The organism is Variovorax sp. SG517, assembly GCF_013376045.1.
GTDB lineage: Bacteria > Pseudomonadota > Gammaproteobacteria > Burkholderiales > Burkholderiaceae_C > Variovorax.
On record NZ_JABMJG010000005.1, the window covers coordinates 1 to 57671 of the forward strand.

Annotated in this window: 48 protein-coding genes and 1 pseudogene (1 of these 49 running past the window's edge); 36 read left to right on the forward strand and 13 right to left on the reverse strand. The window is 68.5% G+C overall.

Annotated elements, in window-relative coordinates; genetic code table 11:
• The 4 genes and pseudogenes from FHT32_RS34800 to FHT32_RS15990 form a co-directional block, all read right to left on the reverse strand.
• A pseudogene (locus tag FHT32_RS34800) lies at nt 1–200 on the reverse strand (hypothetical protein); the annotation flags it as partial.
• Nucleotides 201–229: 29 nt separating this feature from the next.
• Nucleotides 230–2101, reverse strand: coding sequence for a phosphoenolpyruvate carboxykinase (GTP) (locus tag FHT32_RS15980; protein WP_176665601.1), 1872 nt, complete (start codon nt 2099–2101; stop codon nt 230–232).
• Between the two features lie 153 nt (nt 2102–2254).
• Nucleotides 2255–2407 (reverse strand): hypothetical protein, encoded by a 153-nt coding sequence (locus FHT32_RS15985; RefSeq protein WP_176665602.1) that lies wholly within the window; start codon nt 2405–2407, stop codon nt 2255–2257.
• 119 nt (nt 2408–2526) lie between these two features.
• Nucleotides 2527–3726, reverse strand: coding sequence for a threonine ammonia-lyase (locus FHT32_RS15990; RefSeq protein WP_176665603.1), 1200 nt, complete (start codon nt 3724–3726; stop codon nt 2527–2529).
• A gap of 116 nt (nt 3727–3842) precedes the next feature.
• Between FHT32_RS15990 and FHT32_RS15995 the strand changes: the two genes are divergently transcribed.
• The 3 genes from FHT32_RS15995 (at nt 3843) to FHT32_RS16005 (ending at nt 9300) form a co-directional block, all read left to right on the forward strand.
• On the forward strand, nt 3843–6170 hold the full coding sequence (locus FHT32_RS15995; RefSeq protein WP_176665604.1) for an ATP-binding protein: 2328 nt from the start codon (nt 3843–3845) through the stop codon (nt 6168–6170).
• Nucleotides 6171–6262: 92 nt separating this feature from the next.
• A complete protein-coding gene (locus FHT32_RS16000; protein WP_176665605.1) occupies nt 6263–7885 on the forward strand; it encodes a S41 family peptidase in 1623 nt (540 codons plus the stop codon).
• A 212-nt stretch (nt 7886–8097) separates the two neighbouring features.
• The gene (locus tag FHT32_RS16005) at nt 8098–9300 is read left to right on the forward strand and encodes a nucleoside hydrolase (protein WP_176665606.1); all 1203 of its coding nucleotides are present in this window, start codon (nt 8098–8100) and stop codon (nt 9298–9300) included.
• A gap of 27 nt (nt 9301–9327) precedes the next feature.
• Here FHT32_RS16005 and recQ read toward each other — a convergent pair whose 3' ends face one another.
• The gene (gene recQ / locus FHT32_RS16010; protein ID WP_176665607.1) at nt 9328–11220 is read right to left on the reverse strand and encodes a DNA helicase RecQ; all 1893 of its coding nucleotides are present in this window, start codon (nt 11218–11220) and stop codon (nt 9328–9330) included.
• A gap of 315 nt (nt 11221–11535) precedes the next feature.
• On the opposite strand from recQ, the gene FHT32_RS16015 reads away from it, so the two are divergent.
• From FHT32_RS16015 to FHT32_RS16085, 15 genes are all read left to right on the forward strand, one after another.
• On the forward strand, nt 11536–12507 hold the full coding sequence (locus FHT32_RS16015) for an ABC transporter substrate-binding protein (RefSeq protein ID WP_176665608.1): 972 nt from the start codon (nt 11536–11538) through the stop codon (nt 12505–12507).
• Nucleotides 12488–13378, forward strand: coding sequence for an ABC transporter permease (locus FHT32_RS16020; protein WP_176665609.1), 891 nt, complete (start codon nt 12488–12490; stop codon nt 13376–13378). Before FHT32_RS16015 ends, FHT32_RS16020 begins: the two co-directional genes overlap by 20 nt.
• A complete protein-coding gene (locus tag FHT32_RS16025) occupies nt 13378–14163 on the forward strand; it encodes an ABC transporter ATP-binding protein (protein WP_176665610.1) in 786 nt (261 codons plus the stop codon). Before FHT32_RS16020 ends, FHT32_RS16025 begins: the two co-directional genes overlap by 1 nt.
• 11 nt (nt 14164–14174) lie before the next feature.
• The gene (gene hutC, locus FHT32_RS16030) at nt 14175–14912 is read left to right on the forward strand and encodes a histidine utilization repressor (RefSeq protein WP_176665611.1); all 738 of its coding nucleotides are present in this window, start codon (nt 14175–14177) and stop codon (nt 14910–14912) included.
• Nucleotides 14913–14971: 59 nt separating this feature from the next.
• A complete protein-coding gene (gene hutH, locus FHT32_RS16035) occupies nt 14972–16531 on the forward strand; it encodes a histidine ammonia-lyase (RefSeq protein WP_176665612.1) in 1560 nt (519 codons plus the stop codon).
• Nucleotides 16532–16558: 27 nt separating this feature from the next.
• Nucleotides 16559–18286, forward strand: coding sequence for a urocanate hydratase (hutU, locus tag FHT32_RS16040; RefSeq protein WP_176665613.1), 1728 nt, complete (start codon nt 16559–16561; stop codon nt 18284–18286).
• 164 nt (nt 18287–18450) lie between these two features.
• Nucleotides 18451–19182 (forward strand): IclR family transcriptional regulator, encoded by a 732-nt coding sequence (locus FHT32_RS16045; protein ID WP_176665614.1) that lies wholly within the window; start codon nt 18451–18453, stop codon nt 19180–19182.
• 75 nt (nt 19183–19257) lie between these two features.
• Nucleotides 19258–20010 carry a transporter substrate-binding domain-containing protein gene (locus tag FHT32_RS16050; RefSeq protein ID WP_176665615.1) on the forward strand — a complete coding sequence of 251 codons (753 nt, stop codon included), beginning with the start codon at nt 19258–19260 and terminating at the stop codon, nt 20008–20010.
• Nucleotides 20011–20017: 7 nt separating this feature from the next.
• A complete protein-coding gene (locus tag FHT32_RS16055) occupies nt 20018–20686 on the forward strand; it encodes an amino acid ABC transporter permease (protein WP_093307471.1) in 669 nt (222 codons plus the stop codon).
• Entirely contained in the window at nt 20683–21258 is a 576-nt protein-coding gene (locus FHT32_RS16060; RefSeq protein WP_176665616.1) for a HutD family protein, read from the forward strand. Before FHT32_RS16055 ends, FHT32_RS16060 begins: the two co-directional genes overlap by 4 nt.
• A gap of 27 nt (nt 21259–21285) precedes the next feature.
• On the forward strand, nt 21286–22512 hold the full coding sequence (gene hutI / locus FHT32_RS16065) for an imidazolonepropionase (protein ID WP_176665617.1): 1227 nt from the start codon (nt 21286–21288) through the stop codon (nt 22510–22512).
• Nucleotides 22509–23891, forward strand: a complete 1383-nt coding sequence (locus FHT32_RS16070) for a formimidoylglutamate deiminase (RefSeq protein ID WP_176665618.1) — start codon at nt 22509–22511, stop codon at nt 23889–23891. The genes hutI and FHT32_RS16070 overlap by 4 nt, the downstream gene beginning before the upstream one ends.
• Nucleotides 23892–23902: 11 nt before the next feature.
• Nucleotides 23903–24718 (forward strand): N-formylglutamate deformylase, encoded by an 816-nt coding sequence (gene hutG / locus FHT32_RS16075; RefSeq protein ID WP_176666072.1) that lies wholly within the window; start codon nt 23903–23905, stop codon nt 24716–24718.
• A 134-nt stretch (nt 24719–24852) separates the two neighbouring features.
• Entirely contained in the window at nt 24853–25905 is a 1053-nt protein-coding gene (locus tag FHT32_RS16080) for a homocysteine S-methyltransferase family protein (RefSeq protein ID WP_176665619.1), read from the forward strand.
• A 116-nt stretch (nt 25906–26021) separates the two neighbouring features.
• Entirely contained in the window at nt 26022–26756 is a 735-nt protein-coding gene (locus FHT32_RS16085) for an SH3 domain-containing protein (RefSeq protein WP_176665620.1), read from the forward strand.
• A gap of 18 nt (nt 26757–26774) precedes the next feature.
• Here FHT32_RS16085 and FHT32_RS16090 read toward each other — a convergent pair whose 3' ends face one another.
• From FHT32_RS16090 to FHT32_RS16100, 3 genes are all read right to left on the reverse strand, one after another.
• A complete protein-coding gene (locus FHT32_RS16090; RefSeq protein WP_176665621.1) occupies nt 26775–27824 on the reverse strand; it encodes an NADP-dependent oxidoreductase in 1050 nt (349 codons plus the stop codon).
• A gap of 91 nt (nt 27825–27915) precedes the next feature.
• Nucleotides 27916–28542 (reverse strand): TetR/AcrR family transcriptional regulator, encoded by a 627-nt coding sequence (locus FHT32_RS16095; protein ID WP_176665622.1) that lies wholly within the window; start codon nt 28540–28542, stop codon nt 27916–27918.
• Between the two features lie 33 nt (nt 28543–28575).
• Complete coding sequence (locus FHT32_RS16100) at nt 28576–29517, reverse strand: LysR family transcriptional regulator (RefSeq protein WP_176665623.1); 942 nt, start codon at nt 29515–29517, stop codon at nt 28576–28578.
• Between the two features lie 101 nt (nt 29518–29618).
• Between FHT32_RS16100 and FHT32_RS16105 the strand changes: the two genes are divergently transcribed.
• Nucleotides 29619–30059 carry a PACE efflux transporter gene (locus FHT32_RS16105; protein WP_176665624.1) on the forward strand — a complete coding sequence of 147 codons (441 nt, stop codon included), beginning with the start codon at nt 29619–29621 and terminating at the stop codon, nt 30057–30059.
• Between the two features lie 24 nt (nt 30060–30083).
• Here FHT32_RS16105 and FHT32_RS16110 read toward each other — a convergent pair whose 3' ends face one another.
• The gene (locus tag FHT32_RS16110) at nt 30084–31013 is read right to left on the reverse strand and encodes a lipase secretion chaperone (RefSeq protein ID WP_176665625.1); all 930 of its coding nucleotides are present in this window, start codon (nt 31011–31013) and stop codon (nt 30084–30086) included.
• A 7-nt stretch (nt 31014–31020) separates the two neighbouring features.
• Complete coding sequence (locus FHT32_RS16115) at nt 31021–31938, reverse strand: triacylglycerol lipase (RefSeq protein WP_176666073.1); 918 nt, start codon at nt 31936–31938, stop codon at nt 31021–31023.
• A gap of 283 nt (nt 31939–32221) precedes the next feature.
• On the opposite strand from FHT32_RS16115, the gene metH reads away from it, so the two are divergent.
• The 4 genes from metH to FHT32_RS16135 are packed head-to-tail and all read left to right on the forward strand — an operon-like array spanning nt 32222 to nt 38244.
• Nucleotides 32222–34960 carry a methionine synthase gene (metH, locus tag FHT32_RS16120; RefSeq protein WP_176665626.1) on the forward strand — a complete coding sequence of 913 codons (2739 nt, stop codon included), beginning with the start codon at nt 32222–32224 and terminating at the stop codon, nt 34958–34960.
• Nucleotides 34961–35012: 52 nt separating this feature from the next.
• Nucleotides 35013–36839 carry a glycosyltransferase family 39 protein gene (locus tag FHT32_RS16125; protein ID WP_176665627.1) on the forward strand — a complete coding sequence of 609 codons (1827 nt, stop codon included), beginning with the start codon at nt 35013–35015 and terminating at the stop codon, nt 36837–36839.
• Complete coding sequence (locus FHT32_RS16130; protein WP_176665628.1) at nt 36836–37846, forward strand: glycosyltransferase family 2 protein; 1011 nt, start codon at nt 36836–36838, stop codon at nt 37844–37846. The genes FHT32_RS16125 and FHT32_RS16130 overlap by 4 nt, the downstream gene beginning before the upstream one ends.
• Nucleotides 37843–38244 (forward strand): GtrA family protein, encoded by a 402-nt coding sequence (locus FHT32_RS16135; RefSeq protein WP_176665629.1) that lies wholly within the window; start codon nt 37843–37845, stop codon nt 38242–38244. The genes FHT32_RS16130 and FHT32_RS16135 overlap by 4 nt, the downstream gene beginning before the upstream one ends.
• 19 nt (nt 38245–38263) lie before the next feature.
• Here the strand turns inward: FHT32_RS16135 and FHT32_RS16140 are convergent, their stop codons facing one another.
• The 3 genes from FHT32_RS16140 to FHT32_RS16150 are packed head-to-tail and all read right to left on the reverse strand — an operon-like array spanning nt 38264 to nt 41002.
• Nucleotides 38264–39463, reverse strand: coding sequence for an amidohydrolase family protein (locus FHT32_RS16140; protein ID WP_176665630.1), 1200 nt, complete (start codon nt 39461–39463; stop codon nt 38264–38266).
• Nucleotides 39418–40197, reverse strand: a complete 780-nt coding sequence (locus FHT32_RS16145; protein WP_176665631.1) for a TetR family transcriptional regulator — start codon at nt 40195–40197, stop codon at nt 39418–39420. Before FHT32_RS16145 ends, FHT32_RS16140 begins: the two co-directional genes overlap by 46 nt.
• Before the next feature lie 31 nt (nt 40198–40228).
• Nucleotides 40229–41002: a ferredoxin--NADP reductase gene (locus FHT32_RS16150; protein WP_019658431.1), complete on the reverse strand. Its 774-nt coding sequence runs from the start codon at nt 41000–41002 to the stop codon at nt 40229–40231.
• Between the two features lie 323 nt (nt 41003–41325).
• Between FHT32_RS16150 and FHT32_RS16155 the strand changes: the two genes are divergently transcribed.
• The 13 genes from FHT32_RS16155 to FHT32_RS16215 all read left to right on the forward strand — a co-directional run.
• Nucleotides 41326–42939 carry a 6-hydroxynicotinate reductase gene (locus FHT32_RS16155; RefSeq protein WP_176665632.1) on the forward strand — a complete coding sequence of 538 codons (1614 nt, stop codon included), beginning with the start codon at nt 41326–41328 and terminating at the stop codon, nt 42937–42939.
• Between the two features lie 2 nt (nt 42940–42941).
• The gene (locus FHT32_RS16160; protein WP_176665633.1) at nt 42942–43859 is read left to right on the forward strand and encodes a UPF0280 family protein; all 918 of its coding nucleotides are present in this window, start codon (nt 42942–42944) and stop codon (nt 43857–43859) included.
• A gap of 21 nt (nt 43860–43880) precedes the next feature.
• Nucleotides 43881–44522, forward strand: a complete 642-nt coding sequence (locus FHT32_RS16165) for an amino acid synthesis family protein (RefSeq protein ID WP_176665634.1) — start codon at nt 43881–43883, stop codon at nt 44520–44522.
• A gap of 36 nt (nt 44523–44558) precedes the next feature.
• Complete coding sequence (locus FHT32_RS16170) at nt 44559–45143, forward strand: amino acid synthesis family protein (RefSeq protein WP_176665635.1); 585 nt, start codon at nt 44559–44561, stop codon at nt 45141–45143.
• Between the two features lie 70 nt (nt 45144–45213).
• Nucleotides 45214–46419, forward strand: a complete 1206-nt coding sequence (locus FHT32_RS16175) for an ABC transporter substrate-binding protein (RefSeq protein WP_176665636.1) — start codon at nt 45214–45216, stop codon at nt 46417–46419.
• A 222-nt stretch (nt 46420–46641) separates the two neighbouring features.
• Nucleotides 46642–48576 carry an ABC transporter permease gene (locus FHT32_RS16180; RefSeq protein WP_176665637.1) on the forward strand — a complete coding sequence of 645 codons (1935 nt, stop codon included), beginning with the start codon at nt 46642–46644 and terminating at the stop codon, nt 48574–48576.
• A complete protein-coding gene (locus tag FHT32_RS16185) occupies nt 48573–49379 on the forward strand; it encodes an ABC transporter ATP-binding protein (RefSeq protein WP_176665638.1) in 807 nt (268 codons plus the stop codon). The genes FHT32_RS16180 and FHT32_RS16185 overlap by 4 nt, the downstream gene beginning before the upstream one ends.
• On the forward strand, nt 49376–50110 hold the full coding sequence (locus tag FHT32_RS16190) for an ABC transporter ATP-binding protein (protein WP_176665639.1): 735 nt from the start codon (nt 49376–49378) through the stop codon (nt 50108–50110). Before FHT32_RS16185 ends, FHT32_RS16190 begins: the two co-directional genes overlap by 4 nt.
• A gap of 162 nt (nt 50111–50272) precedes the next feature.
• A complete protein-coding gene (pncA, locus tag FHT32_RS16195) occupies nt 50273–50998 on the forward strand; it encodes a bifunctional nicotinamidase/pyrazinamidase (protein WP_176665640.1) in 726 nt (241 codons plus the stop codon).
• Between the two features lie 48 nt (nt 50999–51046).
• A complete protein-coding gene (locus FHT32_RS16200) occupies nt 51047–52216 on the forward strand; it encodes an ABC transporter substrate-binding protein (RefSeq protein WP_256099019.1) in 1170 nt (389 codons plus the stop codon).
• Nucleotides 52194–52694, forward strand: a complete 501-nt coding sequence (locus FHT32_RS16205) for a (2Fe-2S)-binding protein (RefSeq protein ID WP_176665641.1) — start codon at nt 52194–52196, stop codon at nt 52692–52694. Before FHT32_RS16200 ends, FHT32_RS16205 begins: the two co-directional genes overlap by 23 nt.
• A 136-nt stretch (nt 52695–52830) precedes the next feature.
• Nucleotides 52831–56586, forward strand: a complete 3756-nt coding sequence (locus tag FHT32_RS16210) for a molybdopterin cofactor-binding domain-containing protein (protein WP_176665642.1) — start codon at nt 52831–52833, stop codon at nt 56584–56586.
• A 96-nt stretch (nt 56587–56682) separates the two neighbouring features.
• Nucleotides 56683–57671 carry the 5' portion of a fumarylacetoacetate hydrolase family protein gene (locus FHT32_RS16215; RefSeq protein WP_176665643.1) on the forward strand. The gene runs 193 nt beyond the window's last position, so only the first 989 of its 1182 coding nucleotides appear in the window; the start codon lies at nt 56683–56685; its stop codon lies off the right edge, out of view.

A 57671-nucleotide genomic window follows, 5' to 3' on the forward strand; every position in this document is an offset into this window, starting at 1 on the left:
TCCATCCTGGCTGCGCCTGCCGCTATCAATTCCCCCAAGATGTCTTCAGTCAGTCGGTCCAGTTCGACATCGCCGAAAAAACGCTTGCGAATCGCTGTCGGATAAGGCGTCGATTCCGAGATTGCGCCTGGGTCAGCCAACTCGATTAGCTGACCGACCACAAAATTCGCGACAACAAAAAAGCCCGATGGCATCGCCACCGGGCTTTTGCTTTCAGAGCCGCTTGTTATCAGGCCGCCAGACGCTGCTCGATCGCAGCCTTCGTCTCCGGCAGTTCCTTCGGCAGATGGTGCTCCAGCTGCTTGAACAATTCGGCATGCAGCTTCAGCTCAGCCTGCCAGGCCGCCTTGTCGATGCTGGTCACCGTGGCGAATTGCTCCGCACTGAAGTTCAAGCCAGTCCAGTTCAGGTCTTCGTAGCGCGGGCTGATGCCGGTGATGTGCTCCACGCCTTCGGTCTTGTTGCCCTCGACGCGATCGATCATCCACTTCAGCACGCGCATGTTCTCGCCATAGCCAGGCCAGACGAACTTGCCGTCGGCGCCCTTGCGGAACCAGTTCGTGGTGTAGATCTTCGGGAGCTTGGCGCCCGAGGCTTCGAGCTTCATGCCCAGGTCGAGCCAATGCTGGAAGTAGTCGCTCATGTTGTAGCCCATGAAGGGCAGCATCGCGAAGGGATCGCGGCGGACCACGCCTTGCTGGCCGGCCGCGGCTGCAGTCGTCTCGGAGCCCATCGTCGCCGCCATGTAGACGCCTTCGACCCAGTTGCGGGCTTCCGTCACCAGCGGCACGGTGTTCGAGCGGCGGCCGCCAAAGATGAAAGCGTCGATGGTCACGCCCTTCGGGTCGTCCCATGCTTCGTCGAGCGCGGGGTTGTTGGTCGCGGCGACCGTGAAGCGGGCGTTCGGATGGGCGGCCTTCGCGCCGGTTTCCTTGGCGATCTGCGGCGTCCAGTCCTTGCCTTGCCAGTCGATCAGGTGCGCCGGCAGCGCCTTGCCGGGTGCGTCCTGCTCCATGCCTTCCCACCAGACGTCTCCGTCGTCCGTCAGCGCGACGTTGGTGAAGATCACGCCCTGGTCCAGGCTGCGCATGCAGTTCGGGTTGGTCAGCATGTTGGTGCCCGGCGCGACGCCGAAATAGCCGGCCTCCGGGTTGATAGCACGCAGGGTGCCATCAGCCTGCGGCTTGATCCAGGCAATGTCGTCGCCGATGGTCGTGACCTTCCAGCCCTCGAAGCCTGCCGGCGGCACCAGCATCGAGAAGTTGGTCTTGCCGCAGGCGCTGGGGAAGGCCGCTGCTACGTGGTACTTCTTGCCCTCGGGATTCGTCACGCCCAGGATGAGCATGTGCTCGGCCAGCCAGCCCTCGTCGCGGCCCATGTTGGAGGCAATGCGCAGCGCGAAGCACTTCTTGCCCAGCAGCGCGTTGCCGCCGTAGCCGGAGCCATAGCTCCAGATCTCGCGCGTCTCGGGGTAGTGGACGATGTACTTGGTCTTGTTGCACGGCCAGGAGACGTCCTTCTGCCCGGGCTCGAGCGGCGCTCCAACGGTGTGCACGCAGGGCACGAAATCGCCATCGGCGCCCAGCACGTCGTAAACGGCCTTGCCCATGCGGGTCATGATGCGCATGTTGACCGCCACATAGGGCGAGTCGGAAAGCTCGATGCCGATGTGGGCGATCGGCGAACCCAGCGGGCCCATGCTGAAGGGCACGACGTACATCGTGCGGCCCTTCATGCAGCCGTCGAACAGCGGCTGCAGGGTCGCGCGCATCTCGGCGGGAGCCATCCAGTTGTTGGTGGGGCCAGCGTTTTCCTTCTGCTCGGAGCAGATGTAGGTGCGGTCTTCGACGCGCGCGACGTCGCTCGGATCGGACAGCGCGAGGAACGAATTGGGCCGCTTGGCGGGATCGAGCTTCCGGAAGGTGCCGGTGTCGACCAGTTGCTGGCACAGGCGGTCGTACTCTTCCTTGCTTCCGTCGCACCAGTGGATGGCTTCGGGTTTGCACAGCGCGGCCATGTCGGCCACCCAGGCAATCAGCTTTGCGTTCTTGACGTATGAGGGCGCCTGAATGGTGAGGCCCTTCATCGTGGGTGCGTTCATCGGAAAATCTCCTAAGTTGAAAAATCGTCTTTCCGAACGGGACGCCGCGCCAGCTCAGGCACGGAGGTCCGTTTGAGAAAACGTTTCGCTTCGGGAGATTGCGTCAATGCGGGCCGCACCGCCCGCAGACAAAGGCGCTAACGCCTGTCAGCTTCAGGCCATGTAGACGGCGATGGAAGCCAGCAGCAGCATCAGCACGCCACCGGCCAGGGGAAGCACCAGCGGCATCAGGTGAACGACCGACTCTACGGCATCGTGTTCGACGGCCGCGCCTTGGCTCGGCTCGACGGGAGTGGGATTGGACATCGGGAAATTCCTCGAATACGCAATTGACAAACTGATGGCATTTTACCGGCGGGGCGCCCGGAGCCGGTCTAGGGGGTTGCGAGCCCCCGAATGGGGCATTCCAGGGTTGATCTTGCAGCTCAATGCTGCTCTTCCGCCTCGAAGCCGGCGTCCTTCAGCGCAGCCAGCACGCCAGCCAGGTGGGCCCGCCCGCGAGTCTGCAGCACGAGTTCGACGTCCACGTTCTGCGCGGCCAGCATCGTGAAGGCGCGTTGGTGATGAACCTCGTCGACGTTAGCGCCCGCTTCGGCCACGGTGGCTGTGATCCGGGCGAGTGAGCCGGGAACGTCGCGCGCGCTGACCCGCACCCGGGCCAGCCGTCCGGCCCTGACCATCCCGCGTTCGATGATGGCCGCGAGCAGCAGCGGATCGATATTGCCCCCGGACAGAACCAGCCCCACGCGCTTGCCCCTGAAGCGCTCCGGATGCCGGATCAGCGCCGCCAGGCCCGCAGCGCCAGCGCCTTCGACCAGCGTTTTCTCGATCTCGAGCAGCATCAGCACGCCTTGCTCGATGTCGCCTTCGTCCACCAGCAGCAGGTCGTCGACCTTGCTCGCGATGATCTGCTGCGTCAGCACGCCAGGAGTGCCCACCGCGATGCCCTCGGCGATGGTGCTGTTGCCCTGCGCGTGGTGCGTGCCCTTCACGGCATTGACCATCGCCGGAAAGCGCGTCGTCTGCACGCCCACGATCTCGATGCCAGGCTTGCGCTCTCGCGCGGCCACCGCCATGCCGGCGATCAGCCCGCCGCCGCCCACCGACACCACCAGCGCGTCGAGATCGGGCACGGCGTCCAGCATCTCCAGCGCCACGGTGCCCTGGCCCGCGATGATCGCCTCGTCGTCGTAAGGGTGCACGAAGGTCAGTCCCTCGCGCTGCGCGAGCTCGAAGGCATGGGTACGAGCGGCTTCCAGCGTGTCGCCGTGCAGCACCACCTCGGCGCCGAAGCCTCGCGTGCGTTCGATCTTCACGCCGGGCGTGAAGCGCGGCATCACGATCAGCGCCCGCAATCCGAGCCGCTGCGCGTGATAGGCCACACCCTGCGCATGGTTGCCGGCAGACATGGCGATCACTCCGCGTGTACCGTTCTCGGAAAGATCCACCAGCTTGTTGCACGCCCCCCGCTCCTTGAACGAGGATGTGAACTGCAGGTTCTCGAATTTCAGGAACACCTGCGCGCCGACGATTTCCGAAAGGGTGCGTGATTCCACGCACGGCGTGTTGAGCACCTGCCCCTGGAGGCGCGCCGCGGCGCGTTCGATTTCCTGGATTCCGACCATGCCGCGCATTGTGGCTGGAATCGCACCCATCAGGGTTTTTCCCCTTTCACGGTCTTCCCGAAGCCAAAAGTCTGCGTTATGGTCTCTCCGAAATTGTCCTCGTTGGAGGTTGCCTGATGGCCAAGCGTGCGGGTGTCGATGTCGTGGCTGCTGCGGTTCGCGGGCAGGCATTGCCGTCGCCCGGGCTCAAGGAAGCACCGGTGCTCGAGCTCATGTGCTCGCACTTCGTGCTGACCCTGGCCGCCAAGCAAGGGCCGCGCTTCAACGTGCGGCGTGACATCAACGGCCTGCTCTCGCTCACGGGGCGGCACCTGGTATGGCCCGCCGCGGTGCTGCAGCGGCTGCGCGAATTCCTGGGGCGGCGTTGCGCGGGCAACGAAGCCTGGAAGGGCGTCGAAGACTTCGACGGCCGCACGCTGCTGGAGCGCCACGGCGTGTGGCGCGGTCCCTACGAGGAAGGCACGCTCTTCTTCTATCTCGACGAATACGCGAAGGACCAGCCCAAGGATTTGCTCTCGGTGCTGGCCGTCACGCGCGACTGGCTCACGCATGCGCTGCGAAAGCAGTCGACGCTGGTCGAGAAGAACATCGATGCCCTCGCGGGCCTGCTGCAGCTCAACAAGGCCGAGCGCGCGCTGCTGCTGTACGGCACGCTCGCGCGCTACCAGCGCGACTTGCGCTCGCTGCTGGTCGAGTTCAAGGTCAACAACGCGCCCGAGGCCTATGCCGCCATCGCCGACATCGCCGGCGTGAACGCGAGCGACGTGGGCGAGGCGCTGCGCGCCGGCTCGCGGCTCGAGCGCATCGGGCTCGTCGAGAACCTCATCTCGGAGCACAACATCACCGACCTCGCCGACCTGATGAAGGTCAGCGAGAAGCTGCCGCCGGTGCTCATGCGCGAGTACCGCGACCACAACGAGCTGATGGCCGTGTTCACGCGCCCCTCGGCCAAGAGCGCGCTCACGCCGCACGACTTCTCCTTCGTGCAGGAAGACGCGCAGATGCTCGTCAGGCTGCTGCGCGCGGCGGTCGCGCGCAAGGAGCCGGGCGTCAACGTGCTGCTCTACGGCCCGCCCGGCACGGGCAAGACCGAACTCGCCAAGGTGGTCGCGCAGGCCGCCGGGCTCGAGCTCTTCGAGGTCGAGTACGCCGACCGCGACGGCAATTCGCTCAGCGGCCGCGACCGCTACCGTTCGCTGCAGATCGCGCAGGTGTTCCTCAAGGGCAGCGCGCAGGCCGCGCTGCTGTTCGACGAGGTCGAGGACGTGTTCCCGCCCATCAGCACCGAGGCCGCGCAGTTCATGGCGCGCGCCGAGCAGATTCCGGCGCCCACCAGCGGCAGCGTCAGCGGCAAGGCCTGGGTCAACCAGATCCTCGAGGCCAACCCCGTGCCCACGCTGTGGGTCACCAACCGCATCGAGCAGATCGACCCGGCATTCCGGCGCCGCTTCGCCTATCACCTCGAACTCAAGTCGCCGCCGCCGGGCGCGCGCGAGCAGCTCGTGAAGAAGACGCTCGAAGGCGTGGTCGTGTCCGAGGCCTTCACCGCCAAGCTGGCCGGACGCAAGGGCCTCACGCCCGCGCAGATCCGCACGGCGGTGCGCTTCGCCGGGCTGGCCCGCACCGAGGACGATGCCTCGATGGAAGCGCTCATCGAGCGCCAGCTGCGCAACGCCGACCTGGCCCTCGGCACCGCCGACGCCGCGCGCGGCGAGCGCCGCAGCGTCACCACCTACGACCTCGACATGCTCAACGTCGAGACCCGCTTCGAGATCCCGCGCATCGTCGAGGCGCTGAAGGCGCGCGGCCACGGCACGCTGTGCTTCTACGGCGCACCCGGCACCGGCAAGACGGCGCTGGCCGAGCACATCGCCAAGGCCGTGGGCCGCCCGCTGATCGTGAAGCAGGCCAGCGACCTCATGAGCAAGTACGTCGGCGAGACCGAGCAGAACATGGCCGCCATGTTTCGCGAGGCAGAGGCAGAAAAGGCCGTGCTGCTGCTCGACGAGGCCGACAGCTTCCTGCAGGACCGCCGCGGCGCGCAGCGCACCTACGAGGTCACCGAGGTCAACGAGATGCTGCAGGGCATGGAGCGCTTCAACGGCGTCTTCGTCTGCACCACCAACCTGCTCGACCGGCTCGACCAGGCGGCGCTGCGGCGCTTCACCTTCAAGATCAAGTTCATGCCGCTGACCGCCGCGCAGCGCGAGCGCATGTTCATCACCGAGGCGCTCGCGGGCGACGCCGAGCTCATGACAAATGCCATGCGCTCGCGGCTCGCTCAGCTGGCACAGCTGTGCCCAGGGGATTTCGCCGCGGTGAAACGACAGACCGATATCCTCGCGGCGGAGTTCTCCGCGAGCGAGTTCCTGGACCAGCTCGAGGCCGAGCACCGCATCAAGCCCGAAGTGCGCGAGTCGCGCGGCATGGGCTTCGTGCAGTAGCGCCGGCATCGGCGGCAAGCCGAAGGCGCGGGCGGCCGTCGCCGCGCAGAACGAAAACATCCGCCCGCCATCGCGGGCAAGAGGAGGAGCGCATGGTGGGATCTCGCAAGGTCGACGACGCGCGGCAGCTGCCGCTTCCAGGTGCATGGGCTGCCGCCGGCGCGGCGCTCGCTGCCGCTTTCCTCCTGGCGGGCTGCGGGGGCGGTGGAGGAGGGGGCGGCGGCGGTGGCCTGCCGATCGGCCTGATCCCCGGCACCACGACGCCACCGGCAACAACCCCCCCGAGCAGCGGCGACGGCATCGTCGCCTCGGCCACTGTCGCGGGCCTGTGCGCATCGCCGCGCAGCGGCATCAATCCGGACACCAATGCGGCCTACCCCGACCGCGGCGGCACGCTCGACAACGAGAAGAGCTGGGTGCGCGGCTGGATCGACGAAACCTACCTCTGGTACGGCGAAGTGCCCACCACCCTCAAGGCCGCCGACTACGCCACGCCCGTCACCTGGTTCAACGTGCTCAAGACGACGGCCACCACGCCCTCGGGCCGCGCCAAGGACCGCTTCCACTTCACCTACGACACCGAGGCCTACCGGCAACTCACGCAGGGCGGCGTCTCCGCCGGCTACGGCATGGAGACGGCCGCGATACGCAGCTCGCCCCCGCGCGACATCCGCATCGCCTTCGTCGAGCCGAATTCGCCGGCCAACACTGCGGGACTGCTGCGCGGCGCGAAGATCCTCACGATCGACGGCATCAACGTTGTCAGCAGCACCGGCACCGCCAACGTCAACGCGATCAACGGGGCGCTGTCGCCCAAGGCCGTCGGCGAATCGCACACCTTCACCTTCGAGGTGAACGGGGTGGCGCAATCGCCCGTGCAGCTGACGGCCGCGAAGATCACCAGCACGCCGGTGCAGAACGTGCAGGTCATCGACACCGGCAGCGGCCGCGTGGGCTACCTGCTGTTCAACGACCACATCACCACGTCGGAGACGCAGCTCATCAACGCCGTCAACAGCTTCAAGCAGGGCGCCGGCATCCAGGACCTGGTGCTCGACATGCGCTACAACGGCGGCGGGCAACTGCTCATTGCGAGCCGGCTGGCCTACATGATCGCCTCGCCGTCCGTGACCGCGGGCAAGACCTTCGAGCAGCTGGTCTTCAACGACAAGAACCCGTTCCGGCTCTCCGTCGCGCAGACCCTGACGCCCTTCGTGAGCACCAGCCGCAGCGGGCAGCCGCTGCCCACGCTGGGCCTGTCGCGCGTGACCGTGCTCACCGGCCCCGACACCTGCTCGGCGAGCGAGTCGGTCGTCAACAGCCTGCGCGGCGTGGGTGTCACCGTCAACCTGGTCGGCGGCACCACCTGCGGCAAGCCCTACGGCTTCTATCCGCAGGACAACTGCGGCACCACCTACTTCGCGATCCAGTTCAAGGGCGTGAACCAGAAGGGCGAAGGCGACTACGGCGACGGCATGGCGCCGAATGCCGGCTGCGTCGTGGCCGACGACTTCAGCCACCAGCTCGGCGACAAGGCCGAGGCGCGGCTCGCTGCCGCGCTCGCGCTGCGCAGCTCGGGCTCCTGCTCCGTCTCCGCCAAGACGACCGTCCAGGGCCTGGAGAAGGCGGCCGAGCCTGAAGCGGAGCAGCCCTACCTGCCGGGCCGATCGCCGCTGCGCGAGAACCGGCTGGTCGGCCTGCCCGATCCGGCCTGAGCCGCCGCGAGCTGCCTGAGCGGCTCTGAAAGCCCTCCCGGGCTCACCTTCGGGCTCGCGGAAAACCCCTAGCGCTGGTGCTTGCCACCCCTGTCGCTAGCGCCGTAGAGTGGGTGAAACGTTTGCGCAAAGCTTTGCGCAAACGTTTGTATCTCGGAGCGGCACGGCTTGCCCGGCCTGAGAACCAACTTCCTAGTACCTGGAGAGCAAAGATGCGCAAATGGATCGGGGCGATGTTCATCGCCGTCATCACGGTATTGGCGGGCTGCGGCGGTGGTGGCAATGGAGGCGGCGGGATCGGCCTCGGCCCGGGTTGGGGCGGCGGTGGTGGCGGCGGATCGGGCGGCGGCACCGGCCCGCAGAAGATCATCATCGACAGCGACTACAACACCATGAGCGACGACGGCCAGCTCGGCGTGATGGCCGCGCAGCTGCAGGCCGAGGGCAAGGTGCGGGTGATGGGCATCAGCGTGGTCTCGGGCAACCAGTGGCTGAAGCAGGGCGTGGCCGATGCGCTGATGTCGGTGGAGCGCCTGGGCGTGGGCGACCGCATCGGCATCTACTCGGGCGCGAACTACGCGCTGAACCACACTTACGCCGACGTCCAGGCCGAGATGGCCGCCGGTGCTGGCGGCGACGGCTACCTCGGCGCCTGGGGCGGCCCCGAGCCCAAGACCGACGCCGACCTCAAGCCCTCGCCCGACGGCTTCGCGAAACACACCGTGGTGCAGCGCAAGACGGCGGTCGATTTCATCGTCGACACCGTGAAGGCCAACCCCGGCGAGATCACCATCCTGGCCATCGGCCCGCTCACCAACATCGCGCTCGCGGTGAAGCAGAACCCCGAGATCGTGCCGCTCATCAAGAAGATCATCTACATGGGCGGCGCCATCGACGTGCCCGGCAACACCACCAAGGCCGCCGAGTTCAACTGGTGGTTCGACCCCGACGCGGCGCAGTTCGTGGTGCGGCTGCCGATCCCGCAGGTGGTGGTGCCGCTGGACGTGACCGACACCGTGTTCCTCACCAAGCCCATCTACGACCGCATCGCGCACCCGGCCAAGCCCACGGCCGTGACCGACGTGTTCCAGAAGCTCAACGGCTACGGCTTCGACGGCAAGAACGGCTTCGAGACCAACCCCAACTACACGCAGAACATCTGGGACACGCTCACGCTGGCCTACCTGATCGATCCCAGCTACGCCACGCAGACGGTGGAGCGCTACGTCGACGTGATCGCCAAGCCGGGCGCCGCCGACAACGGCCGCTCGATCGGCTATTCGTCGCAGCCCGCCGGGTCGACGCTGCAGAAGATGACGGTGGTGAAGAAGTTCGACAACGCGCGCTTCTTCGAGCTCTACGTCGACCTGCTGACGCGGCCGGTGCCGGTCGTGCTGCCCTTGACGGCGAACTGAGCGTCGACGGGTGGCGGCCGCGCGGCCTCAGAACGCTTCGCAGACGCGCAATACCTCGCTGCCGTAGGCCTCGAGCTTCTTGGTGCCGATGCCGCTGATGCCCTGCAGGTCTTCCAGCGTCGCGGGCGCGCGCTCGGCAATGGCGGCCAGCGTGGCGTCGTGGAAGATCACGTAGGCCGGCAGGTTGTGTTCCTTCGCGACCTCGGCGCGCCAGGCCTTGAGCGCGTCGAAACGCTTGCGGCCCGCCTCGTCGAGCTTGGCGGCGGCCGGCGGCGGGGCGCCCTTGGCGGCTTTCTCGCGCCGGGGCTTGCGCTCGGCGGGCGACGACACCGATTCGCGCAGTGTCACCGGCGTCTCGCCCCTGAGCACCGCGCGCGAGCCCTCGGTGAGCTTCAGCGTGTTGAAGGCTTCCGCGTCCACCGCCAGCGCGCCGGTGGCGATCAGCTGGCGCAGCACGCCGCGCAGCGCCACCTCGCTGAACTCCGCGCCGATGCCGAAGGTGCTGATGCGCTCATGCCCGAACTGCTTGACCTTCTCGGTGCTCTTGCCGCGCAGGATGTCCATGATGTGCCCGGCGCCGAAGCTGATGCCGCTCAACTGCTGCACGCGGTAGATGGTGCTCAGCAGCTTGCGCGCGGCATCGGTGCCGTCCCACACCTGCGGCGGGTTCAGGCAGTTGTCGCAGTTGCCGCAGGGCGTGCTCTTCTCGCCGAAGTAGCCCAGCAGGCGCACGCGCCGGCAGTCGCTCGCCTCGGCCAGCGAGAGCAGGGCGTCGAGCTTGCCGCGCATCACCTGCTTGAACTCCTCGCCGGCGGGGCTCTCGTCGATCATGCGGCGCTGGTTGACCACGTCCTGCAGGCCGTAGGCCATCCAGGCGTCGGCGGGGCCGCCGTCGCGGCCGGCGCGGCCGGTTTCCTGGTAGTAGCCCTCGATGTTCTTCGGCATGTCGAGGTGGCCGACGAAGCGCACGTCGGGCTTGTCGATGCCCATGCCGAAGGCGATGGTCGCGACCATCACGATGCCTTCCTCGCGCAGGAAGCGGTCCTGGTGCTGCTGGCGCACCGCGGCGTCCAGGCCCGCGTGGTAGGGCAGGGCGTTGATGCCCGCGTCGCGCAGCGCCACCGCCACGTCTTCCACCCGCTTGCGCGACTGGCAATAGACCACGCCCGCGTCGCCCTCGTGCTCTCGCTCGATGAAGCGCAGCAGCTGCGTGGTGGCATCCTTCTTCTCGACGATGGTGTAGCGGATGTTCGGCCGGTCGAAGCTGGAGACGAACTGGCGCGCGTCCTCCAGCTGCAGCCGCTCGACGATGTCGGCGCGCGTGAGCGCGTCTGCCGTGGCCGTGAGCGCGATGCGCGGCACGCCCGCGTAGCGCTCGTGCAGCACGGTGAGCGCGCGGTACTCGGGGCGGAAGTCGTGGCCCCACTGGCTCACGCAATGCGCCTCGTCGATGGCGAATAGCGAGAGTTTGCCGCGCTCCTTCAGCGAATCGAGCTGCGACAGGAAACGCGGCGTGTTCACGCGCTCGGGCGCCGCGTACAGCAGCGTGATCTCGCCGCGCAGCATGCGGCGCTCGACGTCCTGCGTCTCCTCCCAGTCGAGCGTGGAGTTGAGGAAGGCCGCGCTCACGCCGGCCTCGTGCAGCGCACCCACCTGGTCGTGCATCAGCGCGATCAGCGGCGACACCACGATCGCCACGCCCTTGCCCGCGCGCTGCCGGGCGATCGCCGGGATCTGGTAGCACAGCGACTTGCCGCCGCCCGTGGGCATCAGCACCAGCGCATCGCCGCCGGCCACCACGTGGTCGACGATGTCCTGCTGGGCCCCCCGGAACTGCGCGTAGCCGAAGACCTCGTGGAGGATGTCGGAAGGAGCGCTGCTGCCGGAGAGGTCGATGGGTTGGGGGGCGAGGGAGGACACGGGCAGCGGGCGGGGGGAAGTCGGAAAGACGGAGGAGAAGGGAGGAGGAGGGAGGAAGAGAGCGGCCGTCGATTGTCCCCCAGCGCTGCAGATATGACTGTGGCACGAGCTTTGCAATGGTTGCCGCCGTCCTGTGTCCTTTCCTGTCTAGACAGCAAATGGGTGCATTTTCGAAGGAAGTGCACCAAAAATGACCTTTCGGGTTATCCTGTATATACAAGTTGGGGCGCCTGGCAACAATGCGAGGCGTGCGTGACCCGGCCTTCGGGCGCCGCCGCCGAGCCTTTCCCCAAAGAACAGACCCCAGGAGTACCCATGGTCAAGACGGTAGTTGTGAAGTTCGCCTCGCTGGTTGCAGCGGGCGCATGTGCGGCGGGCATGGCCGGAACGGCCGCCGCCCAGGATCTGACGAAGATCTCGCTCGGCATGTCCGGCTGGACCGGCTTCGCGCCACTCTCGCTGGCGGACAAGGCCGGCATCTTCAAGAAGAACGGCCTGGACGTCGAACTCAAGATGATCCCGCAGAAGGACCGCCACCTCGCGCTGGCCTCCGGCGCCATCCAGTGCGCGGCCACCACCGTCGAGACGCACGTGGCCTGGAACGCCAACGGCGTGCCGATCGTGCAGATCTTCCAGATGGACAAGTCCTACGGCGCCGACGGCCTCGCGGTGCGCGGCGACGTCAGCAAGTTCTCCGACCTCAAGGGCAAGACCATCGGCGTCGACGCGCCCGGCACCGCGCCCTACTTCGGCCTGGCCTGGATGCTCAGCAAGAACGGCATGACGCTGAAGGACGTGAAGACCACCACGCTGTCGCCGCAGGCCTCGGCCCAGGCCTTCGTGGCCGGCCAGAACGACGCCGCCATGACCTACGAGCCGTACCTCTCGACGGTGCGCGCCAACCCCGCCGCCGGCAAGATCCTGGCCACCACGCTCGACTACCCGATGGTGATGGACACCGTCGGCTGCGCGCCCACCTGGCTCAAGGCCAACGCCAAGGCCGCCGCCGCGCTCACCAAGTCGTACTTCGACGCGCTCGACATGATCAAGGCCGAGCCCGAGAAGTCCAACGAGCTCATGGGCTCGGCCGTGAAGCAGAGCGGCGAGCAGTTCGCCAAGTCGTCGGCCTTCCTGCGCTGGCAGGACAAGGCGGCCAACCAGAAGTTCTTTGCGGGCGAACTCACCAGCTTCATGAAGGAGGCCACGCCCATCCTTCTGGAAGCCGGCGTGATCCGCAAGGCGCCCGAGGACTTCTCGGCCACCTTCGATGCAAGCTTCGTCAAGTAAGACCATGTCGCAGATGCCTTCCGCAGCAGCAGCGGTCGCGGCGCCTGCGCCGCAGCAGGCCGCCGCCAGGGCCGCGGCGCCGGCCCGCCGCCGCGCGCTCGCGCCGCTCGAACCCATCGGCACGCGCGCCCGCGTGCTGCTGGGGCTCGCTTTCTTCGTCGTCTTCGTGCTCGTGTGGGCCATCGCCACGCTCGGCGGCTTCGTGCCGCCGACCTTCCTCGCGAGCCCGCCGACCATGGTCAAGGAAGGCTGGCTGCTCTTCACCGAGTACGGCTTCATCGGCGACATCGGCATGACCGTGTGGCGCGTGTTCGGCGGCTTCCTGCTGGCGGCCGTGTTCGCGGTGCCGCTGGGCATCGCCATGGGCACCTGGAAGGCCGTGGAAGCCTTCTTCGAGCCCTTCGTCTCGTTCTGCCGCTACCTGCCGGCCTCGGCCTTCATCCCGCTGCTCATCCTGTGGGCGGGCCTGGGCGAAATGCAGAAGCTGCTGGTGATCTTCATCGGCTCCTTCTTCCAGATCGTGCTGATGGTGGCCGTCACCGTGGGCGGCGCGCGGCGCGACCTCGTGGAGGCCGCCTACACGCTGGGCGCCAACAGCCGCGGCATCGTGGCGCGCGTGCTCATCCCGGGCGCGGCGCCGGGCATCGCCGAGACGCTGCGCCTCGTGCTCGGCTGGGCATGGACCTACGTGATCGTGGCGGAGCTCATCGGCTCATCCTCGGGCATCGGCCACATGATCACCGACAGCCAGGCGCTGCTGAACACCGGCCAGATCATCTTCGGGATCATCGTGATCGGCGTCATCGGCCTTTTGTCCGACTTCGCCTTCAAGGCAATCAACCGCCGTCTCTTCGCGTGGGCAGCACTGTGATGTCGCAGAACCAACTTTCCATCCAGGGCGTCTCGCGCGTCTTCACCGGCACCAAGGGCCAGCGCACGCAGGCGCTGCAGCCGATCGACTTCGAGGTGAAGGAGAACGACTTCGTCACCATCCTCGGCCCCTCCGGCTGCGGCAAGTCGACGCTGCTGCGCATCGTGGCGGGGCTCGACTTCCCGACCACCGGCCAGGTGCTGCTCGATGGCCAGCGCATCGAAGGCCCGGGCGCCGACCGTGGCGTGGTGTTCCAGAGCTACACGCTCTTTCCGTGGCTCACGGTGGCGCAGAACATCCGCTTCGGCCTGCGCGAGCGCGGCATGAGCGAGGCCGACCAGAAGGAGCGCAGCGAGTTCTTCATCGCCAAGGTCGGCCTGCGCGGCTTCGAGAACCACTTCCCGAAGCAGCTCTCCGGCGGCATGCAGCAGCGCACCGCCATCGCGCGCGCGCTGGCCAACGACCCCAAGATGCTGCTGCTCGACGAGCCCTTCGGCGCGCTCGACAACCAGACCCGCGTGCTCATGCAGGAGCTGCTGCTGGGCATCTGGGAGTCGGCGCAGAAGACGGTGCTGTTCGTCACGCACGACATCGACGAGGCCATCTTCATGGCCAACCGCGTGGCGGTGTTCAGCGCGCGGCCAGGGCGCATCAAGACCGAGATCGCGGTCGACTTCCCGCATCCGCGCAGCTACACCATCAAGACCTCGCCGGAGTTCATGGAGATCAAGGCGCGCCTGACCGAAGAGATCCGCGCCGAATCGATGGCCGCGGCGGAGCATTGACTGAAAGCCAGATGAAACGCGACCTGCCGACCCTCGCGCTCTACGCGCAAGTCATGGATCACATCTCCCGCAAGATCCAGGACGGGACGTGGCCGCCCGGCCACCGCCTGCCGTCGGAGCACGAACTGGTCGCGCAGTTCGGCATGGCGCGCATGACGGTGAACCGCGCGCTGCGCGAGCTGGTGGAGCAGGGCCGCATCGTGCGCGTGGCGGGCGTCGGCAGCTTCGTGGCGGAGAACAAGCCGCAGTCCACGCTGCTGCAGATCGCCAACATCGCCAGCGAGATCCGCCAGCGCGGGCACGACTACCGCTGCGAGATGATCGCGGTCGAGCGCCTCGCCGCCTCGACCGACGTGGCCGCATGGCTCGACAAGCGCGCCGGCGACTCGGTGTTCCACAGCGTGTGCCTGCACCTGGAGAACGGCACGCCGGTGCAGCTGGAGGAGCGCTTCGTCAATCCGCAGGTGGTGCCCGACTACCTCGAGCAGGACTTCACCGCGATGCCGCCCAGCGAGTACCTGGTGCGCAACGTGCCCTTCGACCAGATCGAGCACGTGGTCGACGCCGTGCTGCCCAACGCCGAGCAGGCCGAGCGCCTCGCGATGACGCCCACCGACCCGTGCCTGCTGCTCACGCGCCGCACCTGGTCGCGCAACGTTCCCGTGACGTGGGTGCGCTGCCTGCACCCCGGTTCGCGCTACAGCCTGGGAAGCCGCTTCAAAGCCGACGGCAACCCCAGCTTCGGTTGATTTTTTCGTCCTCAGAGACCTCAGCTTTCACTCGCAACTACTTGTATAGACAGGTTCACATGACAAGCAAACACACCGCCCATCCAGATGCCAACTTGATCCTCACGCCCGGCAAGGTCGATCTCGCCACGCTGCGTCGCATCCAGGCCGGCGGCGTGCAGCTTTCGCTCGACGCGTCCGTGCGCGAAGGCATGCAGCGCGCCGAGGCCGCCGTGCGCCACATCGTCGAGAACGACCAGGTCGTCTACGGCATCAACACCGGCTTCGGCAAGCTCGCGAGCACACGCATCGGCAACGACCACCTGGCCGAGCTGCAGCGCAACCTGGTGCTCTCGCACAGCGTGGGCACCGGCGAGCCGCTGGCCGCGCCTGTCGTGCGCATGATCCTCGCGACCAAGGCGGTGAGCCTGGCGCGCGGCCATTCGGGCGTGCGTCCGGCCCTGGCCGATGCGCTGCTGGCGTTGTTCAACGCGGGCGTGATGCCGCGCATTCCGGCCAAGGGCTCGGTCGGCGCCTCGGGTGACCTCGCGCCGCTCGCGCATCTGGCCTGCGTGCTGATCGGCGAAGGCGAGGCGACGCTGCCCGACGGCCGCGTGGTGAGCGGCGCCGAGGCGATGAAGCACATCGGCCTCGAACCCTTCGTGCTCGGCCCCAAGGAAGGCCTCGCGCTGCTCAACGGCACGCAGGTGTCGACCGCGCTCGCGCTGGCGGGTCTCTTCGGTGCGGAAGACGTGTTCGCCTCGGCGCTGATGTCGGGCGCGCTGTCGCTCGAAGCCATCCAGGGCTCCATCAAGCCCTTCGACGCGCGCATCCACGCCGCGCGCGGCCAGCCGGGCCAGATCGCGGTGGCGGGCGCGGTGCGCACGCTGCTCGAAGGCAGCGAGATCGTTCCCTCGCACGCCGACTGCGGCCGCGTGCAGGACCCGTATTCCGTGCGCTGCATCCCGCAGGTGATGGGCGCCTGCCTCGACAACCTCGCGCACGCCGCGCGCGTGCTGGTGATCGAGGCCAATGCCGCATCGGACAACCCGCTGGTCTTCACCGACACGGGCGAGGTCATCTCGGGCGGCAACTTCCACGCCGAGCCCGTCGCCTTCGCGGCCGACATCGTGGCGCTGGCCGTGAGCGAAGTGGGTGCGATCTCCGAGCGCCGCCTCGCGTTGCTGCTCGACAGCGGCCTCTCGGGCCTGCCGCCCTTCCTCGTGCGCGACGGCGGCCTCAACTCGGGCTTCATGATCGCGCAGGTCACGGCCGCGGCGCTCGCCTCGGAGAACAAGTCGCTCGCGCACCCCGCCAGCGTCGACAGCCTGCCCACCTCCGCGAACCAGGAAGACCACGTGTCGATGGCCACCTTCGCGGGCCGGCGCCTGGCCGACATGGTCAACAACACGGCCGTGGTCGTCGGCATCGAAGCGATGGCCGCCGCGCAGGGCATCGAGCTCAAGCGCAAGCTCAAGAGCTCGCCGCTGGTCGAAGCCGAATTCGCCGCCATCCGCCAGAAGGTCGCCTTCCTGGAGACCGACCGCTACCTCGCCCCCGACATTGAAGCCATGCGCCAGTGGGCGCTGAAGGCCGAGCTGCCGGCCGCGCTGCTCGACATCCTGCCCAGCCACTCGTAAAACACACCCCGATTAGGAGAACCCGCCATGAACGCTCCCGACAAATTTGCCCTGAACAACCCCGCCGCCACCGACCCGCGCCACGACCCCACGCGCGTGATCCGCGCCCCGCGCGGCAGCGAGCTCAACTGCAAGAGCTGGCTCACCGAGGCTCCCTTCCGCATGCTGCAGAACAACCTCGACGCCGAGGTGGCCGAGCGCCCGCAGGACCTGGTGGTGTACGGCGGCATCGGCCGCGCCGCGCGCGACTGGGCCTGCTTCGACCAGATCCTCGCCTCGCTGAAGGAACTGAACGACGACGAGACGCTGCTCATCCAGTCGGGCAAGCCCGTGGGCGTTTTCAAGACGCACGAGAACGCGCCGCGCGTGCTGCTGGCCAATTCGAACCTCGTGCCGAAGTGGGCCAACTGGGAGCACTTCAACGAGCTCGACCGCAAGGGCCTCTTCATGTACGGCCAGATGACCGCCGGCAGCTGGATCTACATCGGCAGCCAGGGCATCGTGCAGGGCACCTTCGAGACCTTCGTGGAGGCCGGCCGCCAGCACTACAACAACAGCCTCGCGGGCAAGTGGATCCTCACGGCCGGCCTGGGCGGCATGGGCGGCGCGCAGCCGCTGGCCGCCACGCTGGCGGGCGCGGTGTCGCTGAACATCGAGTGCCAGCAGTCGAGCATCGACTTCCGCCTGCGCACCCGCTACGTCGACAAGCAGGCACGCGACATCGACCATGCCTTCGAGCTCATCAAGCAGCACTGCGACGCGAAGGAAGCCGTGTCGATCGCGCTGCTGGGCAACGCGGCCGAGATCCTTCCTGAACTCGTGAAGCGCGCCAAGGCCGGTGGCCTGAAGCCCGACCTCGTGACCGACCAGACCTCCGCGCACGACCTGATCAACGGCTACCTGCCCGCCGGCTGGAGCGTGCCCCAATGGCAGGCCGCCATGAAGGACGCCTCGCAGCATGATGCGCTCAAGAAGGCAGCAGCCAAGTCTTGCGCCGTGCACGTGCAGGCCATGCTCGACTTCCAGGCCATGGGCATTCCCACGGTCGACTACGGCAACAACATCCGCCAGGTGGCCTTCGACGAGGGCGTGAAGAACGCCTTCGACTTCCCCGGCTTCGTGCCGGCCTACATCCGCCCGCTCTTCTGCGAGGGCAAGGGCCCGTTCCGCTGGGTGGCGCTCTCGGGCGACCCGGAGGACATCTACAAGACCGACGCCAAGATCAAGGAGCTGTTCCCCGAGAACAAGCACACGCATCGCTGGCTCGACATGGCGCGCGAGCGCATCGCCTTCCAGGGCCTGCCGGCGCGCATCTGCTGGCTGGGCCTGGGGGAGCGCCACATCGCGGGCCTGGCCTTCAACGAGATGGTGAAGAACGGCGAGCTGAAGGCGCCGATCGTCATCGGCCGCGACCACCTGGACACCGGCTCGGTGGCCAGCCCCAACCGCGAGACCGAAGCGATGAAGGACGGCACCGATGCGGTGAGCGACTGGCCGCTGCTCAACGCGCTGCTCAATACGGCAGGCGGCGCCACCTGGGTCAGCCTGCACCACGGCGGCGGCGTGGGCATGGGCTACTCGCAGCACTCGGGCGTGGTGATCGTTTGCGACGGCACCGACGCGGCGGCAAAGCGCATCGAGCGCGTGCTCTTCAATGACCCGGCCACCGGCGTGATGCGCCATGCCGATGCGGGCTACGACATCGCCGTGGCCACCGCGAAGAAGCAGGGCCTGAAGCTGCCGATGGTGAAGTGAGAAGTGAGGAAGTGACGACGGGTGGCGCCACGAAAAACGGCGCAGCCTTAAGCCGAAGGTAGAAAGAAAAAGCAGGCCCATTCCCACTCGCTGGGAATACGGGCTTGGAAGTGGGAACGGCGGGCAAGATACTGCACGCCGGTTCCATCCATCCGACCGATCGCATGACGACCCCGACCGACGCCCCCGCCAACGACCGCGCGCTCTTCGTGCTGTCGGTGCTGGCGCAGAGCAAGGCGGCGATGACGGCGGCCGAGCTGGTGCGGGCCACCGGCCTGTCGCAGAGCACGCTGTACCGGCAGATCGCCACGCTGCGCCGCTGGGGCTTCGTGATGGAGTCCGACGGCCGCTACTCGCCGGGCCCAGTCAGCGTGCAACTGGCCACCGGCTTCGACGGCAACTCCGACCTCGTGATGGCGGCGCGCGCCGACATGCGCCTGCTGGCGCAGCAAAGCCACGAGAGCGTGGCGCTGGTCACGGCGGTGAACGAGCGCGTCGTGTGCCTGGAGATGATCGACAGCGAACAGTCGCTGCGCTGCTCCTTCGACCGCGGCCGCAGCGTGCCCGCGCGCGACGGCGCCAGCGCCAAGTGCCTGCTGGCCCACATGCCGCTCGACCAGCGCGACGCCCTGCTCGACGGCCTCGGCGAGAGCCCCGAACGCCGCGCCGAGCGCGCGGCCGAACTCGACGCCATCCGCGAGGCCGGCCATGCCGTGACCCACGGCGAGGTCGACGCCGGCGTGTGGGGCGCGAGCGCGCCGGTGCTCTCTTCGGGCCGGCGCCTGCGCGGCGCGATCACGCTGATGGCGCCGCTCACGCGCGTCGAGGGCATGGAAGCTGCATTGCTGCACATGACCGTCGTCACGGCGGCGCGCATCTCGCGGGCGCTGCAGTAGCGGCGCCGCTCGTTTTCTTTCTCCTTCCTCTTCCTTCCTTCTTTCCTCCTCCTCCTCACCACGAAAGCTCCTGCCATGAACACCCGCCGCTCCATCGTCGCCGCCACTCTTTCCGGCCTTGCCATCCTCGGTTTCGCGGGCGCCGCGCACGCGCAGGGCGAGCCGCTGCGCGTGGCCACCGACGCGACCTTCCCGCCGATGGAGTTCGTGGAGAACGGCAAGCGCACCGGCTTCGACGTGGAGCTGGTCGAGGCCATCGGCAAGACGCTGGGCCGCAAGATCGAGTGGATCGACATCGACTTCAAGGGCCTGGTGCCGGGCCTGATCTCGAAGCGCTTCGACATGGCCGTCTCGGGCATCTACATCACCGACGAGCGCAAGAAGGTGGTCGACTTCACCGTGCCCTACTACGCAGGCGGCCTCGTCGTGATGGTGAAGGACGGCAACACCGCGATCAAGACGCCGGCCGACATCAACGGCAAGAAGGTCAGCGTGCAGGTGGGCACCAAGTCGGTGAGCTACACGAAGGAGAAATTCCCGCAGGTTCAGCTGATGGAAGTCGAGAAGAACCAGGAGATGTTCAACCTCGTCGACATCGGCCGCGCCGACGCCGCCGTGACCGGCAAACCCGCCGCCTACCAGTACGTGCGCACGCGCGGCGGCCTGAAGGTGCTGCCCGAGCAGATCACCACCGAGGAATACGGCATGGCCATCCGCAAGGACACGCCAGAGCTGACCAAGGCGGTGAACGGCGCCATCGAGAAGCTCAAGGCAGACGGCACCTACGACCAGATCGTCAAGAAGTGGTTCAGCACGGCTGCCAAGTAAGCCCGCCATGGATCTCGATTTCTCGCCCGTCTGGGAAGGCTGGCCCGACCTGCTGCGCGGTGCGCTCGTCACGGTGGAGATCACCGCCTGCGCGCTCGCGCTGGGCTGCGTGCTGGGCCTCTTGGTCGGCATTGGCCGGCTGAACCCGAAGCGGCGCTGGCTCTACGGCGCATGCACGGCCTACGTGGCGGCCATCCGCGGCACGCCGCTGCTGGTGCAGCTGTTCATTCTGTTCTTCGGCCTGCCGCACTTCGGCATCCTGCTGCCGGCCTTCGTGTGCGGCGTGCTGGGGCTCGGCGTGTACTCGGGCGCCTACGTGTCGGAGATCGTGCGCGGCGCGATCCAGTCGATCGACAAGGGCCAGACCATGGCGGCGCAGTCGCTGGGCATGACGCCCGGCCTCGCGATGCGCCACATCGTGCTGCCGCAGGCGGTGGTGCGCATGATCCCGCCGCTGGGCAACGAGTTCATCGCGCTGATCAAGAACTCGGCGCTGGTGTCGCTGCTGACCATCCACGACGTGATGCACGAGGGGCAGAAGATCATCAGCGTGTCGTACCGCTCGCTGGAGGTGTATCTGGCCATCGCGGTCGTGTACTTCGTGCTCACCGGCACGATGACGCTGGTGCTGCGGCACTTCGAGCAGCGACTGCGCCAGGGCGGGATGGTGCGATGAGCGGCGTGCTTCGTCGTTTCTCGCGCGCCTCGCTGCCCGCCACGCCATGGAAAAACGGCGGCGGCACCACGCAGGAGATCGCCAGCTGGCCCCAGGGCACGGGGCTCGACAGCTTCGGCTGGCGTGTGAGCATCGCCACCATCGCGGCGGCGGGGCCGTTCTCGGTGTTCGCGGGCGTGGACCGCAGCATCACGCTGCTCGAAGGCGACGGCGTGCGGCTCTTCACGCATGACGGGCGCATCGAGCATCGGCTCGACGTTGCGCTGCAGCCCTTCGCCTTCAGCGGCGACGAGCCGATCGACTGCACACTGCTCGGCGGCGCCTCGAACGACTTCAACGTGATGACGCGACGTGGCCAATGGCGCGCCGACGTGCGTGTGCTCGACCGTGCCGCGGCCCTCGCGCCCGCGCCGCACGGCGTGCTGCTCGCGCTTCGCGGCGCATGGCGCCTCGACGACGAAGTCTTCGGCGAAGGCGAGGGCCTGCAGTGGACCGACGGGGCACGGGCCTGGCATGCACTGCCCGAGGGCCCCGAGGCACGGCTGCTCGCGGTGCGCATCCTGCCGGCCTGAGCTGCCAACGCAACAACAGGAACGACGATGAAACCCGTCAACGAATTCCCCTCGGCCGACGGCCTCTGGACCGGCATCCGCCTTGCCGCCGACGCGAACGTCGAAGGCGCCATCGTGGTGGAGCAGGGCGCGATCCGCTGGGTCGGCGCCCGAAGCGCGCTGCCTGCCGAGTTCGCCAAGCTGAAGCCGCACGACGGCGGCGGCGCACTCGTCACGCCGGGGCTGGTCGACTGCCACACGCACCTGGTCTACGGCGGCCAGCGCGCCAACGAATTCGCGATGCGCCTGGCCGGCGCCACGTACGAGGAAGTGGCGAAGGCCGGGGGCGGCATCGTCTCGTCGGTGCGCGCCACGCGCGAGGCCGACGAAGACACGCTCTTCGCGCAGTCGGCGCCGCGGCTCGAACAGCTGCTGGCCGACGGCGTGTGCGCCATCGAGATCAAGTCGGGCTACGGCCTCTCGCTGGAGCACGAGCGCAAGCAGCTGCGCGTGGCGCGGCGCCTGGGCGAGGCCTATGGCGTGACGGTGCGCACCACCTTCCTCGGCGCGCATGCGCTGCCCCCCGAGTACGCGGGTCGCAGCGGCGACTACATCGACCTCGTCTGCAACCAGATGCTGCCCGCGCTCGCGGCCGAAGGGTTGGTCGACGCGGTGGACGTGTTCTGCGAACGCATCGCCTTCTCGCTTGCCGAGACCGAGCAGGTCTTCAAGGCCGCGAAGGCGCTGGGCCTGCCGGTGAAGCTGCATGCGGAGCAGCTCTCGGACATGGGCGGCGCCGCGCTGGCCGCGCGCTACGGCGCGCTGTCGTGCGACCACATCGAGCACCTGTCGGCCGAGGGCATCGAGGCGATGCGCCAGTCCGGCACCGTGGCCGTGCTGCTGCCGGGCGCCTACTACACGCTGCGCGACACGCACCTGCCGCCCATCGACGCATTGCGCGCCGCGGGCGTGCCGATGGCGGTGTCCACCGACCACAACCCCGGCACCTCGCCCGCGCTGAGCCTGCTGCTGATGGTGAACATGGCCTGCACGCTGTTCCGCCTCACCGTGCCCGAGGCGCTCGACGGCGTCACCGTGCACGCCGCGCGCGCGCTGGGCCTGCAGGACACGCACGGCGCCATCACGCCCGGCATGCCCGCCAACTTCGTGCTGTGGAACGTGCGCGAGGCGGCCGAGCTCGCCTACTGGTTCGGACAGCAGCCAGTACGTGCAGTCGTGCGCCAGGGGCGCATCGCCATCGGAGCCAAGGAATGACGCAAAAATTATTCGCAGCCGACGCGCTGCTGCCCGAAGGCTGGGCCCGCAACGTCCTGCTGGCGTGGGACGACGCGGGCCGGCTCACGCAGGTGCAGGCCGGCGCGCAACGGCCCACGGACACGCAGGCTGCCAGCGGCCCCGTGATCCCGGGCATGCCCAACCTGCATTCGCACGCCTTCCAGCGCGCCTTCGCGGGCCTCACCGAGCACCGCGCCGAGCAGCACGACAGCTTCTGGAGCTGGCGCACGCTGATGTACCGCTTTGCCGCGCGCCTGGGCCCGCAGCACATGGAAGCCATCGCGACCTGGCTCTATGCCGAGATGCTCGAAGCCGGCTACACCGGCGTGTGCGAGTTCCAGTACGTGCACCACGACCTGGACGGCCGCCCCTACGCCGACGACGCCACGCTGAGCCTCGCGCTGCTGCGCGCGGCGAAGAAGGTGGGCATCGGCTTCACGCTGCTGCCGGTGCTCTACCAGACCGGCGGCTTCGGCGAACAGCCGCCCACCGAAGGGCAGCGCCGCTTCGTGCGCTCCACCGAATCGATGCTGCGCCTGCTCGAAGCGCTCAAGCCGCAGTGCGACGCGCAGGGCGCGCGCCTGGGCCTTGCGCCGCATTCGCTGCGCGCCGTGCCGCCCGAGGGCCTGCGCGATGCCGTCGCGGGGCTCGAAGCTATCGACCGCACCGCGCCCATCCACATCCACATCGCCGAGCAGACCAAGGAGGTGGACGACTGCGTGGCCTGGAGCGGCCTGCGCCCCGTCGAGTGGCTGCTCGACCACGCCCCGGTCGACGAGCGCTGGTGCCTCGTGCACGCCACGCACATGAACGACGCCGAATACGAATACGCGGCCCGCAGCGGCGCGGTGGCGGGCCTGTGCCCGACCACCGAGGCGAACCTGGGCGACGGCATCTTCGACTTCGCCAAGTGGCGCAGCCACGGCGGCGCCTGGGGCGTGGGCTCCGACAGCCACGCCAGCGTGAATGCGGCCGAGGAGCTGCTGATGCTCGAATACAGCCAGCGCCTTGCGAAGCGCCAGCGCAACGTCGGCGCCAGCGCGGCGCAGCCGCACGTCGCGACCGCGCTCACGCTGGAGGCGGTGCAGGGCGGGGCGAGGGCCTCTGGCCGCGCCACGGGCGGGCTTGCGGCAGGGCAGCAGGCCGATTTCGCGGTGCTCGACGCCTCGCACATCGCGCTGCAGGGCCTGAGCGCGCCCGATATGCTTTCCGCCCACGTCTTCGCGAGCCATCGCACCTCGGCCGTCGAGGGCGTCTGGGTCGCGGGCCGGCCGCGCGTCTCGGCCGGGCGCCACGTGCTGCACGATGAAGCCGCCGCCGCCTTCGTGGCCGCGCGCACCCAACTACTCCAGGATTGATCGACCCCACCATGGCCTTCACCACCGCCGAACCGCCTTTCCGCTTCCGCCAGGGCACCCGCCCGCTGCTGATCTCGATGCCGCACGTCGGCACGCACGTGCCGCCCGCGCTGGCCGCGCGCCTGACCGACGAGGCGCGCCAGGTGCCCGACACCGACTGGCACCTCGAGCGGCTCTACGACTTCGCCGACGAACTGGGCGCCTCTGTGCTGGTGGCGACGCACTCGCGCTACGTGATCGACCTGAACCGTCCGCCGGACGGCGCGAGCCTCTACCCCGGCCAGAGCGTGACGGGCCTGTGCCCGGTCGACACCTTCGACGACACGCCGCTGTATGCCGACCCCGCCGACGTGCCGGGCGACGCGGAAGTCGCCGAACGCCGCGACGCCATCTGGCAGCCCTACCACGCCAAGCTGGCCGAGGAGCTCGCCCGCATCCGCGCGCAGCACGGCGTGGCCGCGCTGTGGGACGCGCACTCGATCCGCTCGGTGCTGCCGCGCTTCTTCGACGGCAAGCTGCCCGACCTGAACCTTGGCACTGGCAAGGGCATCAGCTGCGACCCGGCGCTGGCGCAGACGCTGCTGGGCATCGCCGAGAGCGCCACCGGCTACACCGGCGTGCTCAACGGCCGCTTCACCGGCGGCTACATCACGCGCAACTACGGCAACCCCGCGCAGAACGTGCACGCGGTGCAGCTGGAGATGACGCAGTCGAGCTACATGCAGGAGAAGCTGCCCTTCGACTACCTGCCCGAGGTGGCGGCGGGCGTGCAGCCGCACGTGCGGCGGATGATCGAGGCGGTGCTGGCCTTCGTCGAAGGCCGTTGACGTCAACGGCCTTGGGTGTTCAGGTGGAACGCCGTCGAACCGGCTTTGCCGGGCGACTGGCGTTGCCCCCGGTAGGGGGGAGGAGAAGCGACACGAAGTGCGCGTAGCCTGGGGGCGAGCGAGAATAGGAGGTTATGAAGCCCCTTGTCTATACCCGCGGCCAGGCCCTGCCCGGCATCCTCGCCAAGCGCATCGCCATCCTCGACGGCGCCATGGGCACGATGATCCAGCGCTTCAAGCTGACGGAAGAGCAGTACCGCGGCGAGCGCTTCAAGGACTTCGAGCGAGACATCAAGGGCAACAACGAGTTGCTGTCGCTCACGCGGCCCGACGTGATCCGCGACATCCACGAGGGCTACCTCGCGGCGGGCGCCGACCTCATCGAGACCAACACCTTCGGCGCGACCACCATCGCGCAGGAGGACTACAAGATGGCGCATCTGGCGCGCGAGATGAACCTTGAATCGGCCAAGCTCGCGCGCGCGGCCTGCGACAAGTTCAGCACGCCCGACAAGCCGCGCTTCGTGGCCGGCGCCCTCGGCCCGACGCCCAAGACGGCGAGCATCAGCCCCGACGTGAACGACCCGGGCGCGCGCAACGTCAACTTCGAGGAGTTGCGTGCGGCCTACTACGAGCAGACCGAGGCGCTGGTCGAGGGCGGCGCCGACGTGATCCTGGTCGAGACCATCTTCGACACGCTCAACGCCAAGGCCGCGCTGTTTGCGGTCGACGAGTATTTCCATAACAGCGGGCAGCGCCTGCCGCTCATCATCAGCGGCACGGTGACCGATGCCTCGGGCCGCATCCTCAGCGGCCAGACCGTCACCGCTTTCTGGCACAGCGTGCGCCACGCGCAGCCGCTGGCCATCGGCTTGAACTGCGCGCTGGGCGCGGCGCTGATGCGCCCCTACATCCAGGAACTGGCGCGCGTGGCCGGCGACACCTTCATCAGCTGCTACCCGAACGCAGGCCTGCCCAACCCGATGAGCGACACCGGCTTCGACGAGACGCCCGAGGTCACCTCGCGCCTGCTGCACGAGTTCGCCTCCGAGGGGCTCGTGAACATCGTGGGCGGCTGCTGCGGCACCACGCCGGACCACATCGCGGCGATCGGCAAGGCGGTCGAGCCGATGGCCGGACGGGTGCTGGGCAGCAACGCGGCTGGCTTCTACAAGGAAGCGGCATAGCTAGCTCTCCCCCAAGGCTGCGCGCACTTGCGGCCCGGCGAAGCCGGTTCCGCAGTGTTTCTGGAATCAGGTCTGCGCTGATTGACGGGCTGGGAGCCCCGGCCTAGGCTGGGGCGATGAACTCACTCGCACAACGCTGGGCTGCCGCAGGCGCGCTGGCCCTGGCGCTTCCGCTCGCGGCGCAGGCGCAGCAGGCTTTCACGCGCGGCGGGGTCAACCTGCGCGCGGGGCCCTCGGGCGACTATCCGCTGGTGGCGCGGCTCGGGCCGGGCCAGCCGCTGGAGGTGGTCGGCTGCACCAGCGGCTACGGCTGGTGCGACGTGGTGCTGCCCGACGGCGGGCGCGGTTGGGTCTGGGCGCGCAGCCTCGACTACGCCTACCAGGAACAGCGCGTGCCGCTGGTGACGTACGGCGCGCTGATCGGCGTGCCGATCATCGGCTTCGCGATCGGCAGCTACTGGGCCGACTACTACCGCGACCGGCCCTGGTACGGCGACCGGCGCTGGTGGGGCAGCCGGCCGCCTCCGCCGCCCGTGGCGGGCTGGCGTCCGCCGCCGCCGGTGCGCCCGGGCTGGCAGCCGCATCCGTGGCAGCCGGGGCCCGGTTTCCGTCCACCCGCTCCGGGCTTCCGCCCGCCGCCCGGCCCCGGGGTTCGGCCGCCGCATCCGCCCGGCGTTCGCCCGCCGATCGATCCGGGCGTCAGGCCGCCACGTCCGCAGCCGGGGTTCCGCCCGGGGCCGCCGCCGGGCATGCCGCATCCGCACCCGGGCGGCGGAGGGCATCGCGGGGGCGGCCATGGCGGCCATGGAGAAGGTCGCGGAGGCGGCCACGGAGGCGGGCACCGGCACTGACGGCCCAGCCCGTCCGTCTCAATCTCCGGCGACGCGCACCACGCGCTTGCCGACGTTGCGGCCCTGCAGCAGGCCGATGAATGCGGCCGGCGCGTTCTCCAGGCCGTTAATGCGGTCCTCGCGCAGCGTGATCCTGCCGGCCCCCACCCATTCGTCCATCTCGCGCCGGAACGCATCGAAGCGCTCGCCGTAGTGGTCGAGGATGACGAAGCCCTGCATGCGGATGCGCTTCTGCAGCAGCGCCGCAGTCAACAGCGGCAGCCGGTTGGGGCCCGGGGGCAGCGCCTCGCTGTTGTAGTCGGCGATGTGCCCGCACACCGGCACGCGCGCGCCGATGTTGAGCAGCGGCAGCACCGCGTCGAACACCGCGCCGCCGACGTTCTCGAAGTAGACGTCGATGCCCTCGGGGCAGGCGGCCGCGAGGCGCGCTGCGAATTCCGGATCGTGGCGGTCGATGCAGGCGTCGAAGCCCAGCACCTCGACCGCGTGGCGGCACTTGTCCGCACCGCCCGCGATGCCGACCACGCGCGCGCCCTTCAACCTGGCGATCTGCCCGACCACCGAGCCCACCGCGCCGGTCGCGGCGGCCACCACCACCGTCTCGCCGGGCTTGGGCTGGCCAATGTCGAGCAGGCCGACGTGGGCGGTAAAGGCCGGCATGCCGAGCCCGCCCAGCGCCAGCGAGGGCTGGGCCATGTCGCCCAGCGGCATCAGGTCCTGGCCGTCGGACAGCGCGTAGTCCTGCCAGCCGGCGTTGCCGAGCACGAGGTCGCCGGGGCGGAACTGCGGATTCCGGGACTCGACGACGCGGTTGACCGTGCCGCCCGGCATCGGCTCGCCCACTTGCACCGAGGCGGGCGCATAGAGCGGCGGCACCTCGTCCATCAGCTGCCGCATGTACGGATCGAGCGACAGATGCAGCGTGCGCAGCAGCACCTGGCCCTCGCCGGGCGCGGGAACAGCGGTTTTCTCCAGCCGGAAGTTCTCCGGCGTCGGAAGGCCGCGCGGCCGGGCGGCGAGGACGATGCGGCGGTTGATGGTGTCGACGGCGTTGCTCTTCTGGGACATGGGGCGTGGCTCCTTGGTTAATAGACCAGTCGTCTAGTGGGTGGGCGAAAAAAAAGCGGGAGCGCGCTTGCCTCCCGCCGGGTGATTTCCTTCAGTGGTCCGACGACAGGCCCAGCTGCTGCCGGGTGTCGCGCATCGCTGCGTCCAGCGACGAGCGGTCGCGCGTGATCTTGGCCAGCAGGCTGGCGCCGAGCCAGCGCTGGTAGAGCGCGACGGCGACGCCCTGGGCGTCCTGCCCCTGCTGCATCGCCTTGATCGAGCCGTCGGCCTGGCCGGCCTCGATGCAGCCGGCGAGCCGGTCGGTGATGCCGCGGGTGCCGCGCGCCAGCGCCGCGCGCATGCTCTCGGACAGGTCGCAGACCTCGGCGCCGAGCTTGACGACGAGGCAGCGGCTCTGCGCCTCCTCGCCGGTCTGGGAGTCGAGCCAGTCGTCGAAGTAGGCGATCAGGCGCTGGGCGGCGGTGCCGGAACCCTCGGTCAGCAGGGCGTCGGTGCGCCCGAGGTACTCGCCGAAGTAGGCCTCCAGCACCGCCTCGCCGAACACTTCCTTGGAGCCGAAGTAGTGATAGAACGAGCCCTTCGGCACCTTCGCCGCGGCCAGCACCTCGGCCAGCCCGACGCCGGTGAAGCCCTTTCGCAGCAGCAGCGGATGGGCCACGTCGAGGATGTGCTGGCGGACGTCGGTGATGGGAGTGGTGGGAGCTGCGACGGCGTTCATGGGCCGCACTCTAGCGTCTATTAGACCAGTCGTCTAGTTCGCCGAGCCGGTGGTATCGCCGCTGACTTTAGGGCTGCATTCGCCCGCCGCGGCCCGTCCCTTGGCGATCAGATTCACGAAATGCTGGGCTCCCAGGCCGAGTGGGCGCTCACGTGACCACACCACGTCCACCCACAGGTCGAGCCCGTTGCTGAGGTTCTCGAAGGGAATCTCGACCAGCGCGCCCGCCGCCACGTGCGGCCGCGCGAAGTTGCGCGGCAGCCAGCCCCAGCCCAGTCCGGCGGTGATCAGGCTCAGCGCGGCCAGCGCGTTGTCGGAGCGCCAGACGTGGCGCGCGAAGACGAATCGCGGGTCGCTGGTGGCGAGGTCGCGCCCGGCCACGACGATCTGGCGGGTGTTGGTCAGGTGGTCCTCGCGCAGCCGGCCGCCGTTGGCCGCGAGCACCGGGTGGTCGGGCGCCATCACCGCCACCATGAGTTCGCTGCCGACTTCCTGGAAGCCTTCGCGCCCGTCGAGGCTGGGGCGCTCGAACACCAGCGCCAGCTGTGCGCGCCCGCTGTGCAGCAGCGCCAGCGCATCGGCCTGCGGCGCGGCAAGCACCTCGACCTGCAGCAGCGGATGCTCCCGCGCCAGTTCCGACAGCGGACCGGTCCAGGGCGCGGCCAGCAGCTCGGGCGCGATGGCCAGGGTGAGCCGGTCTTCCAGCCCCTGGGTGAGCGCGAGCGCCTGCACCTGCAGCTGCCTGAGCTGCGCCGCCAGCAGCCGCGCCTGCGGTTCCAGCGAGCGCGCGGCGGCCGTGGGCTGGGGCTCGCGGCCGCTGCGGTCGAACAGCTGCAGGTCGAGCTCGGCCTCCAGGTTGGCGATGGCCATGCTGACCGCCGACGGCACTCGGCGCAGCGCCCGCGCGGCGGCCGAGAAGGAGCCGTGGTCGATCACGGCCAGGAAGACTTCGACGTTGTCGCTGGAAAAAGCCATGGCGCCCGATCTATCAGTCAAACTGAAACAAGTTAACTTTTTATATCAGCAGATCACAAATAAAGTCCAGTCATCGCCTCAACGAACACAGAGAGAAAGCCATGCAAGGGATCCAGCGTCGCATCGTCTACATCAGCCTTTATGAAGGCATCGCCATCGTGGCCGCCAGCGCCGGGCTGGCCCTGATGACGGACGCCGGGCTGGGCCATTCGGGCGTCCTGGCGGTGGCCGCCTCGGTCATCGCGGTGATCTGGAACCTGGTCTTCAACTCGCTCTTCGAGCGCTGGGAGTCGCGCCAGGCCGTGCGCGGACGCAGCCTGCGCCGCCGCATCGCGCACGCCATCGGCTTCGAGGGCGGCCTGATCGCCTTCCTGGTGCCGATGTTCGCCTGGGGCCTGGGCGTGTCGCTCTGGCAGGCGCTGGTGATGGACCTGGGGCTGGTGGTGTTCTTCCTGGTCTACACCTTCGTCTTCAACTGGGCCTTCGACCGCGTGTTCGGCCTGCCGGCTTCGGCCGCGGCGAAGGTGCCGGTGGCGGCCTGACCGCCCACAGGCCAAGGGCAGGGATCAAGGCGGCGCGGCCGCCTTTTTCTTTGCGTCGGCCGCCCGCATCTCCAGCGCGGCCTGCAGGCGCAGCGCCTCCTGCGGCGTGAAGAGCTCGGCCTGCAGCTGCACCCGCGTGGCCTCGTCGGCGGCGGCGTAGCGCGAGAGGCGGCCCTGCCAGTCCTGCTCCTGCTGGTCGAGCGCGGCGAGCCGCTGCGCCGCCTCGTAGCCGTATTGTTTCGAGCGCTCCTCGAAGCGCTCCTGCGGGCTGGCGCCGCGTGCTTCCAGCGCGGCGGTCTGCTCGCCCACAGCCAGCTGCGCGACGGAGGCCGTGCGGTCGGCGCGCTGCTCGGGCGTGAGCCAGGTTTCCTCGGTCTTCGCCAGCGCCTGGCGTTTCTGCTCAGGCGTGAGGTTCGCGTTGCGCTCGATCTCCAGCTTCTCGACGCTGAAGCGGTCGAATTTCTCCTCGGCGCCGAACAGGCCCTCGACCTCCTCGGGCGCGAAGTAGCGCGAGCGGATGCCGGCGCGCGCATCGAGGATCCGGCGCAGCCCGGCCGGGTCGCCGATGCTGGCCGCCGGCAGCGCCTCGAGCGCGGTGCGGTAGTCGATGTAGCGCTCCAGCAGGCCCAGCGCGCGCACCCGCCATTCGGGCGGCAGGTACTTGTTGATCTTCGCGCGCATCTCGGCCATCAGGCCTTCCTTGTCGCGGGCCTGGCTGCCGTCGAGCATCTGCTCGAAGGTGCGCAGCAGGGCGGGCGTCAGCAGCGGATCGGGGGCGTGCGGGCCTGCGCCCGACGCGGATCTGGAGACAGCGGGCAGGTCTGAAGAGGTGGCCGGCGGGGCCGCGGATGCGACCCCGGGAGCCGGTGCTTCCTCGCCCCCGGCCAGCCACCACGCCGCGCCCGCAGCCAGCACCACCGCCGCCGCGAGCGGCCACAGGAGCTTGCGGGGCATCGTCTCCTCAGAGGCCGAGCTGCTTCAGCTTCGCCGCCTGGTTCACGTACAGCGTCACCGGGCTCACCGAGAACAGGTCGCGCAGCCCGAGCATCTGGTTGACCTCGTCCAGGTGGTTCTGCCTGTAGCTGCCGAGGTAGGTGCCCAGGTGCGAGCTGCAGGCCGAGGCGAGGCCGTCGTTGGGCTCGCCGTGCACCACGCTCAGCAGCGACAGCGGGTAGTCGGAGGCGTCGAACACGTTGGTCAGCGGCTGGGTGCCCGACCAGGAGAAGTAGCGCACGCCGTTGACCAGCTCGGCCCCGTTGCCGCAGGCGGTGGTGGGCACGCCGTCGGGGAACTTGGCGTTGAACTTCGCCGAGCCGGCGGTGTTGAGTGAGTTCAGCGCGCCAAGGCCGCTCTGCGGCGTGTTGTTGCCCGAAAGAATGCCGATGAGGCTGGAGAAGGCATTCACCGCGCTCGCCACCACCGCGCGGCTCAGGCTGCCTTCGGGCAGCGTGTTGCCCAGCAGGTCGGCCACCTTGCTGCCCTTGTGCGGGCTGCCCACGGTGGTGACGGATGCCACCAGCTGCGGCGCCACGCCCGAGACGTAGCGCGCCGTGGGGCCGCCGTGCGAATGGCCGATCAGGTTGACCTTGCTCGCGCCGGTCAGCGCCAGCACGTCCTTGACCTGCTTGAGCAGCTGCTCGCCGCGCACCTCGCTGCTGTTGGTGGCCGCCACCTCGGCGACGAAGACCTTCGCGCCCTGCGCGCGCAGCTCCCCCGGAATGCCGTACCAGTAGTCGATGCCGGCGATGGTGTCGAAGCCCAGCATGCCGTGCACCAGCACGATCGGATAGGCCGTCTGCGCACCGGTGCCGGCCGCCTGCGCCGTCTGCGCCAGGGGCGCGAGCGCGAGCATGCCGCCCACCAGCAGCGCGCCGGCCATCCGCCGGGCCGCGCCGTCCTTCCTGCCTGCCGTCCTCGTGCTCGCAGCCGCAATCCTCTTCGCCAGTCGAATCATCGGAACTCCCTTGTGGGTTGATCGGTTGGGGGGCACGCAAAAACGAACGAGCGTGCACTTTTCATTCTGCGAAACCGACCGGGCCGGATCGATCCGGACTTTCCCTTTCATGATTCGGACTTACTCCTGCAGCCCCTGCGGCGCATGCGAGGGCGATAGACTCCCCCAACCCGCGCACGAATAACCGCTTTTGCCTCCGAGTCCAACCATGTCTTCCCCAATGCCGCCTCCCATGAAGCTCTCAGGCCTGGAGCCGGTCTCCATCGGCGAAGGCACGCTGTTCGTCAACATCGGCGAGCGCACCAACGTCACGGGCTCCAAGGCCTTCGCGCGCATGATCCTCAACGGCCAGTTCGAAGAAGCGCTGGCCGTGGCGCGCCAGCAGGTCGAGAACGGCGCGCAGGTGATCGACGTGAACATGGACGAGGCCATGCTCGACAGCAAGGCCGCGATGGTGCGCTTCCTCAACCTCATCGCCAGCGAGCCCGACATCGCGCGCGTGCCGGTAATGGTCGACAGCTCGAAGTGGGAGGTCATCGAGGCGGGCCTGCGCTGCATCCAGGGCAAGGGCATCGTCAACTCCATCTCCATGAAGGAGGGCGTCGACAAGTTCAAGCACGAGGCCATGCTGGTGAAGCGCTACGGCGCCGCCGCCGTGGTGATGGCCTTCGACGAGAAGGGACAGGCCGACACCTACGCGCGCAAGATCGAGATCTGCGAGCGCGCCTACCGCATCCTGGTGGACGAGGTGGGCTTCCCGCCCGAGGACATCATCTTCGACCCGAACATCTTCGCCATTGCCACCGGCATCGAGGAGCACGACAACTACGCGGTCGACTTCATCGAGGCCGTGCGCTGGATCAAGCAGAACCTGCCGGGCGCGAAGGTGTCGGGTGGTGTGAGCAACGTGAGCTTCAGCTTCCGCGGCAACGACCCGGTGCGCGAAGCCATCCACACCGTGTTCCTGTACCACGCGATCAAGGCGGGCATGGACATGGGCATCGTCAACGCCGGCATGGTGGGCGTGTACGACGACCTCGAGCCCGAGCTGCGCGAGCGCGTGGAAGACGTGGTGCTCAACCGCCGGCCCGATGCCGGCGAGCGCCTGGTCGAAGTGGCCGAGACCGCCAGGAGCGGCGCCAAGGACGACAGTAAGAAGCTCGAATGGCGCGGCACGCCGGAGAACCCGGTGCCGGTCAACCAGCGCCTGTCGCACGCCATGGTGCACGGCATCACCGACTTCATCGTGGAAGACACGGAGGAGGCCTACCGCGCCATCCTCGCCACCGGCGGCCGGCCGCTGCACGTGATCGAAGGCCCCCTGATGGACGGCATGAACATCGTGGGCGACCTGTTCGGCCAGGGCAAGATGTTCCTGCCGCAGGTGGTGAAGTCGGCTCGCGTGATGAAGTCGGCCGTAGCCCACCTCATTCCCTACATCGAGGAAGAAAAGCGCCAGGACGAGGCCGCGGGGCGCGACGTGCGCACCAAGGGCAAGATCATCATCGCCACCGTGAAGGGCGACGTGCACGACATCGGCAAGAACATCGTCACCGTCGTGCTCCAGTGCAACAACTTCGAGGTGGTGAACATGGGCGTGATGGTCCCGTGCCACGAGATCCTTGCCAAGGCCAAGGTCGAGGGCGCGGACATCGTGGGCCTGTCGGGCCTCATCACGCCGAGCCTCGAAGAGATGCAGTACGTGGCAGGCGAGATGCAGAAGGACGACCACTTCCGCATCCGCAAGATTCCGCTGCTGATCGGCGGCGCCACCACCAGCCGCGTGCACACGGCCGTCAAGATTGCGCCGCACTACGAGGGCCCGGTGGTCTACGTGCCCGACGCCTCGCGCAGCGTGAGCGTGGCGCAGAGCCTGCTGAGCGACCAGGCCTCCGCGTACATCGACGAGATCAACGCCGACTACGTGAAGGTGCGCGAGCAGCACGCCAACAAGAAGCAGGTGCCGCTGTGGCCGCTGGCCAAGGCGCGCGCCAACAAGACGCCCGTCGACTTCGCGAACTACCTGCCGCCGGTGCCTAAGTTCATCGGCCGGCGCGTGTTCAGGAACTTCGACCTGACCGAGCTCGCGAAGTACATCGACTGGGGCCCGTTCTTCCAGACCTGGGACCTCGCGGGCCCGTTCCCGGCGATCCTGAAGGACGAGATCGTCGGCACCGAGGCCGTGCGCGTGTATGCCGACGGCCAGCGCATGCTCAAGCGCCTCATCGAAGGCCGCTGGCTCAGCGCGAGCGGCGTGGTGGGCTTCTGGCCCGCCAACACGGTGAACGACGACGACATCGAGCTCTACACCGACGAGTCGCGCAGCGAGGTGGCGCTCACCTGGTACGGCATGCGCCAGCAGACCGAGAAGCACGAGATCGACGGCGTCATGCGCCCGAGCCGCTGCCTGGCCGACTTCGTCGCGCCCAAGGAGAGTGGCGTGAAGGACTACGTCGGCATGTTCGCCGTCACCGCCGGCCTGGGCGTGGAGAAGAAGGAGAAGTACTTCGTCGACGACCTCGACGACTACTCCGCCATCATGCTCAAGGCCCTGGCCGACCGGCTGGCGGAGGCCTTCGCCGAGGCGCTGCACCATCGCGTGCGCACCGACCTGTGGGGCTACGCGAACGACGAGAGCCTGAGCAACGAGGACATGATCGCGGAGAAGTACCGCGGCATCCGCCCCGCGCCCGGCTACCCGGCCTGCCCCGACCACAGCGTGAAGAAGCCCATGTTCGACCTTCTGAACTGCGCGGACATTGGCATGAGCCTGACGGAAAGCCTCGCTATGATGCCCGCCGCCAGCGTGAGCGGGTTCTACCTGAGCCACCCCGATTCGACGTACTTCAACGTCGGCAAGATCGGACACGACCAGTTGCAGGACCAGGCCGCGCGGCGCAAGGAAAGCGAAGCCGAGCTCGAACGCCTGCTCGCGCCCAATCTTTGAACCTGCCGGCCGGTGCGGCCGCCCGGCGCGGGGAGTTGTTATTCAGAAGCTGATGTTTGCAGCCGCGCAGTACGCGGCACTGGCGGTCTTCGTGATGGGCTGCTGGGGCTATGGACGCGCACTGCTGGGCCGCCTGGCGCCGCCCCCGCGCCGCGACGCGGGGCTCGAGGCCGCCATGGCCGTGGCGCTGGGCGTGGGCCTGTTCATCTGCGCGTTCCAGGCGCTGGCCATCTTCGGAGCCTTCAAGGCGGGTGCGACCGCGGTCCTCGTCGCGGTGGGCGTGCTGGCCGCGGCGGTGCAGCTTCCGGGCTGGCTGCGCGAGCGGCGCGCGCTGCTCGCCAACGTGCAGGCCTTGCCCTGGAGCTACCCGGAACGTGTCGCGGCGATCGCGCTGGCCCTGGTCGCGCTGCCGGCGCTCGTGGCGCCGCTCGCCCCGCCCATCGCCTTCGACGAGCTGATGTACCACCTGCCCTATGCGCGGCAGGTCGCCGAGCAGGGCTCGCTGGGCATCCACGACTGGCTGCGCTACCCCTGGTTCCCGTACAACTACAACCTGCTGTACGCCGGTGCGCTGCAACTGGGCGACGACGTGCTGCCGCACTTCCTCAACGGGCTGGCCGGCGCGCTGTCGGTGGTCATGATCTACCGTCTTGGCATGCTGCACGCCAACCGGCTCACCGCCTGCATCGGCGCGGCCATCTGGCTGGGGCTCGGCGACTATTCCAACGCACTCATCGACATGGGCGTGGCGCTCTTCGTGCTGTCGGCCTGCGTGGCGCTTTGGTGGTGGCGCGAGTCCGAGATCGGCAAGCCGGTGCACGGCGGCATCCGCTGGCTCGGCGTCGCGGCCTTCTGCCTGGGCGTGGCCGCGGGCTCGAAGTACCAGGCGCTGGTCTTCCTGCCGCTGGTGGCGCCCTTCGTCTTCCGTCACGAGCGCAGCCTCAAGGCCTGGGCGCTGGTGTTCGCCTGCTTCCTGATTCCCTGCGTGTACTGGTACGCGCGCAACGCCATCATGACGGGCGACCCGTTCAACCCCATCGGCGCGCGCGTGTTCGGCTTCACCGAATGGACGCCGGCCGACTACGTGCAGCAGGTGGCCGACGTGCGCGTGCATGCCGAGCTGCCCAATGCGCTGCTCTGGTCGGTGTTCTTCGCGCCGTTCAGCGTGCTGTGGAAGCGATCCGCGGCGGTGCGCGCGGCCGGCTGGTTCTGCCTGTACTCGGTGGTGGTCTGGGTCGTGACCTCGCGCTATCCGCGCTACCTGACGGCATCTTTCCCGCTGCTGGCGGCCATCGCGGCCATCGGCTGGCAGGTGGTGTTCGGATGGGCGATGTCGGGCGTGAGGCGGCTTTTCGGTTCGAAGGCGCAAGAGCCGCAGAAGCCGCCGCAGCCGCAGGATGCCGGTGCCGCCGTGGCGCGTTCCGGCGCCCGCGTGGGCGACTGGGTGCTCGTGCTGCTGCTGGCCGCGATGGCCGCCGTCTCCGTGCGGCAGACCGCGGTCAAGGTCTCGATGGTCGCGGTCACACCCGAAGCCCGCGAGGCCGTGCTGCGCAAGCATGTGCCGGGCTATGCCGTCATGGACTACCTGCGCCGCACCGCCAAGGGCCGCGTCTACCAGATCGCGCTGAACGAGGCGATCTACTACGGCCCCAATCCCATCTGGGGCGACACCCTCGGGCCCTGGCGCTACACCGACTTCGGGCGCCTGTCGGGCGGCGACCTCGCGCGCAAGCTCTCGGGCCTGGGCTTCGTGGCGATCGTCCTCCCCGACTCCGTGGTGCCGGTGTTCACCGCGCGCATCGATTTCGACAAGTACTTCGCAGTGGAATACGAGAAGGACGGCAGCCGCGTCTACCGTATCCTTCCCGCCGCACCATGACCGACGACGCCAACCTCCCCACCAGCAGCCGGAGCCGCGCCGGCGGCGGCCTGCGCATCGCCGTGGTCATCCCCTGCTACAACGAGGCGCTCGCCATCGCGCAGGTGGTGCACGGTTTTCGCGCCGCGCTGCCCGGGGCCGAGATCCACGTCTTCGACAACAACTCCAGCGACGACACCGCCGCCGTGGCGCGTGCGGCCGGCGCCACGGTCACGCACGTTGCCCTGCGCGGCAAGGGCAACGTGGTGCGGCGCATGTTCGCCGACGTCGATGCCGACGTGTACGTGATGACCGACGGCGATGCCACCTACGACGCCGGCGCCGCGCCGCGCCTCATCGACCGCCTGGTGAGCGACAACCTCGACATGGTCGTCGGCAGCCGCGCGGACGACGGCCAGGACGTGCACACCTACCGCGCCGGCCACCGGTTCGGCAACCGTATGCTCACGGGCGCGGTGGCGCAGCTCTTCGGCGGCGGGCTCACCGACATGCTCTCGGGCTACCGCGTGTTCTCGCGGCGCTATGCCAAGTCGTTCCCGGCGCTGTCGCGGGGCTTCGAGACCGAGACCGAGCTCACCGTGCACGCGCTCGAGCTGCGCATGCCCTATGCGGAGGAAGCCACGGCCTACAGCACGCGCCCCGAGGGCTCGGTGAGCAAGCTCTCGACCTACCGCGACGGCTGGCGCATCCTCAAGACCATCTGCAAGCTGTTCGTGAGCGAGCGGCCGCTGCAGTTCTTCTCGATCATCGGCGGGCTGCTGGCGCTGATGTCGATCGTGCTGGTCGTGCCGGTCGTCATGACCTACGTGCACACCGGCCTGGTGCCCCGGCTCCCTACGGCGGTGCTGGCCACCGGCGCGATGCTGGCGGCCATGCTGTCCTTCGTGTGCGGTGTCGTCATGCAGGCCATCACCCTGGGTCGGCGCGAGGCCAAGCGGCTGAGCTACCTTGCCATACCGAGCGTGCGCGAGCACGTGTCGCGCGCCCTCGGCGGCGGGCGGGAATGAAAATCGGCCGCGAGTTCCTGGCGTTCGCCGCCGTTGGCGTGATCGGGCTCGTGGTCGACGTGGTGGTGCTGTACCTCCTGGCGCCGCTGCTGGGCTGGTATGCCGCGCGCGTGGTGTCGTTCCTCGCCGCGGCGACCACCACCTGGGCCTTCAATCGCCGCTACACCTTCGCGGCGAGCGCGGCCGCCAGCCGTTCGATCTGGCGCGAGTACCTCGGCTACCTGACGACCATGGCGGCCGGCGCGGTGCTCAACTACGGCGCCTACGTACTCACGCTGCACTGGGTGGAAGGCCGCTGGGCCGCGGCGCTCGGCGTGGCACTGGGCAGCCTTGCCGGCATGAGCGCCAACTTCCTGTCGGCGCGCTATCTCGTCTTCCGCTCGCACCGCAACGGCTGAGGCCGGCGGCGCGGTGCGCTCAGTGCGCGCCCGAGACGACCACCGGAATCTCGGTGGCCGGCGGCGTGTTGCGGCTGCGGCCGCAGCGCACGATGCCGTCGATCATCACCATGCCCACGCCCGGGATGTCGCCGAGCTGCACGCTCTCGAGCAGGCCCGGCGCCGGCGAATGCTGCGCGCGGTCCATGAAGACGAAGTCGGCGGCACGGCCCGTTTCGATGAGGCCGCAGTTGAGCTTGCGGATCTTCGCGGTGTTGCCGGTCGCGAAGCAGAACACCAGCTCGGCCGGGATGTTCGCAATGGACGACAGCATCGCCACCATGCGCAGGATGCCCAGCGGCTGCACGCCCGAGCCCGCCGGGCCGTCGGTGCCGAGGATCACGCGGTGCGGGCACTTGAGTTCCAGCGCGGCCTTCGCCGCCGCGATGGCTACCTTCTCGTTGCCGTTGTGCACGATCTCGATGGCGCGCGAGCTCTTCTCGCACAGCTCGCACACATGCGCCTCGGGCAGCGAGGTGTGGCCGCCGTTGATGTGGCCGATGACGTCGGCGTCGGCCTCGAGCACCACGTCCTTGTCGATCAGGCCCGAGCCCGGAATCGACGGGCCGCCGGTGTGGATCGTGCTCTGGATGCCGTACTTGCGCGCCCAGGCCACCATCTCCTTGGCCTCGTAGCCGGCCTTGACCGAGCCCAGGCCCACTTCGCCGAGCAGGCCCACGCCGGCCTCGGCGAGTTCCTTGAAGTCGCTCTCGACCATGCCCTTCTCGATGACGGGCGCGCCCGCCAGAACCTTCACGCCGCCGGGACGGAAGTTGTCGAAGGCGCGCTGCGCGGTGATGGCCAGCGCCTTCAGGCCAACGATGTCCTTCGGTCGGCCGGGCAGGTGCACCTCGCCGGCGGAAATCATCGTCGTCACGCCGCCGTGCATGGTGGAGTCGATCCAGCCGAGCTGGCCCTGGCGCGGCGTCCAGTCGCCGAACACCGGGTGCACGTGGCTGTCGATCAGGCCGGGCGCGACGCAGGTCTTCTTCGCGTCGATGACGGTGGCGGCGCCTTCGAAGTCGCAGTCCTTTTCCTTGCCGACCGCCACGATCAGGCCGTCGTTCACGACGATGGTGTCGGCGTCGAGGATGGGCTTGTCGATGTCGCCCGAGAGCAGCAGCCCGATGTTCTTTATGACGACCTTGCCCGACTTGCCGCCGGCTGCGATTTCTGCCATTTCGATGTGTCCTCGTGGGATGGGGTGGAGTTGTTCTCTTCGTCCTGCGGCTCGTCGGCGTCGGCGCGCACGGTGCGCAGCAGCGTCTCGATCACGAAGTCTTCCCAGTGCGCGATCGCCTCGGGCGACTCCAGCGGCTCCCCGAGGAAGGCGGTGAGCGTGTGCCGGTTGGAGGTGTAGAAGTAGCCCGTGGACGCGATCAGCAGGTAGATGTCGCGCGCCACCAGGTCCTTGCGGAACAAGCCCTTCGAGGCGCCGCTCGCCAGGATCTCCGCGATGATCGCCACCGCGCGCGACGAATATTCGCGGGCGCGCAGCGACTTCGAAATGTGCCGGCCCTTGTGCAGGTTCTCGGTGTTCAGCAGCGTGACGAACTCGGGGTTCTTGCGGTAGTAGCCCAGCACGAAGCGGATGACTTCGGTGAGCGCGTCCACCGGCCGCGAGGTGTCGAGCGCGATGGCGGCCTCGGCGTCGTCCATGCGCTGGTAGATGCCTTCGAGCACTGCAATGAAGAGGCCTTCCTTGCTGCCGAAGTAGTAGTAGATCATCCGGTCGTACGACTTCGCGGCCTTGGAGATCTTCTCCACGCTGCCGCCGTCGTAGCCGTACTTGGCGAAGACCTTGGTCGCGGCCTTCAGGATGCTGTCGCGCGTGGCCTGGGCAGCCGCTTCGCGCACGCCCGTGCGGCGCTGCGGCTTGGGCTTGTGTGAGGCGGAGCGGCTGTTGTCGGCCATCTATCTGTCTGTGCGCGCGATGCCGTGCTTCTTACTTCTCTGCGAAGGCGCGCTCGACGACGTAGTCGCCGGGCGTCGAGGTGTTGCCTTCCTTGAAGCCGCGCTTTTCCAGGATGTGCTTCAGGTCCACCAGCAGGCCGGGGCTGCCGCACAGCATGACGCGGTCTTCCTCGACGTTCAGCGGCGGCAGGCCCAGGTCGTCGGTGAGCTTGTTGCTCTCGATCAGGTCGGTGATGCGGCCCTGGTTGCGGAACTCCTCGCGCGTGACCGTGGGGTAGTACAGCAGCTGCTTCTCGATCATCTCGCCCAGGAACTCGTGCTTGGGCAGGTGGTCGGTCACGAGGTCGTGGTAGGCCAGCTCGTCGACCTGGCGCACGCCGTGCACCAGGATGACCTGCTCGAACTTCTCGTAGGTGTCCGGGTCGCGGATGATGCTCATGAACGGTGCGAGGCCGGTGCCGGTGCCGAACAGGTACAGGCGCTTGGCCGGCAGCGTGTAGTCGATCAGCAGCGTGCCCGTGGGCTTGCGGCCTACGATGATGGTGTCGCCCACCTGGATGTGCTGCAGCCTCGAGGTCAGCGGGCCGTCTTCCACCTTGATGCTCAGGAACTCGAGATGCTCCTCGTAGTTCGGGCTCACGATGCTGTAGGCGCGCAGCAGGGGCTTGTTGTTGACCTTCAGGCCGATCATCGTGAAATGACCGTTCGAGAAGCGCAGGGCCGGGTCGCGCGTGGTGGTGAAGGTGAACAGGCGATCGGTCCAGTGGTGGACGCTCAGGACGCGTTCTTCGCTGAATGCACTCATACGGAACTCAAGAGTTGGTTGGTAACAGGGGAGGTTGGCTGAGCCTGCGTGCACGCCTTTGGGGCGAAAGCCGCCGGCCGGCTCCGAACCCTCCATTGTCGTTGGTCGGAGAAAACCCGATGAACACCGCTAGAAAACACCATTGCAAGCATCGGGCCCGTTTGCTACATTGACCTTTGATGTAGTGAATGCAACATGAAAGTGTAGGGAATGCTACACAAACGGAAGTCGATGCACAAGCGGGCGGACGGCACGTTTGTTGCAAACCCCGACAGCCCGGATTCGCACTTCGCCCAACACCGAACGCCCACGAGATCGCCCCGATGACAGAACACACCAAGACAGACGGCCTCCCCGGCATGGACATGCCCGTGGTGGCCGAAGCCGGCAGCAGTGCCTTCGGCAAGGCACCGCCGCGCAACGAGCGCATGAGCACGGCCAAGGTCGAGTGCAACGCCTGCCCGGTGCTGTGCCAGATCTCCGATGGCCGCACCGGCGCCTGCGACCGCTACGCCAATAAAGAGGGCGTGCTGGTGCGGGTCGATCCCGTCGTGCTGCTGCGCCGAACCGTCGAGAGCGAGAAGCCCGCGCTCGTGCCCTTCGACCGCCCCGGCGCCGATTCTTCCGATGCCGCCCCCGACTGGAACGGCGACCTGCTGCATGCCGACGAAGTCTTCGTCACCGGCGTGGGCTCCTCCACCACCTACCCCGACTACAAGCCCGCGCCCTTCATCGTGGCTTCCAAGGCCCAGGGCGTGGACATGGTCACCGTCGTCACCGAAGGCATCTTCAGCTACTGCAGCTTCAAGGTGAAGATCGACACCGACCGCTTCCTCGGCCCCGAGCAGGCCAACGTGCGCTACCGCGGCGAGGTCGTGGGCCACGTCACCACGGCCGAATACGGCTCGCAGATGCTCTCGCTCGGCGGCGTGCACCACCTCACCGGCGGCAGCAAGAAGGAAGGCCGCATGACGGCCGAGCTGATGCAGCTGCTGGGCAACAAGAAGGCGGTGGAGTGCACCATCGACGGCGGCTCCACCCTCGTCATTCAGGCGGGCAAGGCGCCCATCGTCAACGGCGTGGAAGAGCAGCGCATGCGCGTGGGCTGCGGCTCGGCCGCGGTCGGCATCTTCGCGCGCCAGTTCGCGGGCGTGGCCGACGAGGTGGTGGTGGTCGACGACCACATCACCGGCGTGCTCACCGAGCACCAGGCCGGCCGCTGCCTCGACATGGCGCCCTCGGGTATCCAGATGCTGGGGCGCAAGTCCACGCCGGGGCGCTACTTCCAGGTGGCGAACCCGGGCAACGGCTGGGGCGGCACCGACATCGCCGATCCGCTCGCGATCATCGAAGGCTGGGAAGAGGGCGTCGCACGCCCCGGCATGCGCCTGCTCATGACGTCGACCACCGGCGAGCATGCCCAGTGGTATGTGCTCGACGACGCGCTCAAGCCCGTCGAACAGCCGATGCCGCCGGAGGTGAAGCGCATCGTCGATCGCATCGGCGAGAACTGCGAACCCTCGCTGTGCACGGTGCTGTTCCTGGGTGGTGCGGGCGGCAGCCTGCGCGCGGGCGTCACCGAGAACCCGGTGCTGCTCACGCGCGCCATCAAGCGCGCGCTAGTCAACGTCACCTGCGGCGGCGCGCCGGCCTACGTATGGCCCGGCGGCGGCATCACCGTGATGGCCGACGTCATGCGCATGCCCGACAACAGCTTCGGCACCGTGCCCACGCCCGCCATCGTCGCACCCATCGAGTTCAGCATGCGGCGCGACGACTACGAGGCGCTCGGCGGCCACGTCGAACACATCTTCCCGCTCGAGCAGGCGCTCGCCCGCGGTGCATGGCAGGAAGACGGCGCACCGCTCGCGCGCCAATGGCTCGCGGCGGACGACGCCAACCCGTGGCCCTTGGGCCACGCCCCCATGCTGGGCTGATCATGCCTGCCGAACGCACGGCGCTCGACAAGAGCCGCTGGCACTTCAACCACGGCCCGATCGACATCGTGGCCGAGGCGCACGGCGACCCGTACGCCGTGGCCGCCGCGCACGACGCGGCGTGGGCGCGCTTCGTCCACGTGCTCGACGAGCTGGTGCACGAGCTGCCGCTGCTGCGACTGCCCGTCACCGACAGGATGCGCCCGCGCAACGTGGTGGCGCGCCGCATGTGGGACGCCTGCGCTGCGTTCTCGCCGACCTTCATCACGCCGATGGCGGCGGTGGCCGGCTCCGTGGCGCAGGAGCTCATCGCCTTCTACGAGCGCCCCGGCGTCGAGCGCGCGTGGATCAACAACGGCGGCGACATCGCGCTGCATCTCGCGCCCGGGCAGTCCGCGCGCGTGGGCGTGTTCGCCGACATCGCGCGCTTCGACCTGCGCAGCCATCTCGCCGGCGAGGGCGGGATCCTCACCACCGACGGCCAGTTCGAGCTGCGCGCCGACCAGCCCGTGCGCGGCGTCGCCACCAGCGGCTGGCGCGGACGCAGCTTCTCGCTGGGCATCGCCGACAGCGTGACGGTGCTGGCCGCCACCGCGGCTCAGGCCGACGCCGCGGCGACAGTGATCGCCAACGCCGTCGACGTGGACGACGAAGCCATCGCGCGCCGCCCCGCGAACGAGTGCAAGGACGACAGCGACCTGTGCGACACGCTCGTCACCGTCGACGTGCCCGCGCTGGCCCCCGCGCAGGTGCGCAGCGCACTCGATACGGGCGCGGTGTGCGCCAAGGTCCTGCAAAAAGGCGGGCTCGTGTGGGCCGCTCTACTCGTTTGCCAGGGGCAGTGGAGACTTGTCGAGCCCTTATGCTCGAAGGCGCTCGGCACAGCGTTGCCCAGATCCGTTGGTTCAGTATTTGCTTAACGAAAAGCAAGGTTCTTTTTCATGATCGAAATCCGCCGCGTCTTCACCCATGTCGAGCACATCCACCACGAGTTCGGACCGCGCGCCGACACCCCGCTGGTGCGTGGTGCCATCGGCGCGGTGCTGACCAATCCGTTCGCCGGCCGCTACGAGCCCGACATCCTGCCGATGATGGCGCTGCTCGACCCGGTGGGCGTCGACATGGCGCACCGGCTGCACGCCGCCATGGACGTGCCGCTGGAGCGGATCGCCACCTACGGCAAGGGCGCCATCGTCGGCGCCGACGGCGAGCTGGAGCACGGTGCGCTGTGGCACGTGCCGGGCGGCTACGCCATGCGCGAACTGCTGGGCTGGAAGGGCAGCCGCGCCGCCTACACCGCAGGCAAGGCTGAAGAGAAGACCGGCCAGCCCGGCAATGCGCTCTCGATCGTGCCCTCGACCAAGAAGGTCGGCCCGCCCGGCGCCGCGCTCGACGTGCCGCTGACCAACATCAACGCCAGCTACGTGCGCGGCCAGTTCGACGCCATCGAGGTGCGCGTGCCCGGCGCGCCGGCGGCCGACGAGATCGTCTTCATCCTCGCGATGAGCACCGGCTACCGCGTCCACGCACGCGTAGGTGGCCTGCTCGCCAAAGACATCAGCAAATGGGATGGCCTGCGCTGAGCCGCAGCATCCATACAGAGACAAGGAACACAGAACATGACCGCCAACATCCGCAAGCTCGTAGTACAGGTCGATGAAACCCGCCGCGAAATGGGCAAGGACATCACGCCGCCCACGCGCCGCGCCGTCGCCATCGCCGTGATCGAGAACCCCTACGCCGGCCGCTACAGCGAGAACCTCGACGACCTGATCGCCATCGGCGAGGAACTCGGCGCCCTTCTGGGTCAGAAGGCCGTGAAGGCGCTGAGCATCGAGCCCGGCCAGGCGCAGAGCTACGGCAAGGCCGCCATCGTCGGCGAGCGCGGCGAGCTCGAGCATGCCGCCGCCATCCTGCATCCCAAGCTGGGCGCGCCGCTGCGCGTGGCGGTCGAGAAGGGTGCGGCGCTCGTGCCCTCGGCCAAGAAGCAGGGCACGCTGGGCACCGCCATCGACGTGCCGCTGGGCCACAAAGACGCCGCCTTCGTGCGCAGCCATTTCGACGCCGTCGAGGCTCGCGTGAGCGACGCCCCGCGCGCCAACGAGATCGTGGTGGCGGTGGCCGTCACCGACAGCGGCCGTCCTCTGCCGCGCATCGGCGGCCTGCAGGTCCATGAGATCAAGGGCGAAGACGGTCTTCGCTGATCGTTTCTTCCGCCCTTCCAGCCCATTCACGGTGTTTCCTTTCCTCTTTCGATTTCAAGGAGCTTTTCCCATGACCCCATTGCGTCACGTCTTCAGCGCCGCAGCCCTCGCAGCGCTGACCACTGCTCTCGTTCCCGCGCATGCGCAGGGCGTGATCAAGATCGGCGAAGTCAACAGCTACAAGGCCCAGCCCGCCTTCCTCGAGCCCTACAAGAAGGGCATGGAGCTGGCCGTCGAAGAGATCAACGCCAAGGGTGGCGTGAACGGAAAGAAGGTCGAGCTCATCATGCGCGACGACAACGCCAACCCCGGCGACGCCGTGCGCGTGGCCGAAGAACTGGTGGCGCGCGAGAAGATCGACGTGCTCACCGGCACCTTCCTGTCGAACACCGGCCTGGCCGTGGCCGACTTCGCCAAGCAGAAGAAGATCTTCTTCCTGGCCGGTGAACCGCTGACCGACAAGATGACCTGGCAGGGCGGCAACGAATACACCTACCGCCTGCGTCCCGGCACCTACATGCAGGCCGCGATGCTGGTACCGGAAGCCGTCAAGCTCAAGAAGAAGCGCTGGGCCGTCGTGTACCCCAACTACGAATACGGCCAATCGGCCGTGGCCGCATTCAAGACACTGCTGAAGGCCGCGCAGCCCGACGTCGAGTTCGTCGCCGAGCAGGCGCCGCCGCTCGGCAAGGTCGACGCGGGCGCCGTCGCCCAGGCGCTGGCCGACGCCAAGCCCGATGCGATCTTCAACGTGCTCTTCGGCGCCGACCTCTCGAAGTTCGTGCGCGAAGGCAACACCCGCGGCCTCTTCAAGGACCGCTCGGTCGTCAGCGTGCTGACCGGCGAGCCCGAGTACCTCGATCCGCTGAAGGACGAAACGCCCAACGGCTGGATCGTGACCGGCTACCCCTGGTACGGCATCCAGACGCCCGAGCACAAGGCCTTCTTCCTCGCGTACCACGCCAAGTACAACGATTACCCGCGCCTGGGCTCGGTGGTCGGCTACAGCATGATCAAGTCCGTCGCGGCCGGCGTGGTCAAGGCCAAGGGCACCGAAACGCCGAAGCTCGTCGAAGCCTTCAAGGGCCTGCAGGTCGATACGCCGTTCGGCAAGATCAGCTACCGCGCCGAAGACCACCAGTCCACCATGGGCGCCTTCGTCGGCAAGACGAAGAACGAGAACGGCAAGGGCGTGATGGTCGACTACACCTACTTCGACGGTGCCAAGTTCCAGCCCTCCGCCGCCGACGTCAAGAAATCGCGCGCCGCCGACTGATATGGCTCGCCCCCAGGCTGCGCGCACTTCGTGTCGCTTCGCCAACCCCCTTCCGGGGGCAACACCAACGGCCCGGCAAAGCCGGTTCCGTGGTGTTCCCCGAATTTCTCCCTCCCCTTTTGGGGGAGGGTCGGGGTGGGGGCACGACGGCGCCAACCGCGGGGCTGCGTTGAATGCGGATGCTCCTCCCATGAATGAAAACCGCCACCAGAAGGCCTTCGGATGAGTCTTTCTTCATTGCTGCTTCAGTTCCTCACCGGGCTGTCGTCGGCTTCGTCGCTGTTCCTCGTGGGGGCTGGCCTTTCGCTGATCTTCGGCGTCACGCGCATCGTCAACTTTGCGCATGGCTCCTTCTTCATGGTCGGCATCTACCTTGCCTACACGCTGGTCGAGAAGCTCGGCGGCGGCATGGCCTTCTGGCCGGCGGTGGTGCTTTCCGCGATTGCGGTCGGCATCCTCGGCGCGCTGATCGAAATGGTGCTGCTGCGCCGCATCTACAAGTCGCCGGAGCTGTTCCAGCTGCTGGCGACCTTCGCACTGGTTCTCGTCATCAAGGACGCGGTGCTCTACATCTGGGGGCCTGACGAGCTGCTCGGGCCGCGCGCGCCGGGCCTGTCGGGCTCGGTCGAAATCCTGGGCCGGCAGTTTCCGACCTATGACCTGTTTCTGATCGTCGTCGGCCCGGTCGTGCTCGGCCTCATGTGGCTGCTGCTCACGCGCACCCGCTGGGGCACGCTGGTGCGCGCCGCCACGCAAGACCGCGAGATGGTCAGCGCGCTGGGCGTGAACCAGGCCTGGCTCTTCACCGCGGTGTTCGGGCTCGGCGCCATGCTCGCGGGCCTGGGCGGCGCGCTGCAGCTGCCGCGCGAACCGGCCACGCTCGCGATGGACCTCAACACCATCGGCGCGGCCTTCGTGGTGGTGGTGGTGGGCGGCATGGGCTCCATTCCGGGTGCCTATGCAGCCGCGCTGCTGATCTCCGAAATCAAGGCCGTGTGCATCTGGCTTGGCGTGGTTGAAATCTTCGGCTACAGCGTGTCGTTCTCGAAGCTCACGCTGGTGGTCGACTTCATCGTCATGGCCATCGTGCTGGTGTGGCGCCCGTGGGGCCTGTTCGGCAGGCCGCAGGCGCCCAGCCGCTACGTGGGCATGGCCGAGGAGCCGCTGCGCCGCGCGAGCAAGGGCTACCTGTGGCTGGTGGCCGCGCTGGGCGTGGCGCTCATGGCCATGCCTCTGCTTACCGCCGGCTCGCCCTACACCACGGTGCTGATGATCGACCTGCTGATCGCCGCCCTGTTCGCCGCCAGCCTGCACTTCATCATGGGCCCGGCCGGCATGCACTCGTTCGGCCACGCCGCCTACTTCGGCCTCGGGGCCTATGGCGCCGCGCTGCTGGTGCGCTCCAGCGGCCTGCCGATGGAAGCGGCGCTCATCGTGGCCCCGCTGGTCGCGGCCATCGGCGCCCTGGTCTACGGCTGGTTCGCGGTGCGGCTGTCGGGCGTGTACCTGGCCATGCTCACGCTGGCGTTCGCGCAGATCACCTGGGCCGTCGTCTACCAGTGGGATTCGTTCACCGGCGGCAGCAACGGCCTTACGGGCGTGTGGCCGTCGGAGTGGCTGTCGGACAAGCGCACCTACTACTGGCTCACGCTGGTGCTCGTGGCCGCCGGCATCCTGATGCTGCGCCGCGTGCTGTTCTCGCCCTTCGGCTATGCATTGCGCGCGGGCCGCGACTCGCTGCTTCGCGCCGACGCCATCGGCATCGACGTCAAGCGCATGCAGTGGACCGCCTTCGTCGTCGCCGGCGCTGCGGCCGGTCTGGCCGGCTCGCTCTATGCTTTTTCCAAGGGCAGCATCTCGCCCGAAAGTCTCAGCGTCGACAAGTCGGTCGACGGGCTGGTGATGGTGCTGCTGGGCGGCATCCAGACCCTGGCCGGGCCGGTGGTCGGCGCCGTCACCTTCAGTTGGCTGCACGACACCGTGGCGCGCAACACCGACTACTGGCGCGCGACGCTCGGCGCCATCATCCTGATCCTCGTGCTGCTGTTCCCGCAGGGTATTGCAGGCTTTGCCAAGCAGCTGACCGACAAGCTGCTGCGCCGCGGCAAGCCCGAAACGGCGCCGTCGGTGCCTGAGGTGAAGGAGGCCAAGGCATGACTTCCCCCAATAGCTCCAACGTACCTCTGCTGAAGGTCGAGAACCTCGGCAAGTCCTTCGGCGGCGTGAAGGCCGTGGACGGCATCAGCTTCGAACTGCATGCCGGCGAACTGCTGGCCCTCATCGGCCCCAACGGCGCCGGCAAGTCGACCACCTTCAACATGGTCAACGGCCAGCTCAAGGCCGACCAGGGCTCGATCCTGTTCGACGGGCACGAGCTCGTCGGCCAGAAGCCGCGCGCCATCTGGCGCAAAGGCGTGGGCCGAACCTTCCAGATCGCCGAGACCTTCGCCTCGCTCACCGTGGCCGAGAACGTGCAGATGGCGCTGCTGTCGCACGACGGCAAGCTGTTCTCGATGTGGCGCCGCGCGGCTGAACACAAGCGCGAGGAAGCGCTCGCGCTGCTCGACCAGGTCGGCATGAAGTCGCAGGCCGACCGACCCTGCAGCGTGCTCGCCTACGGCGACGTGAAGCGCGTCGAGCTCGCCATCGCGATGGCCAACTCGCCCAAGCTGCTGCTGATGGACGAGCCCACCGCCGGCATGGCGCCCAAGGAGCGCAATTCGCTCATGGCGCTGACCAAGGATCTCGTCATCCAGCGCGGCCTGGCCGTGCTGTTCACGGAGCACAGCATGGACGTGGTGTTCGCGTACGCCGACCGCATGATCGTGCTCGCGCGCGGTCGCCTCATCGCGCAGGGAAAGCCGCTCGAGATCCGCGACCACCCCAAGGTGCAGGAGGTGTATTTCGGAAGCGGCAAGACCTTCGAGAAGAAAGCCGAAGCAGTTGGAGAAGCCGCATGAGCACACACGAACCTTTGTTGCAGGCCAAGGCCCTGTGCGCCTGGTACGGCGCCGCGCAGATCCTCTACGACGTCGATCTCGAAGTGCGCCGCGGCGAAGTGGTCGCGCTCATGGGCCGCAACGGCGCGGGCAAGTCGACCACGCTGAAGGCGCTGATCGGCATGCTGGCCAAGCGCCGCGGCGCCGTGCGCTTCCTGGGCCACGACATCTCCAAGAGCGAGCCGCACCACGCAGCGCGACTGGGCCTGGGCTTCGTGCCTGAAGACCGCCGCGTGTTCACCGACCTCACGGTGATGGAGAACCTCGAGGTCGGAAAGCAGCCCGCGCGCCGCTGGGCCGACGGCAGCGACGCGCCGCTATGGACGCCCGAGCGCCTGTTCAAGCTCTTCCCCAACCTCGGCGAGATGCCGAACCGTCCGGGCGGGCGCATGAGCGGTGGCGAGCAGCAGATGCTCACGGTCGCGCGCACGCTCATGGGCAACCCGTATCTCGTGCTGCTCGACGAACCGTCCGAGGGCGTGGCGCCGGTGATCGTCGAGCAGATGGCCAACATGATCCTGGAGCTCAAGGCGCAGGGCGTGAGCATCCTGCTGTCGGAGCAGAACATGCACTTCGCCGAACTGGTGTCCGACCGCGCCTACGTGCTCGAGAAGGGCCAGATCCGCTATCACGCCACGATGGCCGAGCTCGCGGCGAACGACGAAGTTCGCCGCGCCTACCTCAGCGTCTAGCATGAAGCACACCCCCAGTCTTCGCGCACTTCGTGTCGCTTCGCCAACCCCCTTGCAGGGGGCAACACCGACGGCCCGGCAAAGCCGGTTCCGTGGTGTTCCTGGAAAGTTTCTCTTGTCCTGATTCAAGTTCCCCTTCCAGTCCTACCAGGAGTCCACGCCATGCATCGCAGAACCCTCGTGAAATCCGCCGCCGCCTTCGGGCTGGCCGGTGGCCTCGGCAGTGTCGCCTTCAACGCCTTCGCGGCCGGCAAGATCAAGCCCGGCGCCAAGGCGGCGCTGATCGTGGTCGACGTGCAGAACTGCTTTCTCGACGGCGGCACGCTGGCGGTGAAGGGCGGCAACGAGGTCATCCCGGTGATCAACGCGCTCGCGCCGGCCTTCGAGAACATCGTGGTCACGCAGGACTGGCACACGGCGGGCCATGCATCTTTCGCCAGCACCTACAGCGGCAAGAAGCCTTTCGAGACCACCAAGCTCAGCTACGGTACGCAGGTGCTGTGGCCCGATCACTGCGTGCAGGGCACCGACGATGCGGCGCTCGGCAAGGACCTGAAGGTGCCCACCGCGCAGCTCGTCATCCGCAAGGGCTTCCACAAGGACATGGACAGCTACTCGGCCTTCGAGGAAGCCGACCACAAGACGGCCACCGGCCTGGCCGGCTACCTGAAGGCGCGCGGCATCAAGACGGTGTTCGTCACCGGCCTGGCCACCGACTTCTGCGTGGCCTGGACCGCGATGGACGCGCGCAAGGCTGGCTTCGAGGCCTACGTGATCGAGGACGCCACGCGCGGCATCGACCTCAACGGCTCGCTGGCCGCCGCGTGGAAGCAGATGACGGCCAAGGGCGTCAAGCGCATCCAGTCCGCGGACATCCAGACCGCCTGAACGCGCCCCCGCAAGAACGACAAGAACGAACCACGAGGCTCAGGACGCATGAAGCTTTCCATCACAAGGCGCGCCATGGTCGCGGGTGGCGCCGCCCTTGCACTCGGCCCTGGGCTGCTGCGTTCGGCGCGCGCGGACAACGGCACGAACGGTGTGACTGACACCACCATCCGCATCGGCCAGTCGGCCGTGTTCAGCGGGCCGGCCAAAGACTTCGGCATCGACTACCGCGCGGGCATCAAGCTCTACTTCGACAGGGTCAACAAGTCGGGTGGCGTGAACGGCCGCAAGATCGAGCTGGTCACCTACGACGACGCCTACGACCCCGCGAAGACGGCCGTCAACACCGCCAAGCTGATCGACGAGGACAAGGTCTTCGCGCTCACCGGCTACGTGGCCACCGGCAATCTCGCCGCGGCGATGCCGCTCGCCGAGAAGGCCGGCGTGCCGATGTTCGCGCCGCTGGTGGGCACCACGTCGTTCCGCACCAAGGTCAACCGCTACCTGTTCCACGTGCGCGCGGGCTACGACCTGGAGCTGCGCAAGATCATCAGCCACCTCTCGACCATCGGCATCCAGTCGATCGCGGTGGTCTACCAGGACAGCGCCTTCGGCAAGTCGAACCTCGCCACCTGCGAGGAGCTCGCGGCCGACTACAAGGTGAAGGTGCTCAAGACCTTCCCGCTGGCCATCGCGGCCGAGGACGCGAAGCAGGTCGTCACCGGCCTCGCCGACGCGAAGCCGGGCGCGGTCGTGATGATCATGGCCGGGCGCATGGTGGAAGTGTTCATGCGCGACTACCGCGCCAGCGCCGTGGGTTCGCCGCTGTACACGCTGTCGGTCGGCATCACCGATGCGGCCGGCTCGGCCAAGCGGCTCGACGGCAAGCTCGCGGGCCTGGTCACGGCCAGCATCGTGCCGCCGCCGCAGGCGCTGCGCGTGCCCATCGTGGCCGACTACCAGCGCGACCGCGCCGAGTTCGGCGAGAAGATCGACAGCTACACCGCGCTGGAGGGCTACATCGTCGCGCGCGTCATGGTCGAGGGCCTGCGCCGCGCGGGCAAGACGCCCACGCGCGACAGCTTCATCGCCGGGCTGGAGAGCATCGGCAGCACGCGCTTCGGCGAATTCCCCATCGAGTACAGCGCGAAGAACCACAACGGCTCGACCTTCGTCGATCTGGAGATATACGCCCGTGACGGCCAGCTGCGGCGCTGAGCCGCTGCGCCTGCTGGTCAACGGCCGGGCGCAATCGATAACGGGCGTGCCGCGCGAGGCGACGCTGCTTCACCTGCTGCGCAACGACCTGGGGCTGAACGGCCCCAAGTACGGCTGTGGTCTGGGACAGTGTGGCGCCTGCACCGTGCACGTGGACGGCGTGGCCGCGCGCTCGTGCGTGATTCCGGCGCACGGCGTGGCGGGGCGTGCCATCACCACGCTCGAAGGCCTGGGCTCGCGCGGCAGCTGGCACCCAGTGCAGGCCGCCTTCGAGGATGCGCAGGCCGCGCAGTGCGGCTATTGCCTCAACGGCATGGTGATGCAGGCGGCGGCGCTGCTCGCGCGCGATCCGCAGGCGAGCGAAGTGCGCATCCGCGCCGAGCTGTCGGGCAACCTGTGCCGCTGCGGCACGCACATCGAGATCCTCGACGCGGTGCAGCGCGCGGCGGTGCGCATGCGCGCGGAGGCGAGCGCATGAGTTTCGGGTCTTCTCCCCTCTCCCTCTGGGAGAGGGCCAGGGTGAGGGCATCGGCCTTTGCCGAAGCGCAGCCATTGCTATCGCCGCCGGCCCTCACCCCAACCCTCTCCCGCAAGCGGGAGAGGGGGCAAATTCCATGACGCGCCGCGCCGACCTGCCTCAGACGCGCGCCGAGTTCCTTGCCGCCACCGGCGTGCTGCTGGTGCTGCGCGAGACCCCGCCGCCGCCAGCCCCGGCCAAGGGTCAGCCTGCCTTCATCGCCAGCAACCCCGCCGAAGGCGACGAGGTGCTGCTTGCCGTGTGGGACGACGGCAGCGCCTCCGCGCTCAACGGACACGTCGACCTCGGCACCGGCATCCAGACGGCGCTGGGCCAGATCGTGGCCGAGGAGCTCGATCTCGGCATGCCCTGCGTGCGCGTGATGCTCGGCGACACCGCGCGCGCGCCCAACCAGGGCGCGACCATCGCCAGCGCCTCGATCCAGATCCACGCACAGCCGCTGCGGCTGGCCGCGGCGCAGGCGCGCGCATGGCTGCTGGCGCGTGCGGCCGAGCGCCTGGGCGTGGCCGAGGATGCGCTGCAGGTGCGCAACGGCGTGGTGCGCGTCGCGCAGGCGCCGGACCGGCATGTCAGCTACGCCGACCTCGTGGCCGGCCAGCGGACCGTGCTGCGGCTCGATCCGAACGCGAAGCCCAAGGACCCGGCCGACTACCGCGTCGTCGGTACGCGGCAGGCGCGCGTCGACATCCCGGCCAAGCTCGCGGGCGAACTCGTGTTCGTGCACGACATGCGCGTGCCCGGCATGCTGCACGGCCGCGTGGTGCGCCCGCCGTATGCGGGCGCGGACCACGGCGAGTTCATCGGCAACACGCTGGAGTCGGTCGACGAGTCGTCGATCGCGCACATCCCCGGCATCCGCGCGGTGGTCGTCATCCGCGACTTCGTCGGCATCGTGGCCGAACGCGAGGAACACGCCGAGCAGGCGCTGCGCGAGCTGCGCGTGAAGTGGAAGCCATGGCCCGGCATGCCCGACCTCGGCGACCTCGCGAAGGCCCTGCGCGACAACCCCTCCACGCAGCGGTTGCTGGTCGACGAAGGCGATGTCGACGGCGCCATCGCATCGGCGGCGCAGCCCATGCACCGCACCTACGTGTGGCCCTACCAGATGCATGCGTCCATCGGCCCGTCGTGCGCTCTGGCCGAATGGCAGCCCGCCGACGGCAGCGCCATGCAGCTGCGCTGCTGGGCCGGCTCGCAGAATCCGCATGTGCTGCGCGCCGATCTTGCGAAGCTCATGGGCGTGGAGGATGTGCAGGTCGACGTGGTGCGCATGGAGGCCGCGGGCTGCTACGGCCGCAACGGCGCCGACGACGTGGCCGCCGACGCGGCGCTGCTTGCGCGCGCGGTGGGCGCACCGGTGCGCGTGCAGCTCACGCGCGAGCAGGAGCATGCGTGGGAGCCCAAGGGCGCCGCGCAGCTGATGGAAATCGACGGCGGCCTCATGGCCGACGGCAGCGTCGCCGCCTACGACTTCGAGACCTCGTACCCGTCGAACGGCGCGCCCACGCTCGCGCTGCTGCTCACGCGCACCATCGAGCCGGTGGCGCAGGCCTTCGAGATGGGCGACCGCACGGCGCGTCCGCCCTACAGCTACGACAACCTGCGCGTGAAGGTCAACGACATGGCGCCGATCGTGCGCGCCTCGTGGCTGCGCGGCGTGTCGGCGCTGCCGAGTTCGTTCGCGCACGAGTCGTACATCGACGAGCTGGCGACGGCGGCGGGCGTCGACCCGGTGCAGTTCAGGCTGCGGCATCTGAAGGACCCGCGCGCCGTCGAGCTCGTGCAGGCCACCGCGCAGAAGGCCGGCTGGCGCATGCGCACCGGGCCGCAGGAGAACGCCGACGGTGGGCTCGGCGAGGGCGGCGACATCCTCTTCGGCCAGGGCTTCGCCTATGCGCGCTACGTCCACAGCAAGTGGCCGGGCTTCGGCGCGGCGTGGGCCGCGTGGGTGGCCGACGTGGAGGTCAACCGCAAGACCGGCGAGGTGCACGTGCGCCGCGTGGTGGTGGGGCATGACGCCGGCCTGATGATCAACCCGGCGGGCGTCGAGCACCAGGTGCACGGCAACGTGATCCAGACGACGAGCCGGGCGCTCAAGGAGCGGGTGGAGTTCGCGCCGCAACAGCAGCAACAGCAAGGCACGGCGGCGGGCGCGCAGCTGCCGGGCGTGCTGCCTTCCGGCGTGGTCGCGAGCCGCGAGTGGGGCGGCTACCCGATCATCAACTTCCGCGAAGTGCCGGTGATCGAGGTGATGCACATGCCGCGGCCCGGCGAGCCTTCGCTGGGCGCGGGCGAGTCGTCGTCGGTGCCCGGCACGGCGGCGATTGCGAATGCGATCTTCGATGCGACGGGCGTGCGGTTCCGCTCGCCGCCTTTCACGCCGGAGACAGTGCTGGCCGAATTGAACCGGGGTTCGCTCCCTCCCCCCCTGGGGGAGGGCGGGGATGGGGGCATACGGCGCTCAAATGGCGACGCTGCCGTGCCCCCATCCCAACCTTCGCCCAAGGGGGGAAGGAGCAATGCGCCATGGCCTCGGCGCAAGGGCGTATGGGCGACGGGCGCGGCGCTGGTCGTCGGCGGCATCGGCGTCATCGCGGGACTGCTCGGCTGGCGCTCGGCCATCGCGCCGGTGTCGCTCACCGCGCCGGTCTACAGCCAGGCCACCATCGAGCGCGGCCGTGTGCTCGCCGCGGTGGGCGACTGCGCCGTGTGCCACACCGCACCCGGCGGCACGGCCAACGCGGGCGGCCGTGCCATGGACACGCCCTTCGGCACGCTCTACACCACCAACCTCACGCCGGATGCGGAAACGGGCCTCGGCCGCTGGTCCTTCAGCGCCTTCCAGCGCGCGATGCGCGAGGGCGTCTCGCGCGACGGCCACTACCTGTATCCCGCGTTCCCCTACACCGCCTTCGCGAAGACCAGCGACGACGACCTGCACGCGCTGTACGCGTACTTCATGTCGCTGCCTGCCGTGCGCGCGGAAACGCCGAAGTCCGAGCTCAAGTTCCCGTTCAGCATCCGGCCGCTGATGGCCGGCTGGAACGCGCTCTTCCACGATCCGGCGCCGATGCAGCCCGTGGCCACGCAGAGCGCGGAGTGGAACCGCGGCGCATACCTCGTCAATGGCCTCGGGCATTGCGGCGCCTGCCATACGCCGCGCAACGCGCTCGGCGCGGAGCAGGGCGGCAGCGCCTTCCTCTCGGGCGCGATGGTCGATGGCTGGGAGGCGCCGGCGCTCACGCAGCTGGCGTCGAAGTCGGCGGTGCCGTGGGATGCCGACGAGCTCTACCGCTACCTGCGCCACGGCCACACGCAGCGCCACGGCATCGCGGGCGGGCCGATGGCCGAGGTGGTGCGCGAGCTCGCGCAGGTGCCCGATGAGGACATCCGCGCGATGGCGACCTACCTCGGCTCGTTCAATCCCCCGCCTGTCGCGCAGCCCGCAGCCGTCGCGCAGCAGGTGGTCGACAACGCCGCACGCACGCAGGGGCAGCTGCTGGGCCCCGCACAGCGCATGTTCGACAGTGCCTGCGCCTCCTGCCACCACGACGGCAACGGCCCCACGCTGCTCGGCGTCAACACGCCGCTCGCGCTCAACAGCAACCTCACCAGCGCGCGGCCCGACAACCTGCTGCGCACCATCCTCGACGGCGTGCGCGAACCCGCGAGCCGCGACATCGGCTTCATGCCCGGCTTCCGCGAGGTGCTCGACGACCGGCAGATCGCCGAACTCGCCGGCTACATGCGCGCGCGCTTCGCGCCGCAGGAGCCGGCGTGGACCAACCTGCCCGCCGAGGTGGCGCGCGTGCGCGCGACGCCGGGGCACTGACTGCGGACGGAGAAAAGGCGAAGCAGGCCGCGCCGTCTCCCGTGTGCGCCGCTACGATGCGGCACAGCGCACACCCATCCACGGAGACACCACGCCATGCCGCTCGACCTTTCCATCTCTTCCTGCCTTCCCCGCGACGCCGAACGCGCCACCCTCGTCGGACGCCTCTGGCAGCCCGGCGTCGGCCCCGTGCTTGTTGCCGTTCACGAAGGCGGCCTGCACGACCTGTCGAAGCTCGCGCCCACCATGAGCGATCTGCTCGAAGGCAAGGAAGCGCCTGCACAGGCCGTTCGCCGCGCATTGCAGGGCGCACCGCGCATCGCGGCGCTCGATGAGGTCCTTGCCAACAGCGACGAGACCGCGCGCGATGCGGCCAGACCATGGCTGCTCGCGCCCTGCGACCTGCAGGCCGTGAAGGCCAGCGGGGTCACATTTGTTGCGAGCCTGCTCGAACGCGTGATCGAGGAGCAGGCGCGCGGCGATGCGTCGAAGGCCGAGGCCACGCGCGCGGCCATCGGCAGCGTGCTCGGCGACAACCTCGCGGACATCGTGCCCGGATCGCCCGAGGCAATGAAGGTCAAGGAAGTGTTGATTGCGCAGGGCGCGTGGTCGCAGTACCTCGAAGTGGGCATCGGACCCGACGCGGAGATCTTCACGAAGGCGCCGGTGCTCTCCGCCGTGGGCACCGGCGCGGACGTGGGCATCCATTCGGGTTCCGCGTGGAACAACCCTGAGCCCGAGGTCGTGCTCGCGGTGAACAGCCGCGGCGAAACCCTCGGCGCCGCGCTGGGCAACGACGTCAACCTGCGCGACTTCGAAGGCCGCAGCGCACTGCTGCTGGGCAAGGCGAAGGACAACAACGCCTCCTGCGCGATCGGCCCTTTCATACGCTTGTTCGATGAGCACTTCGGCATCGCGGACGTGCGCCGCATCACCGTTGCGCTGGAAGTGACGGGGCCCGAAGGCTTCGTGCTCGAGGGATCGAGTTCTCTATCGAAGATCAGCCGCGATCCGCTCGATCTCGTGTCGCAAACCATAGGAGTAAATCACGCTTATCCCGATGGCTTCATGTTGTATCTGGGAAC

Bases quoted from the DNA above. Each gene is read 5' to 3' on its own strand.
- FHT32_RS16090 (WP_176665621.1), bottom strand. From the start codon at position 27,824: ATGTCCCAGAAGAGCAACGCCGTCGACACCATCAACCGCCGCATCGTC.
- FHT32_RS16180 (WP_176665637.1), top strand. From the start codon at position 46,642: ATGAGTCTTTCTTCATTGCTGCTTCAGTTCCTCACCGGGCTGTCGTCG.
- FHT32_RS16160 (WP_176665633.1), top strand. From the start codon at position 42,942: ATGCCTGCCGAACGCACGGCGCTCGACAAGAGCCGCTGGCACTTCAAC.
- FHT32_RS16095 (WP_176665622.1), bottom strand. From the start codon at position 28,542: ATGAACGCCGTCGCAGCTCCCACCACTCCCATCACCGACGTCCGCCAG.
- FHT32_RS16200 (WP_256099019.1), top strand. From the start codon at position 51,047: ATGAAGCTTTCCATCACAAGGCGCGCCATGGTCGCGGGTGGCGCCGCC.
- hutG (WP_176666072.1), top strand. From the start codon at position 23,903: ATGGCCTTCACCACCGCCGAACCGCCTTTCCGCTTCCGCCAGGGCACC.
- FHT32_RS16045 (WP_176665614.1), top strand. From the start codon at position 18,451: ATGACGACCCCGACCGACGCCCCCGCCAACGACCGCGCGCTCTTCGTG.
- FHT32_RS16140 (WP_176665630.1), bottom strand. From the start codon at position 39,463: ATGGCAGAAATCGCAGCCGGCGGCAAGTCGGGCAAGGTCGTCATAAAG.
- FHT32_RS16165 (WP_176665634.1), top strand. From the start codon at position 43,881: ATGATCGAAATCCGCCGCGTCTTCACCCATGTCGAGCACATCCACCAC.
- FHT32_RS16190 (WP_176665639.1), top strand. From the start codon at position 49,376: ATGAGCACACACGAACCTTTGTTGCAGGCCAAGGCCCTGTGCGCCTGG.
- hutU (WP_176665613.1), top strand. From the start codon at position 16,559: ATGAACGCTCCCGACAAATTTGCCCTGAACAACCCCGCCGCCACCGAC.
- FHT32_RS15980 (WP_176665601.1), bottom strand. From the start codon at position 2,101: ATGAACGCACCCACGATGAAGGGCCTCACCATTCAGGCGCCCTCATAC.
- metH (WP_176665626.1), top strand. From the start codon at position 32,222: ATGTCTTCCCCAATGCCGCCTCCCATGAAGCTCTCAGGCCTGGAGCCG.
- FHT32_RS15990 (WP_176665603.1), bottom strand. From the start codon at position 3,726: ATGGTCGGAATCCAGGAAATCGAACGCGCCGCGGCGCGCCTCCAGGGG.
- FHT32_RS16060 (WP_176665616.1), top strand. From the start codon at position 20,683: ATGAGCGGCGTGCTTCGTCGTTTCTCGCGCGCCTCGCTGCCCGCCACG.
- hutI (WP_176665617.1), top strand. From the start codon at position 21,286: ATGAAACCCGTCAACGAATTCCCCTCGGCCGACGGCCTCTGGACCGGC.
- FHT32_RS16055 (WP_093307471.1), top strand. From the start codon at position 20,018: ATGGATCTCGATTTCTCGCCCGTCTGGGAAGGCTGGCCCGACCTGCTG.
- FHT32_RS16050 (WP_176665615.1), top strand. From the start codon at position 19,258: ATGAACACCCGCCGCTCCATCGTCGCCGCCACTCTTTCCGGCCTTGCC.
- FHT32_RS16125 (WP_176665627.1), top strand. From the start codon at position 35,013: ATGTTTGCAGCCGCGCAGTACGCGGCACTGGCGGTCTTCGTGATGGGC.
- FHT32_RS16170 (WP_176665635.1), top strand. From the start codon at position 44,559: ATGACCGCCAACATCCGCAAGCTCGTAGTACAGGTCGATGAAACCCGC.
- FHT32_RS15985 (WP_176665602.1), bottom strand. From the start codon at position 2,407: ATGTCCAATCCCACTCCCGTCGAGCCGAGCCAAGGCGCGGCCGTCGAA.
- FHT32_RS16080 (WP_176665619.1), top strand. From the start codon at position 24,853: ATGAAGCCCCTTGTCTATACCCGCGGCCAGGCCCTGCCCGGCATCCTC.
- FHT32_RS16000 (WP_176665605.1), top strand. From the start codon at position 6,263: ATGGTGGGATCTCGCAAGGTCGACGACGCGCGGCAGCTGCCGCTTCCA.
- FHT32_RS16105 (WP_176665624.1), top strand. From the start codon at position 29,619: ATGCAAGGGATCCAGCGTCGCATCGTCTACATCAGCCTTTATGAAGGC.
- FHT32_RS16175 (WP_176665636.1), top strand. From the start codon at position 45,214: ATGACCCCATTGCGTCACGTCTTCAGCGCCGCAGCCCTCGCAGCGCTG.
- pncA (WP_176665640.1), top strand. From the start codon at position 50,273: ATGCATCGCAGAACCCTCGTGAAATCCGCCGCCGCCTTCGGGCTGGCC.
- FHT32_RS16025 (WP_176665610.1), top strand. From the start codon at position 13,378: ATGTCGCAGAACCAACTTTCCATCCAGGGCGTCTCGCGCGTCTTCACC.
- FHT32_RS16135 (WP_176665629.1), top strand. From the start codon at position 37,843: ATGAAAATCGGCCGCGAGTTCCTGGCGTTCGCCGCCGTTGGCGTGATC.
- FHT32_RS16005 (WP_176665606.1), top strand. From the start codon at position 8,098: ATGCGCAAATGGATCGGGGCGATGTTCATCGCCGTCATCACGGTATTG.
- FHT32_RS15995 (WP_176665604.1), top strand. From the start codon at position 3,843: ATGGCCAAGCGTGCGGGTGTCGATGTCGTGGCTGCTGCGGTTCGCGGG.
- FHT32_RS16070 (WP_176665618.1), top strand. From the start codon at position 22,509: ATGACGCAAAAATTATTCGCAGCCGACGCGCTGCTGCCCGAAGGCTGG.
- FHT32_RS16145 (WP_176665631.1), bottom strand. From the start codon at position 40,197: ATGGCCGACAACAGCCGCTCCGCCTCACACAAGCCCAAGCCGCAGCGC.
- FHT32_RS16210 (WP_176665642.1), top strand. From the start codon at position 52,831: ATGACGCGCCGCGCCGACCTGCCTCAGACGCGCGCCGAGTTCCTTGCC.
- FHT32_RS16110 (WP_176665625.1), bottom strand. From the start codon at position 31,013: ATGCCCCGCAAGCTCCTGTGGCCGCTCGCGGCGGCGGTGGTGCTGGCT.
- FHT32_RS16085 (WP_176665620.1), top strand. From the start codon at position 26,022: ATGAACTCACTCGCACAACGCTGGGCTGCCGCAGGCGCGCTGGCCCTG.
- hutH (WP_176665612.1), top strand. From the start codon at position 14,972: ATGACAAGCAAACACACCGCCCATCCAGATGCCAACTTGATCCTCACG.
- FHT32_RS16185 (WP_176665638.1), top strand. From the start codon at position 48,573: ATGACTTCCCCCAATAGCTCCAACGTACCTCTGCTGAAGGTCGAGAAC.
- FHT32_RS16150 (WP_019658431.1), bottom strand. From the start codon at position 41,002: ATGAGTGCATTCAGCGAAGAACGCGTCCTGAGCGTCCACCACTGGACC.
- FHT32_RS16015 (WP_176665608.1), top strand. From the start codon at position 11,536: ATGGTCAAGACGGTAGTTGTGAAGTTCGCCTCGCTGGTTGCAGCGGGC.
- FHT32_RS16130 (WP_176665628.1), top strand. From the start codon at position 36,836: ATGACCGACGACGCCAACCTCCCCACCAGCAGCCGGAGCCGCGCCGGC.
- FHT32_RS16020 (WP_176665609.1), top strand. From the start codon at position 12,488: ATGCAAGCTTCGTCAAGTAAGACCATGTCGCAGATGCCTTCCGCAGCA.
- FHT32_RS16155 (WP_176665632.1), top strand. From the start codon at position 41,326: ATGACAGAACACACCAAGACAGACGGCCTCCCCGGCATGGACATGCCC.
- FHT32_RS16115 (WP_176666073.1), bottom strand. From the start codon at position 31,938: ATGGCCGGCGCGCTGCTGGTGGGCGGCATGCTCGCGCTCGCGCCCCTG.
- hutC (WP_176665611.1), top strand. From the start codon at position 14,175: ATGAAACGCGACCTGCCGACCCTCGCGCTCTACGCGCAAGTCATGGAT.
- FHT32_RS16100 (WP_176665623.1), bottom strand. From the start codon at position 29,517: ATGGCTTTTTCCAGCGACAACGTCGAAGTCTTCCTGGCCGTGATCGAC.